The following is a 56,637-nucleotide window of genomic DNA, read 5'->3' as shown; positions in this document are numbered from 1 at the left end:
TGCCGATCCACTCCGAGGTGGCCCTGACCGTCTGCACGGGCGCGCCCTGAGCGGGTCGGTCCGGGCCGTCAGACGATCGCGCGGTGCGGGTGCAGGTTCACGCCCCGCGCCGCGGCGCCCGTGAACCCGATGCCCTCCAGCCACGTGCCCAGGAGCAGGTAGCCCCCTTCGGTGAGGACGCTCTCCGGGTGGAACTGCACCCCGGTGATCGGGAGGCTCTCGTGTGCGACGCCCATGACGACCCCGGATGCCGTCGTCGCCGTCACCCGCAGCGGGGCGCGGACGGTCGCCGGGTCGATCGCGAGCGAGTGGTAGCGCGTCGCCGGGAACGGGCGGGGCAGACCTGCGAAAACGCCGGTGCCGTCGTGGTGCACGGCGGAGGTCATGCCGTGCACGGGTTCCGGCGCGTGCACGACTCTCGCGCCGAACGCCTCGCCGATCGCCTGGTGCCCCAGGCAGACACCGAGCAGGGGGATGCCGGTGCGCGCCGCCTCGTGCACCACGGCGACCGACGCGCCGGCGTCGGCCGGCGCTCCGGGACCGGGCGAGATGACGACCCCCGCCCGGCCGGCGAGCGTCCTGGCGACGTCGGTCACGGCATCCGCTTCGATCACGTCGCACGCGGCACCCAGTTCCGCGAGGTAGCCGACGAGGGTGTGGACGAAGCTGTCGTGGTTGTCCACGACCAGGACGCGCGGGGCGTCCGCCATCAGCCGCCGATCGTGGAGTCGGTGGGGGTCAGGAACTGCGACACCCACGGAAAGACGTGGAAGAACAGGCCGTACAGCACCGCCGCCACGGCGAGGGTCAGCAGGATGATCCGCAGCCAGGCCGGGCCCGGCAGCGCACGCCACAGTGCCGCGTACATCAGGCGGCCACCCCCTCGGTCAGGGACGCCGGCGGACCGTCGGCGACCGGCGTGAAGTCCTCGAACACGGCGTACGCGATGATGCGCTCGAGCATGTTGAGCTTGGGTGCGCAGCTCGTGAGCGTGAGGTAGCGCTCGTCGGCCGCGACAGAGGGCTGCTGGGGGACGGGCGAGAGCACCTCGACCTCCGTGTCCTGCACGTACTCGAGGGTCCGGAAACGGTAGGTGTACCAGCCGTCCTGGGTCTGGATGACGATGGCGTCGCCCACCACGAGGCGGTCGATGGGGTCGAACGGCGCGCCGGAGGTCCACCGGTGCGCCGCGTACACGGTGTTGCCGACCTCGCCGGGCATCGCGGTGTCGGGGTAGTGCCCGATCTCCCCGCGGTCGAGGATGTCGGAGCGCGTGACGCCGCCGGCGATCGTGAACTGCCAGTCCGCGCCGAACCGCGGCACGAACATGACCCCGAACTGCTCGCCGTGCTCCGGCTGGGCCCGGACCGGGATGACGGTCTCCGCAGGCGCGGTGGGAGTCGCCTCGGGCGCGGTCTCCTCGGGCGCGGTCGTCGGGCTGGGTGCCGGCTCGCTCTGCCACTTCTCGACGAGCGCCGAGGCCTCGGCGTGCTTCTGGCTGCCGATGATGAGATCGCCGATCCACATCTGGTACGACACGTACAGCAGGACGACGACGCCGAGGGTGATCAGCACCTCGCCCAGGATGCTGAGGACCGAGGCCCGGGGGCGGGACCGCCGGCTTCGCCTCGTCGTCTCGTCGCCCACAGGCCGATTGTACTCAGGGCCGCCTGTGGCGCGGCTGGGTCGGCGCCCCGCGCCCGGTAGAATCACACGCATGGCACGTGCAGGCAAGGACGACGAACCGCTGGTCGAGCACCCCGAGGGTGGCGCTGCTCCGAACCCGGTGTGGTTCAAGCCCATCATGCTGGGTCTCATGCTGCTGGGGCTCGCCTGGGTGCTGGTGTTCTACCTCAGCTCGATGGCCTTCCCCATCCCGGGCATCGGCCCGTGGAACCTCGTGATCGGCTTCGGCATCGCGTTCGTCGGCTTCCTCATGACGACACGCTGGCGCTGACGCGCCACCGACTTCCCACACATCCACTCACAGGCTGTGAATTACACCGGTGTGATTCATCCCCACCCTGTGGATGAACCTGTGGATAACTCCCCGCTCGCTCAGGCGTAGACGAACGCGGGGATGACGAGGAGCGCCAGCAGCGCGACCGCGATCCCGACCAGCAGCCACAGCTGCGCGCGCTGCTGACGGATGGCACGTGTGCGGGCGAAAACGAATCCCACGAGCAGGCCCACGAGGCCGCCGCCGATGTGCGCCTGCCACGAGATGTTCGACCCGGGCAGGAAGGTGATCACGAGGTTCAGGCCCAGGATCACGGCGATCGCGGTGACATTGGCGCCCAAGTGCCGGCCGATGACGAACATCGCGCCGAGCAGCCCCCACACCGCACCGGAGGCTCCCACGACCCACGTGCCCGGGGCCAGCAGCGCGACAAGCACCGACCCGCCGAGCGCGCTCAGCAGGTAGAGCGCGAGGAACCGCATCCGCCCCAGCAAGGGCTCCAGACTCCGGCCCAGCGCCCACAGCGCCAGCATGTTGAGAGCGACGTGCCAGATGCCGGCGTGCACGAGGGTCACGGTGACCAGCCGCCACGGCTGGAAGTTCGCGCCGGGGAAGACGAAGACGCTGTTGAACGCGAGCAGCCATTCCACGAAGGGTCCCACGCCGGGGATCAGTCCGACGAGGAACATGACCGACGTCAGGGCCACGAGGGTGTACGTCACGAGGGGGCGATCGGACGTTCCGCTGCGGCGCCGCCCGCGCGGCATCCGCGTCACGTTCGTCGCCTTCGCACCGCGCTGCTGCTCGGCGAGGCACTCCGGGCAGATGACGCCGACCGGCATCTGCGTCTGGCACTCCGGGCAGATGGTGCGCAGGCAGCGCTGGCACAGCACGAAGCTCTGCCGATCCGGATGCCGGTAGCAGTAGTTCTCCGGGTTGCTCCGGTAGTCGGTGGAGCTCACGCGCGGTGCGTCAGACGGCGACGACGTCGACCGAGGCGAGGACGACCGGCTCGACGGGGCGATCGCCGGCGCCGGTGGGCACGGCGGCGATGGCGTCCACGACGGCACGCGACGCGTCATCGGCGACCTCGCCGAAGATCGTGTGCTTGCCCTGCAGCCACGGGGTCGGGTCCGTCGTGATGAAGAACTGCGACCCGTTGGTCCCCTCGGGCTTGCCCGTGATCGCGTTGCGACGCAGACCCGCGTTGGCCATCGCCAGCACATAGGGCTTCGTGAAGTCGAGCTCGGGGCTGATCTCGTCGTTGAACGTGTAGCCGGGGCCGCCGACGCCCTGGCCGAGCGGGTCGCCGCCCTGGATCATGAAGCCCGGGATGATGCGGTGGAAGACGACGTCCTTGTACAGCGGGCCCTCGCCCGGCTGGCCGGTGGCGGGGTCGGTCCAGGCGCCGGTGCCGTCTGCGAGGCCGGTGAAGTTCTGCACCGTGCGCGGTGCGTGATCGCCGAAGAGGTTGACGACGATGTCGCCGTGGTTGGTGTGCAGAGTCGCGACAGCGGTGTGAAGGGCCATGCCTCCCATTCTCACATCTGTCAACCCCTCGCGCGTTCGCCGTGGTCTGGCAAGATGGGGGGAAACGTCTCCGATTAGAGGAGGGCCCCGTGAGCCTGAGCCGCAAGCGCAAGAAGGAACTCCGCAAGCTTCAAGAGCAGGCCAACAACCTGTGGGAGTCGCAGCAGGTTCTGCTGGGGCAGGTGGGTGCGGTCGCCCGCGAAGCCGGCCGCCAGCTGGGCAACTACAGCCGTGAGCAGGTGGCGCCGACCGTGCAGCACACGTATGAGAAGTACGCAGCACCCTACGTCGACAAGGGCGTGACGACCTCCAAGCAGGTCTACAACCGGAAGCTCGTCCCCGCGGCGGGCGCCGTCGTCGGCTCTGCCCTGTCGGTGTGGGATGCCGCGAACGACACGCGGGAGCGTCTCGCCGCGGGCCGCGCGCCGAGCCCGGTCGATTTCGCCGCCTTCGCCAAGCGCGCCGAGAAGCACGGGAAGGATGCCGCGAAGCGGCTCACCATCCGGGAGGCTCCGGCACCCAAGGGCCTCGGCGCCGGAAGTGTCATCGCGATCATCCTCGGTGTGGGCGCCGCCCTGGGCGTGCTCTACGCCGCGTGGCAGACGCTGCGCGCCGACGACGAGCTGTGGGTGGCGGACGACCCGCTGCGCGCACCGGATGCCTGACCCGCTCGACCGGGTCAGAACCGCCGCAGCAGAACGCGGCCTCGACATCGAGCTGCGCCCCCGTCCGGAGGCGCGCAGTCTCGTCGAGGCCGCGTCGCTGTTGGGGCTGCAGCCCGCGGACATCATCAAGACGCTCGTGGTCAAGCGAGCGGACGACACCTACCTGTTCGCCCTGATCCCCGGCGATCGGGCGATCTCGTGGCCGAAGCTGCGTGCCGTGGTGGGCGTGAACCGTCTGCAGCTGCCCGATCCCGCCCTCGCCCTCGCCGCCACCGGCTACGAGCGCGGCACGATCGTGCCCATCGGCAGCACGACGCCGTGGCCCGTCTACGCGGACGAGTCGATCCGGGGCCGCCGCATCGCCATGGGTGCGGGCGCCCACGGCTACAGTCTGTTCGTCGAGGCGGATGCGCTCATCGCGGCGTACGACGGGATCGTCGCCGACATCTCGCAGGAGATTCCCTAGTCCGGGCTCAGCACGCCCGCCATCCGCAGCCCGACGTCGACGAGCTTCACATGCGGAAGCTGCGGGATGGCGCTGACCGGGAACCAGTCCGCCCGGTCGGTCGACCCGTCGACCTCATTGCGCAGCCGCCCCCCGGTGATACGGGCGCGGTAGAGGATGCGCAGGGCGTGCAGCGCCTCCGTGTGCCCCGGCTGCACGCGCCGGGACGCCGGGATCACGTGCGAGTCGATGCCGAGGAGTCCGTCCAGCTGCACCCGGAAGCCGGTCTCCTCGCGCACCTCGCGTCGTGCCGCCGTCTCGGGATCCTCACCGGGCTCGAGTCCGCCGCCGGGCAGAGTCCACGCCGCGCGGCGCCCCTCGACCCAGTGCGCGAGCAGCACGTGGTCGCTGTCGTCGATGATGACGGCGTACGCCGCGACGCGCAGGTCCATTCCGGCACCCTACCGAACGCGGCCCCCGGAACGTCGAAGAGGCCGGCCCGATGGGCCGGCCTCTTCGTCCTGTGGAGCCTAGGAGATTCGAACTCCTGACATCCTGCTTGCAAAGCAGGCGCTCTACCAACTGAGCTAAGGCCCCGCGGGGGATGTGTTGTGTGGGGCTACCAGGACTTGAACCTGGGACCTCTTCATTATCAGTGAAGCGCTCTAACCGCCTGAGCTATAGCCCCGTCTGGAGATCGGCGTCGCCGCCGTCAACCTCCAAGACTTTACCCGAATCACGGGCAATCCCGAAATCCGGTCAGTTCGAGGTGAACCCCACGAGCAGACCGCCCGTGACCTTGACCATCAGGTTGTAGATCCCCGCGACGACGGCGCCCAGCACCGTCACGACGATGAGGTTGAGGATCGCGACGATCGCGGCGAACGCCATCACCTGCGGGAGGTTCAGGAACGCGCTCAGCTGGAAGCTGCCGTCCGTGAACGCGAGGAAGAACTCGTCGAGCTTGCCGATGAGGTTCGTCGTCTGCAGGACCATGAAGATGAGGAACACCGATACGATCGTCACGATCGCGAGGGCGACCGCCGCCAGGAACGACAGCTTCACGGCGGACCAGAAGTCCACGTACACCAGGCGCAGGCGCACCTGCTTGGAGCTGGTCTTGCTGGACGATTTCTTGGCCAGCTTGTCGGCTACCGTGCTCATGCGTCAGTGTCACTCTCTTCGGGGCTCGCAGGCGGGGCGTCATCTGCGGCGGCGGAGGCGGCATCCTCGGATGCCGCGGCTTCGGCGGCCTGAGCCAGCCCACGCTCACCGTTGCGGGCGATCGCGAGGATGCGATCGTCGTCATCGGGGCGGGCGAACACGACACCCATGGTGTCGCGACCCTTGGCGGGGACCTCGGCCACGGCAGAGCGTACCACCTTGCCGCTGGCAAGAACCACCAAGACCTCGTCGTCCTCGGCGACCATCATGCCGCCCGCGAGCACGCCGCGATCCTCGTTCAGCTTGGCCACCTTGATGCCGAGTCCACCGCGTCCCTGGACGCGGTACTGGTCGACGGAGGTCCGCTTGGCGTAGCCGCCCTCCGTGACGACGAACACGAAATCGGTGTCGCGCGCGACGGATGCCGACAGCAGACTGTCGTCCTCGCGGAACGACATCCCCTTCACGCCCTCGGTCGCGCGGCCCATCGGCCGGAGCGAATCATCGCCGGCCGTGAAGCGCAGCGACATGCCGTGACGGGAGATGAGCAGGATGTCGTCGGTCTCGTCGACCAGCAGGGCGCTGACCAGCTCGTCGCCGTCCTCGTCGTCCTGGCCGCGCAGGCGGATCGCGATGATGCCGCCCTGCCGGTTGGTGTCGTAATCGGTGAGCGCCGTCTTCTTGATCTTGCCGTCGCGCGTCGCGAGCACGAGGTACTGCGCGGCGCTGTAGTCGCGGAGGGCCAGGATCTGCGCGATCTCCTCGCCGGGCTGCAGCGCGAGGAGGTTCGCGACGTGCTGGCCCTTCGCATCGCGGCCGGCCTCCGGGACTTCGTAGCCCTTCGAGCGGTACACGCGCCCCTTCGTCGTGAAGAAGAGGAGCCAGTGGTGGGTCGTCGTGACGAAGAAGTGCTCGACGACGTCGTCGGCGCGCAGCTGCGCGCCCTTGACGCCCTTACCTCCGCGGTGCTGCGAGCGGTAGTTGTCGCTGCGGGTGCGCTTGATGTACCCGTCGCGGGTGACGGTGATGACCATCTCCTCCTCGGGGATCAGGTCCTCCATCGACATGTCGCCGTCGAAACCGTGCAGGATGTGCGTGCGGCGCTCGTCGCCGAAGCGGTCGACGATCTCGGTGAGCTCGTCGCGGATGATCGTGCGCTGCCGGAGCGGGCTCGCGAGGATCGCGTTGTAGTCCGTGATCTTCAGCTCGAGCGCCGTGGCCTCGTCGACGATCTTCTGCCGTTCGAGGGCGGCGAGGCGACGCAGCTGCATCGACAGGATGGCATCCGCCTGCGCGTCGTCGATCTCGAGCAGGGCCTTCAGGCCCTCGCGCGCCTCGTCCACGGTCGGGGACCGGCGGATGAGCGCGATGACCTCGTCGAGCGCATCGAGCGCCTTGAGGTAGCCGCGCAGGATGTGCATGCGCTTCTCGGCCTCACGGAGCCGGTACTGCGTACGCCGGACGATGACCTCGACCTGGTGCTCGATCCACAGCGTCACGAATCCGTCGAGCGGCAGCGTGCGGGGCACGCCGTCGACGATCGCGAGCATGTTGGCGCCGAAGTTCTCCTGCAGCTGCGTGTGCTTGTACAGGTTGTTGAGGACGACCTTCGCGACGGCATCCCGCTTCAGCACGATGACGAGCCGCTGACCCGTGCGGTCGGAGGTCTCGTCGCGGATGTCGGCGATGCCGCTGAGCTTGCCGTCGCGGGCGAGGTCGCGGATCTTGGCGGCGACGTTGTCGGGGTTGACCTGGTAGGGCAGCTCCGTGACGACGAGGCACGTGCGCCCCTGGATCTCCTCGACGTTGACGACGGCGCGCATCGTGATCGACCCGCGCCCCGTGCGCTGCGCGTCGCGGATGCCGCGGGTGCCGAGGATCTGCGCGCCGGTCGGGAAGTCCGGTCCGGGGATGCGCTGCATGAGCTGCTCGAGCAGCTCCTCGCGCGGCGCGTCGGGGTTCTCCAGCGACCAGAGTGCACCGTCGGCGACCTCGCGGAGGTTGTGCGGCGGGATGTTGGTCGCCATGCCGACGGCGATGCCGACGGAGCCGTTGACGAGGAGGTTCGGGAAGCGCGCCGGGAGGACGGTGGGCTCCTGCGTGCGGCCGTCGTAGTTGTCCTCGAAATCGACGGTCTCCTCGTCGATGTCGCGGACCATCTCGAGGGCGAGCTGGGCCATCTTCGTCTCGGTGTACCGCGGGGCGGCCGCGCCCATGTTGCCGGGCGAGCCGAAGTTGCCCTGCCCGTCGGCGAGCGGATAGCGCAGCGACCACGGCTGCACGAGGCGGACGAGCGCGTCGTAGATCGCGCTGTCACCGTGCGGGTGGTACTGGCCCATGACCTCGCCGACGACGCGCGCGCACTTCGAGTACGCCTTGTCCGGACGGTAGCCGCCGTCGTACATGCCGTAGATGACGCGGCGGTGGACGGGCTTGAGGCCGTCGCGGACGTCGGGCAGGGCGCGCCCGACGATGACGCTCATCGCGTAGTCGAGGTAGCTGCGCTGCATCTCGACCTGGAGGTCGACCTGGTCGATGTTGCCGTGCGAGTAGCCCTCGGGCAGTTCGGGGCGCTGTTGGTCAGTCATGTTCTCTCAGTTCCGTTCGCAGCGCTCAGATGTCCAGGAAGCGGACGTCCTTGGCGTTGCGCTGGATGAATCCGCGCCGCGCCTCCACGTCTTCGCCCATCAGCACGGAGAAGATCTCGTCGGCCGCGGCCGCGTCGTCGATGGTCACCTGGCGGAGGGTCCGCGTCTGCGGGTCCATCGTGGTCTCCCACAGCTCCTTGGCGTTCATCTCGCCGAGACCCTTGTAGCGCTGCACGCCGTTGTCCTTCGGGATGCGCTTGCCGGCCGCGAGGCCGTCGGCCATCAGGGCGTCGCGCTCCCGGTCGCTGTAGACGTACTCGTGCGGCGAGTTCGACCACTTGAGGCGGTACAGGGGCGGCTGCGCGAGGTACACGAAGCCGGCCTCGATGAGCCCGCGCATGTACCGGAAGAGGAGGGTCAGCAGCAGCGTCGTGATGTGCTGGCCGTCGACGTCGGCATCCGCCATCAGGACGATCTTGTGATACCGGGCCTTCTCGACGTTGAAGTCCTCGCCGATGCCGGTCCCGAACGCGGAGATCATCGCCTGGATCTCGGCGTTGCCGAGGGCGCGGTCCAGGCGCGCCTTCTCCACGTTGAGGATCTTGCCGCGGAGGGACAGGATCGCCTGCCGCTCGGGGTCGCGGCCGGAGACGGCGGAGCCGCCGGCGGAGTCACCCTCGACGAGGAAGATCTCGCTGATCGACGGGTCCTTGCTCGTGCAGTCCTTGAGCTTGTCGGGCATGGATGCCGACTCGAAGACGCTCTTGCGCCGTGCCGTCTCGCGGGCCTTGCGGGCCGCCATCCGCGCCGTCGCGGCGTCGATGGCCTTCATGATGACGCGCTTGGCCTGCGCCGGGTTGCGGTCGAGCCAGTCGGTGAGCTGATCGCCCACGACCTTCTGGACGAACGCCTTCGCCTCGGTGTTGCCGAGCTTCGTCTTGGTCTGCCCCTCGAACTGCGGCTCGGAGAGCTTCACCGAGATGACCGCGGTGAGTCCCTCGCGGATGTCCTCGCCCGTGAGGTTGTCGTCCTTCTCCTTGAGCATGCCCTTCTCGCGGGCGTACTTGTTGATGTTCACGGTCATCGCGGCACGGAAGCCCTCTTCGTGGGTGCCGCCCTCGTGCGTGTTGATCGTGTTCGCGAACGTGAAGACGTTCTCGGTGTAGCTCGTCGTCCACTGCATGGCGAGCTCGAGGGAGATGTGCCGGACGGTGTCCTCGGCCTCGACCTCGATGATCTCGTCGTTGACGACGTCGGCCTTGCGCACCTTGTTGAGGTACTCGACGTAGTCGACGAGGCCGCGCTCGTAGAGGAAGTCGTCGTGCTTCTGCACGGTCTGCGCCGTACCGTCCTCGCCGTCGACGATGTACGAGGAGTCGGGCCGCTCGTCGCGCAGGGTGATGCGGAGGCCCTTGTTGAGGAACGCCGTCTGCTGGAAGCGCGTGCGCAGGGTGTCGTAGTCGAACGACACCGTCTCGAAGATCGTGTCGTCGGGCCAGAACGTGATGGTCGTGCCGGTCTCGTCGGTCTCCTCCGCCATGGCGAGGGGAGCCTCGGGCACACCGCCGTCGCGGTAGGTCTGCCGCCAGGCGTGGCCCTGCCGCTTGACCTCGACGTCGAGGCGCGTGGAGAGGGCGTTGACGACGGAGGATCCGACGCCGTGCAGACCGCCGGAGACGGCGTAGCCGCCGCCGCCGAACTTTCCCCCGGCGTGCAGCACGGTGAGCACGACCTCGACGGTGGACTTGCCCTCCGCCTTGTGCATGTCGACGGGGATGCCGCGGCCGTTGTCGACGACGCGCAGAGCGCCGTCTTCGAGGATCGTGACGTGGATCGTGTCGCAGTATCCGGCGAGGGCCTCGTCGACGGAGTTGTCGACGATCTCGTAGACGAGGTGGTGCAGGCCCCGCTCGCCCGTCGATCCGATGTACATGCCGGGGCGCTTGCGCACCGCTTCGAGCCCCTCGAGCACCTGGATCTCATCGGCCCCGTACTCGGCCGGAACCTTCGCGGCCGGCTGCGGGGGGAGATCCTCGGGAACGCTGTCGGGGGTTTCAGACGTCATATGTTTCGAGCGCTCCACATCGTTCTTGCAGTGTGGTCCCAGTCTATCGTGAAACGCCTGCCGAGCTGGGCGAGAACGGCCCTGTGGCGCGTTGAAACCTCCTCAGAGGTCGCAGGACGTGGTTCAGCCGTAGGTATCGCGAGGACCGCGCCCTGGAACGGCTCTGGGGCCCCATTTCCAGGAGGGGACGTCCGGGCCCACGAAACGGAGGTTCTGCACACCGGCGTCCGGGAAGCGCGCCATGATCTCGGTGAGGATGACCCCGCGCATGAGGTGGAGGTTCTTCGCCCAGGCCGTGGAATCGCACTGGACGGTCAGCACGCCGTCGCCGAGGGCGACCGGATGCGCATGCCGCGCGGTCTCGGCACCGGCCACTTCCTCCCACTGCAGCACGAGGTCCTCCCGTGCGAGCGCCGGGTCCCAGCCGGCTTGCCGGGTGAGGTCGGCCAGCAGGTCGCCGACGCCCTTCGGGTCGCGTCCCGGGGCGAACGGGAGGTTCTCGTCGTCATCGCGCTTGCGCCGTCGGCGCTTCTTCGCCATCGACGGCTCGAGACCGCGCAGGCGCAGGTACGTCGCGATCGTCTCCGGGATGCCGTCGGCGTCAGACATCGGCTGCCTCGCTGATCGTGCCGGCCTCGACGCGCACGGTGCGGGCGCGGAGCGCGGCCGGCACGTCCTCCTCGACGGCGGCCGTGACGATGACCTGCTCGAAGTCGGCGACGACGCCCGCCAGACGCGACCGGCGGTCGGCATCCAGCTCGGCGAAGACGTCGTCGAGGATGAGCACGGGGTCGCCCAGGCGCGACTGCTCGCGCAGGAGCCGCGCCGAGGCGAGACGCAGCGCGAGGGCCACCGACCAGGACTCGCCGTGCGACGCGTAGCCCTTGACGGGGAGTCCACGCACCCGCATGAGCAGGTCGTCCCGGTGCGGTCCGACGAGCGTCATCCCGCGCTCGAGCTCGGCGGGGCGCTTGGCGGCGAGGGCCTGCCGGAAGAGCGACTCGATCCCCGCGGCGTGGGCGACCGTCGCGGACGCGTCGCCGTCCTCCGGATCGGCACCGCTCACGGTCAGCGCCCACTCCAGCTCGGGCCGGTGATCGGCGCCGGCGATCGCGGTGTACGCCTCGGCGACCGGAACCGCGAGGTCGGCGGCGAGGGCGAGCCGCGCCCGGATCACCTCGGTGCCGAGTTGGACGAGCTTGTCGTCCCACACCTCCAGGGTCGACAGCGCGTCACCCCGGATGCCGCGCGCCCGCGCCGATTTCAGCAGCGCCGTTCGCTGCTTGAGCACCCGGTCGTAGTCCGCGAGCACACCGGCCATGCGGGGGGCGCGCTGGATGAGGAGCTGATCGGCGAAACGGCGGCGCGAGGTCGGGTCGCCGCGGACGATCTGCAGGTCCTCGGGCGCGAAGAGCACGACCTGCGCATACCGGGGCAGCTCCGCCGTGCGGGTCGGTGCCCCGTTCACGCGAGCCTTGTTGGAGCCGGTCCGGTTCAGCTGGACCTCGAGCAGGATGCGGCGATCGCCGTGTGCGAGCCGGGCCCGCACGATCGCGGCGTCCGCCCCGTGCCGGACCATGGGGGCGTCCTGCGACACGCGGTGCGAGCCGAGCGTCGCGAAGAACGCGATCGCCTCCGCGAGATTCGTCTTGCCCTGACCGTTGCGGCCGACGAAGACGTTGGCACCGGCCGCCAGCGTCACGTCGGCTGCCGCATAGTTGCGGAAGTCGACGAGGCTGAGCTGCTCCACGATCACCAGATCACCCTAATCCGCGCCCCTGACCTCGCCGTGTGCGCCGAGGACCGGCGACGTCGGGGTTCAGCGGAGCAGGAGATTGGGCTGCAGGAGGTACTTGAAGCTCTCCGGGCCGCCCGAGGTCTGCGGCGTCACGAGGACGGGGCTCAGCTTGTTGGCGTTCTCGCTCGACGTGAACGTGATCCGCGTGAACTCGCTCTTGACGGCGCCGAGCGCTTCGAGCAGGTACTGCGGGTTCAGGCCCAGCGTGACGTCCTCGCCGGTGAGCGTCGCGTCGACGGACTCGGTGGCGCGGGCCTGCTCGGTGCCGGAGGCATCCATCGAGACGCCCTCCTCGGAGAACGTGAACCGCAGCGGCGCCGACCGGTCGAGCACGAGTGCAACACGGCGGACGGCCTCGACGAGCTCGGCGGTGTTGACCACCGCGTAGTGATCGGTCTGCTCGGGGAACAGGCGCCGGACCGGCGGGAAGTTCCCCTTGATCAGCAGCGACGTGACGGTCTTGTTGCCCGCGGTGAAGGCGATGATCTCGCGGTCGCCGGAGCCGGAGAACGATACCCTGATGTCGCCGGAGTGCGCGAACGTCTTGCCGACCTCGGTGAGGGTGCGGGCCGGCACGAGCGCCGTCGTGGAGTCTTCATCGCCCACCGTGCCGCCGTCCCACGGGATGTCGCGGAGTGCGACGCGGTAGCGGTCGGTCGCCACGAGGCTGAGCTGCGTGCCGGCGACCTCGAGCTGCACGCCGGTGAGGACGGGGGTGACGTCGTCGCGCGACGCGGCGAAGGCCACCTGCGCGATCGCGGTCGCGAAGTCATCGGCGGGCACAAGACCGGAGTCGCCGGACACCTCGGGGATCGCGGGGTATTCCTGCACCGGCATCGAGGCGAGGGTGAAACGTGCGGGACCGCACGTGAGCACGATGCCGCCGTCTTCGGCCACGGAGATCTCGATCGGCGCATTCGGCAGGCGGCTCGCGATCTCGGACAGCAGTCGGCCGTGGACGAGGATCGTGCCGGGCTCGTCGACGGTCGCCTCGATCGTCGTGCGGGCGGATGCTTCGTAGTCGAAAGCGGCGAGCGACAGACCGTCTTCGGATGCCTCGATGAGCACACCGGCGAGGATCGGCTGCGGGTTGCGCTGCGGAAGGAGCTTCACAACGAACGACACGGCCTCGCTGAACACATCGCGATTCACGTGGAACTTCACTGGCGCTCCCTTGACGTCGAGTAGGGCCTTCCCATGCTAGTGCCCTCGCTCCCGGCGTTGTGCGCCACGACGGCCTGGGCCCCGCTCCGGCCCGTTCGCCCTTGAGGTGATCGGATCGGGATTTCGAAGAGGGAGAGAGATGTCATGGTGTTAACCGCTGTGGAAACTGTGGATAACTCGGCCGATCCCGCTGAACGAGCCGAAACCACATCGGTGTAACTTGTGGGCCGGCTGCGGAATCCGCGTGTTCTCCGGTGAAGCCGTCGTCCGGGCGTCGAACCTGTCATCCACAGGAATCCGTGATCCGCTCACAATCATCCGGATCGGACGAGGAGTTATCCACAGGCTTTCCACACTGTGCAGAACGTCATGATGGACACCCGCGCGACGGGTGTCAAGCGCGGGTGAGGGAATATATCGGCCGATGGCGGACCGAGGCGGGTCAGCGGCCGACGCGACCGAGCTGCGTCGTGATCTCGGACACCTGGTTGTAGATCGAGCGCCGCTCCTTCATGAGCTCGCTGATCTTCTTGTACGCGTACATGACGGTGGTGTGATCACGGTTGCCGAAGAGCTGCCCGATCTTCGGCAACGACAGGCTCGTGCGCTCCCGGCACAGGTACATCGCGATCTGACGGGCCGTCGCGACGGCCTGGGAGCGGCTGGAGCCGTAGAGGTCGTCGACGGAGAGACGGAAGTACTGCGCCGTCGCGGTGATGATGTCGGTCGGCGAGATCACGTTGGCATCGTCATGGTCGACGATGTCGCGCAGCACCGTCTGGGCCAGCGAGATGTCGAGCGACGAGCGGTTGAGGCTCGCGAAGGCCGAGACGCGGATGAGGGCGCCCTCGAGTTCGCGGATGTTGGAGGAGACCTTCGTCGCGATGTACTCGAGGACCTCGTCGGGCACGAGGAGCCGTTCGCTCTGCGCCTTCTTGCGGAGGATCGCGATGCGGGTCTCGAGGTCGGGCGCCTGGACGTCGGTGATGAGACCCCACTCGAACCGGCTGCGCATGCGGTCTTCGAAGCCGGTGAGCTGCCGCGGCGGCACGTCGCTCGTGATCACGACCTGCTTGTCGTGGTCGTGGAGCGTGTTGAACGTGTGGAAGAACGCCTCCTGCGTCTCCTGACGACCCTGCAGGAACTGGATGTCGTCGATGAGCAGGATGTCGACATCCCGGTAGCGCGCCTGGAAGGCGGAGCCGCGGTTGTTGGCGATCGAGTTGATGAAGTCGTTCGTGAACTCTTCGCTGGAGACGTAGCGGACGCGGATGCCGGTGTACAGGCTCAGCGCGTAGTCGCCGATGGCATGCAGGAGATGGGTCTTGCCGAGGCCGGAGTCGCCGTAGATGAACAGCGGGTTGTAGGCCTTCGCCGGCGCCTCGGCCACGGCGACCGCGGCCGCGTGGGCGAAGCGGTTGGACTGGCCGATGACGAAGTTGTCGAACGTGTACTTCGGGTTGAGGCGGGTGTCGTTGCGCGTGGCGGGTGCCGCCTGCTCGGCATAATCCTCGGCGGCGGGGCGCGGGATCACCGGCTGCGTCGCGGACTGCACGGGCACGGGGGCCGTGAGGTGCGCGTCGGCGAGCTCCGGATTCACCACGACGCGGAAGGCCGAGGCGGAAGGCTCGGCATGCACGTGGGCGAGGGCCTCCATGATGGGGGCGCGCAGTCGCTTGTTCAGCTGTGCGGCGGTGAGGTCGTTCGGCACGTCGAGATAGAGCGTGCCGCTCATGACCCCCTGCGCGACGGCGAGATTCAGGAATCCCTGCAGCTGCGGCGTGACGCGGTCGTCATCGGCGAGCACATCCAGCACAGCCGTCCAGACCGGGACGTCCGGAAGATCGTGCGAAGACATGTCCCCCCAAGGGTAGAAAGCGCGGGTGACAGTCGATCGGATACGCTGTCCACACCTGTGGATAAGTGCCCGAGCCACGCTAGTCACCGCGTCGTGCGGAGCCAAATCCACTGTAGATCCGGTCCGCGTGTCGTCGCCAGGATGTCTGGGAGGTCGGTGGATAATGACACGTTTCCGCGGACCCGGTTTGGGTAATCCGGCATGTCGACGTATTCTTAGTCGGTTGACTTATGCCCTCGCGGGCAGTCCCCTGTACCTGTGTCCCCGGTCTAGAGCGTTCGGGTGACGAGCCGATCCGGAGTGATCTCATGAGCAAGCGCACGTTCCAGCCCAACAACCGCCGCCGCGCCAAGAAGCACGGCTTCCGCGCCCGCATGCACACGCGTGCCGGTCGCGCGATCCTCTCGGCTCGTCGCGCCAAGGGGCGCACCGAGCTCTCGGCCTGACCTGACCCGGTGCTGGCGCGCGGGAACCGCATCACCCGCGGGGCGGAGTACAAGGCCGTCGTCCGCAGGGGTGCCCGCTGCGCCGCCGCGCACACGGTGACCTACGTGGTCACGACCTCCGAGGCTCGTTCGGCGCGCTTCGGCTTCATCGTCAGCAAGCAGGTCGGATCCGCGGTCGTCCGCAACACCGTGCGGCGCCGGCTCAAAGCCGTGTGCGCCGATGCGCTCGACGACGTCCGCGACGGCACGGACGTCGTCATCCGCGCCCTGCCCGGTGCGGCGACTGCCGAATACGGCGAGCTCCGCGACGAAGTGGCCCGCTGCCTCAGCCGGAAAGCCGCGGCGTGAGTTCCGCGACGCTGCCGGCGTCGGCGACGGGCGACGCGCACTTCTCGGCATCCGACATCCTCACCGCCGTTCCCCTCCTTCCCCGCAACGCGGTCCTCGCGGTGCTGCACGCCTATCGCGCGACCATCTCGCACGCGTACGGCGACGTCTGCAAGTACTACCCCTCGTGCTCGGCCTACGCCGTCGGCGCGGTCCAGCAGCACGGTGCCGTCAAGGGCGCGGCGCTGGCCGCCGCCCGCATCGCGCGCTGCCACCCCTGGGCACAGGGCGGCATCGACGATGTACGCCCGCGCGAGGGATTCCGACACCACCTGACTCCGCACGGATTCGTCGTGCCCCCCAGAAAGGACTGATCCGTGCTGGATCTTCTCTTCGCCGCCGCCGCCACCCCGACGCCCGACGCGTCCGCGGGCGGCTTCGACCTCTTCAGTACGATCCTCTGGCCGCTGAAGTGGCTCGTCGAACTGATCCTCGTCGCCTGGCACGCGATCTTCACCTTCTTCGGCCTCGGCACCAACGACGGCATCACGTGGGTGCTGTCGATCGTCGGCCTCGTCCTCGTCGTCCGCTCGGCTCTGATCCCGCTGTTCGTCAAGCAGATCAAGAGTCAGCGAAAGATGATGGAAATCGCCCCTGAACTGCGGAAAGTTCAGGACAAGTACCGCGGTAAGAAGGATCAGCTCTCTCGCGAGGCGATGAGCCGCGAGACCATGGCGCTGTACAAGAAGCACGGCACGACCCCGGTGTCGGGGTGTCTCCCCCTGCTCGTGCAGATGCCGATCTTCCTCTCCCTCTTCTACACGCTCAGCGACGTCAAGAAGCACGCCGAGGCCGGTCTCGGCGGCGTGGGGTTGCTCAACCCCGAGTTGACCCTCGAGTTCTACGACGCCAAGCTCTTCGGCGTCGCTCCCCTGCACACGAGCCTCATGGAAGCCATCCAGCTCCAGCCGGCCGGCTGGGAGGCCACGGTCACGATCCTCGTGATCCTCGTGATCCTCATGATCGGGTCGCAGTTCATGACCCAGCTGCAGATCATCTCGAAGAACCTGTCGCCGGAGGCCAAGACCGGCCAGGCGTACCAGATGCAGAAGATCATGCTCTACGTCCTGCCGCTGGCGTTCATCTTCTCCGGTGTCTTCTTCCCGCTCGGCGTCGTCATCTACTGGTTCATCTCGAACCTGTGGACGATGGGTCAGCAGTTCCTCGTCATCCGCAACATGCCCACGCCCGGCTCGGAGGCGGCGAAGGCCCGCGAGGAGCGGCTGGCCCGCAAGGGGAAGGCGCTCGACTCCCAGGGCAAGATCGTTCCCATCGAGAAGTACGAGGCCGAGCAGCAGCGTCTCTACGAAGAGGCGCAGCGCGCGAAGGAGCAGGCGCCCAAGCGTCAGCAGCCCGTCGGCAAGCAGCGCGCGAAGAAGCAAGGCAACAAGCCCAAGCCCCAGAACCCGCCCGTCGACCACTGACATCGACCACTGACATCGATCAAGGACCGTCAATGACCACCTCTCCCGAATCGACCGAGCAGCGCCACAGCACGAGCGTCGAGCACCTCGAGCAGGAAGGCGACATCGCCGCCGACTACCTCGAGGCCCTGCTCGACATCGCCGACATCGACGGCGACCTGGCGCTGGATGTGCGCGGCGACCGCGCCTACGTCTCGGTGGAGAACGACGTCGAGGGATCGCTCGACCTCCTCTCCGACCCCGACACCGTGCAGGCGCTCCAGGAGCTGACCCGCATCGCCGTCCAGACGAAGACCGGACGCTTCTCGCGGCTTATCCTCGACATCGGCGGATCGCGCGACACGCGTCAGAAGCAGCTCGAGAAGCTCGTGGACCGCGCCATCGCACGTCTGGATGACGGTGCGTCGCAGGCATCGCTGCCCGCCATGTCGAGCTACGAGCGCAAGCTCGTGCACGACATCGTGGCGGAGCGCGGGTTCGTGTCGGAGTCGTACGGTGAGGCCGCCGACCGGCACACCGTCATCCGCCGCGCGTGATGTTTCACGTGAAACAGTGACGGTGGAGATCGAGCGGGAACCCGCCGGCGTCGACGCCCTGTTCGGCGCCCGCGCGGATCTGGCGCGCCGGTTCACGGCGGCGCTGGGTGCCCACGGCGAGGAGCGCGGTCTCATCGGACCGCTGGAACCGCCGCGCCTGTGGTCCCGGCACATCCTCAACAGCGCGGTCGCCGCGCCGCTGTTCGCGGCGGGATCCCGGGTGGGCGACATCGGCTCCGGTGCCGGCCTCCCCGGCCTCGTGCTCGCTATCGCCCGACCCGATGTGCGGTGGGTGCTCATCGAGCCGATGGAGCGCCGCGTCGCATGGCTCGACGAGCAGGTCGCGGACCTGGGGCTGGACAACGTCGAGGTCGTGCGTGCGCGCGGCGAGGAGTGGCGTGAAGGCCCCGTCCTCGACGCCGTGACTGCTCGGGCCGTCAGTGCCTTTCGCACGCTCATCCCCCTCACTGCGCCGCTCGTCCGGGACGGCGGTGAGCTGATCCTCCTCAAGGGCGCCAACGCCGCCAACGAGATCACGGCAGCGGACAAGCAGATCCGCCGCTACAAGCTCTCCCATGTGCGTGTGGAGCCGGTCGGCGAGGGCGTCGTGGACGAGCCCACGCGGGTCATCCGCGCCAGCGTGCGCTGAGAGGCCCCGCACCGTTTCACGTGAAACATCCGGTCGCCGACGGGGCGAGCCGACCGCCCGACCCTCGCGCTGGATCGGGAGCGCCGGTCGCCCGTGTTTCACGTGAAACACTGACGCGCCGACACGGCGTCGGTGGCGTCCGCGCGCTCGACTACAGTGGGATGAGCCCCCGGTACGACAGGAGTTGCAGGTGCAGGAATCGGAGAACGCGACCTCTCCCGCACCCTTCTCCCTCGGCGACACCCCGCTGGCCCGCGAGATCGCCGACCTCTCGTCTCGGCGTCGGGCGCTGGAGAAGGTCACCCTCGAGTTCGGCGGACCGACGCGGGTCGTGACGGTCTCGAACCAGAAGGGCGGCGTCGGAAAGACGACGACGACCGTGAACATCGCCTCCGCGCTCGCGCTGGTGGGCGCACGAGTGCTTGTGATCGACCTCGATCCGCAGGGAAACGCCTCCACGGCGCTCGGTGTGCCGCACACGGCGGACATCCCGAGCGTCTACGACGTGCTCATCGACGAGTTCCCTCTCGCGGAGATCGTGCAGACGAGCCCGGAATCCCCGCTGCTGCTCTGCGCTCCGAGCACCATCCACCTGGCCGGCGCCGAGATCGAGCTCGTGTCGCAGGTCGCGCGGGAGCACCGGCTGCGCACCGCGCTGGAGGACTACCTCGCGGCGGCCCCCGAGCACATCGACTTCGTGCTCATCGACTGCCCGCCGTCGCTGGGACTGCTGACGATCAACGCGTTCACCGCGGCGAACGAGCTCATGATCCCGATCCAGTGCGAGTACTACGCGCTGGAGGGCCTGAGCCAGCTGCTCGGCAGCGTCCGCATGATCCAGAAGCACCTGAACCCCGCACTGCACCTCTCCACGATCCTGCTGACCATGTACGACGGCCGGACCCGGCTCGCACAGCAGGTCGCCGAGGAGGTGCGCAGCCATTTCCCCGCCGAGGTGCTCCGCACCGTCATCCCGCGCTCCGTGCGCGTGTCGGAGGCACCCAGCTTCGGCCAGACGGTGGTCGCGTACGACGGCCAGTCGGCCGGGGCGATCGCCTATCGCGAAGCCGCGGTGGAGATCGCACGACGAGGGCACACGCACGACGACGAGGAGAACAACTGATGGCGAAGCGAACCGGATTGGGGCGCGGCATCGGCGCGCTCATCCCCACCTCGGAGGCCAACGAGGCCGGTGCCGCGCGCCCGGTGGACGTCTTCTTCCCCGGTGCGTCGATCGAGCAGGCTTCTCCTGCGGAGGATGTCGCCGAGCTGATCGCGATCCCCGGCACCTCCTTCATCGAGGTGGACCCGCACGACATCGTCCCCAACCCCCGGCAGCCGCGCACCCACTTCGACGCCGACGATCTCGCCGAGCTCGTGCACAGTGTGCGGGAATTCGGCGTCCTGCAGCCGGTCGTCGTCCGGACGAACGAAGACGGCAAGTACGAGCTCATCATGGGCGAGCGCCGGACGCGCGCCGCGCGCGAGGCGGGGCTGACCGCCATCCCGGCGATCGTCCGCGACACGTCGGACGAGCACCTGCTGCGTGACGCGCTCCTGGAGAACCTGCACCGCTCCCAGCTGAACCCGCTCGAAGAGGCCTCGGCCTACCAGCAGCTCCTCGAGGACTTCGGGATCACGCAGGAGGAGCTCGCCGGCCGCATCGGCCGTTCCCGCCCGCAGATCAGCAACACGATCCGGCTGCTCAAGCTCCCCGTTCCCGTGCAGCAGCGCGTGGCGGCGGGTGTGCTGAGCGCCGGTCACGCCCGGGCCATCCTGTCGCTCGAGGATGAGACGGCGATGAGCCGCCTGGCCGACAAGATCGTGAACGAGGACCTGTCGGTGCGCGCCGCCGAGGCGGCCGCGAAGCTCCCGGATGCCGGGTCGACGCGCCGCGTGGCACCCAAGGCCGGTGCGCGCCGGGCGCACCTGGACGAGGTCGCGGAGCGGCTCGGCGACCGCCTGAACACGAAGGTCAAGATCAACCTGACCTCACGAAAAGGCCAGGTCATCATCGATTTCGCTACGATTCAGGATCTCAACCGCATCCTGTCCGAGATCGGCGACGACGGATTCGGCGCGCTCTGATCCACCTCGCAAACGGTCGTCGTAGGCTGGATGGGTGACCGATCGTCAGAACCTCCCGCGGCGTGCGAGCCTCGAGGTTCTGCGCGCGGAATCGGCGGACGAGCTGTCGGTGCTCGTCGAGGAGCGTGTGCGCGGCGGCGAGGACCCGTGGGACTTCATGGAGGATCTCCCGACGGTCGATGAGCTCGTCGTCCTGACGCTGCGGGCCGAGAACATCGCCGCCGACGGCGGCAATCGGCCGAGCGCGGCGCGCAACTACCGCGTGCTGCGACAGATCGCGCTCGACTACCCCGATCTGACCCGGGCCGTGTGGCGTCTGCTGGGCAGCGAGCCGCACCGCACGTGGGATGCGTCGGTGCGCGCGGAGGCCTCCTGAACGGCATCTGGGCATAGAAGAAGCCCCGGTCAGATGTGTATTCCGACCGGGGCTCCCGATGTCTTGCGTCAGGCGATGTACGCCGCGAGATCCTGCTCGAGCGCGAACTTCGGCTTGGCGCCGATGATCGTCTTCTCGACCTCGCCCTTGCTGAAGACCTTCATCGCGGGGATGGAGGTGATCTGGTACTCCATCGCGAGGTTCGGGTTCTCGTCGACGTTGAGCTTGAGGACCGTGATCTTCTCCGGGTGCTCGGTCGCGATCTCGTCGAGGATCGGGCCGACCATGCGACACGGTCCGCACCAGGCGGCCCAGAAGTCCACGAGGACCGGGCCCTCGGCGTCGATGACGTCCTGCTGCCAGGTGCTCTCGCTCGTGGCCTTGGCGGTCATATGTCTGTCTCCTTCGGAATCGACACGCGGTGTGTCCATCAGGGTGGAACGCGCGGGGCGCGCGGTTTGTTCCGGTCAGGCGACGCCCACGTCGGCGAGGCCGTCGATCTCCGCGACCTCCGTGGCCGGCAGGCCCGCATCGCCCCGTGCCGCGAGGTAGTGCTCGACGTCCAGGGCGGCCACGGTTCCGCTGCCCGCTGCCGTGACGGCCTGGCGGTACGTCGGGTCGATGACGTCGCCCGCCGCGAACACGCCGGGGACCGACGTGCGCGACGTGCGGCCGTCGACCCACACCGTCCCGTGCTCGGTCAGCTCGAGGCTCTGGTGCACGAGGTGCGTGCGCGGGTCGTAGCCGATCGCGACGAATACGCCCTGAAGCGGGAGTTCACGGGTGGATCCGTCGACGGTGTCCTGCAGGACGACGCCGGTCACGGCATCCTCACCGAGGATGTCGACGACCTCGCTGTTCCAGACGAACTCGATCTTCTCGTTCGCCATCGCGCGGTCCTGCATGATCTTGGAGGCGCGCAGCTCGCCGCGGCGGTGGATGACGTACACCTTCGATGCGAACTTCGTGAGGAACGTCGCCTCCTCCATCGCGGAGTCGCCGCCGCCCACGACGGCGATGACGCGTTCGCGGAAGAAGAACCCGTCGCAGGTGGCGCAGTAGGAGACGCCGCGACCGGACAGGCGGGACTCGCCCTCGATGCCGATCTTGCGGGGCGCGGAGCCGGTCGCGAAGACGAGGGACTCCGCCTCGTGGGTGGCACCGCTGCCGAGCGTGACCTTCTTGATGTCGCCGGAGATGTCGAGCTCGACGACGTCGTCGTAGAGGACCTCGGCGCCGAAGCGCTCGGCCTGCTCCTGCATCTTCGCCATCAGGTCGGGGCCCATGATGCCCTCGGGGAAGCCGGGGAAGTTCTCCACCTCGGTGGTGTTCATGAGCTCGCCGCCGGCCTCGACGGAGCTGGCGATCACAAGCGGTTCGAGGTTCGCGCGCGCCGCGTAGATGGCGGCGGTGTATCCCGCCGGTCCCGAGCCGATGATGATGACCTGCCGCACGGCGTTGCCCCTCTCAGATGCGGGGCGCCAACCGCCCCAGCGCATTCAACCCATGGTAAGCGCGGGGCATTCCCCACGGCGCCGCGACAGGCGTCTCTAGCGACGCGGGAGGAACCGGCGCGCCGCGCCGAGGGCCGTCCGGAGTTCGGGAGCGCGGAGGAGTCCGAGGACGGCGAGGTACACGAGGAGCGCGACGGCGGCGATGGCGAGCGTCGCGAGGACCGCGGGGCCCTTGTCCGAGGCCGCCCAGCCCTCGACGCCGCCGAGGAGGAGGAACGTGAGCCACCCGGCGGCGGCGGCGGGGACCGCGGCCGCGAGGAAGCGCAGGTACGACAGAGCCGCCGGGCGGAGCCCCAGCGGGCCGATCTTGCGGCGCAGCAGCCAGACCGCGAGGCACAGCTGGACGATGTTCGCGATCGACTGTCCGAGCGCGATGCCGAAGCCGAGGAGGGGCAGCGGGAGGAGGACGAACGCGGCGATCGCCGTGATGATCACGAGCACGGCCTGCACGGCGGTGAACACGAACGGCGTGCGGGTGTCGTGGTGCGCGTAGAACGTGCGCTGGATGCCGAACTGGATCGACAGCGGGAGGAGCGCGATGAGGTATCCGCCGAGGACGAGGGCGAACTGCACGGCCCCGCTCGGGCCGTCCGTGAAGATCCGCGAGACGGGCACGATCGCTGCGACGATCGCCGCCAGCGCGCCCACCATGAACACGCCGATGATGCGGATGGAGGCATCCAGGTCGGTGCGCACCTCGTCGTGGCGACCGGCCGCGACGTGCTCGCTGAGGCGGGTGAAGTACGGGGTGCCGATGGAGAGCACGATCACCGAGAACGGCAGCATGAAGACGAGCCACGCGTACTGCAGGGCCGCGACCGACGCGCCCTCGCCGGATGCCCGGCCGACGAGGTTCGTCTGCACGAGTCCGGCGAGCTGACCGACGACGACCATGAGGAAGGTCCAGCCGGCCAGGCGCGCGATGTGCCGGAGACCGATGCCCCGCCACGCGAAGTCGGGCCGGACGTGCAGGCCGGCACGGCGCCAGAACAGCAGGAGCACGAGCGCCTGCGCGACGATGCCGAGGGTGGCCGTGCCGCCCATGACCGCGACCATCTCCGGCGTCCATCCCGTCGCGTCGCGGTGCAGGCCGAAGAGCCAGATGAAGGCGGCGAAGCCGGCGATGGAGACGACGTTGTTGATGATCGGCGACCACGCGAACGGACCGAAGACGCGGCGCGCGTTGAGGATCTCGCCGAGCAGCGCGTAGAGGCCGTAGAACAGCAGCTGCGGGAGGCACCAGTAGGCGAAGGCGAGGGTCAGCGCGGCGCTCTCCGGGCTGAGCTGGGAGCCGTAGAGCTGGACGAGCAGGGGCGCGGCGATCACCGCGACGACGGTCGTCGCTGCGAGGGCGACGACCCCGAGCGTCAGCAGCTTCGAGACGAAGGCGCTGCCGCCGTCCCGGTGGGCGGCGGCCTTGACGATCTGGGGCACGATCACGCCGGCGAGCAGCCCCGAGGAGATGATCGCGTAGATGTTGTTGGGCAGCTGGTTGGCGATCGCGAACGAGTCGGCGGCGCGCGTGCCGATCGTGCCGAGGGCGGCGGCCAGCACGATGTTGCGCAGGAGTCCCGTGATGCGCGAGACGAGCGTTCCGGCCGCGACGGTGGCACTGGCGCGGGACAGGCTAGACATCGGCGTCCTCGGTGGCTTCGTCGGTGGAGTGCGGCGCGGCTTCGTCGGCCGTGGCCTCGTCGGGTGCCGCCGCGCGCCGCCGCCGCATCCGCAGCACGGTCCGGATGACGCCGAAGACCAGGAGACCGGCGACGAGGACGGCCATGACGATGACGCCCACCGACTCCCACTCGGCTCGCACGCTGACGCCGACCGCGACCGGCTCGCCGATGGCGACCATCGACGGGCTCCGCAGCTGCAGGTCGATCGTGGACTCCCCGGAGCCCACGCGGGCTTCGACGCGTACCTCGGCGCGGGTGTTCTGCGCCGCCTCGGCGTCGACCGGGGTGGTCCGCTGCACGACGAGGCGCGCGTCGTTGGGCGCTGCGATGAGGACGAGCGAGACGGGCCAGCGCAGATCGTTGCGGATCGAGAAGCGCATCGGCGCGGCCGACCCGAGCAGCGTCTTGTCGCCGGCGCGGACGATCGCCACCGCGCCGAGCGTGTCCTGGGTCTGCGCGCGGTGGTCGGCCACGGCGTCGCCCCACGACGCGAGCTCTCCCCGCCAGCCGTTGCCGAGGAGCTGCAGCACGGCGGCCCGCTCGGCTCCCGTGATCAGGGTCGGGTCGGCGAGGATCGTCGCGAACGCCGTCAGCTCGGTCTCGTCGTCCTGGAACGCGCGGAGCGCGGCGACGCGCGCGACGTCGGGCTGCACCGACTGCAGGTCGACGGTGGCCGGCGTGCCGGCGAGGACCTCGCGCAGGGTCACCGCCGAGCGGCCCGGAAGCCCCGTCGCGGTCGCGATGGCATCGTGCAGGGCGGCGCGGGAGCGGTCGGCGCCGCGGTCGACGGTCACGAGCAGCGTGGCGCCGGGGGCTTCGCGGCCGGCTGCCTGGGCGTAGGCGGCCGCGGCGGCCTGCGCGGCGGCGCGGGGAACGGCATCCTCGGTCGCGGCGGCGGTCTGCAGCGCCTCCGAGACGGCCGCGTCGTAGACGAGCAGCTGCGCGTCGCCGGCCACGGCGCGCGCGGGCACCGCGCCCGCCGCGGTCGTCACGCTGGAGGGGACGAGCGTGAGGGATGCTGCCCCGTCGGGGGCGACGTCGCCCAGTGCCGCGACGGTCTCCGCCCCCGCGGTGCCGCTCGCGGGCCAGAAGATCGTCCCCGCGGAGGCCCCGATGCCGGTGAGCGCCTCGAGGTCGGGGAGGGACGCCGCACTGCCGGGGGTCGGGCTCGGCTCCGGGGAGGCGGCGGTGCCGGTGAAGTTCGCCGCATCCAGGTAGGAGGTGAGGGGCAGGGGGGAGAGTGGGCGGCCCAGCCCCGCGGCGATCTGCGATGCCAGGTCGGCGTCGCCGAACTGCAGTGCGAACCGCGAGTTCGGCAGGGCCAGCAGTTCGTCGAGCCAGCTGACGGCTGCGGGGGGCGCGGACTCGCCGAGGACCCGGATGGCCGCCGGGAGGGCGGGATCGATGGCGAGGACGGCGGCCGTGCCGGCCACGGCGTCGAGCTGGTCGCGCAGCGTCCCCCCGTCGGCGGTGAGCTCGCGGAGCTGGTCCGCCGTGAGCAGTCCGTCGCTCAGCGCCCCGGCCGTGATCGGGACGACGACGGCGATGTCGGCCGGTGCGGCACCCGCATCCGGGACCGTGATGACGCTGGCGGACGTGAGTTCCCCCTGGGCCGAGGCGTAGGTCGCCAGGAGCGGGTACACGCCCGGCGCCAGGCCGTCGACGCCGGTGGAGGCGGATTCGATGGCGATCGTCGTGGTGCGCGCGCCGTGCGCGGCGAGCGAATCGATCGTCGTCGTCGCGATCGGTGTGAGCGGCAGTGGCGGTCGCTCGTCGCCGAGCCACGCGTCCAGGGAATCGCGGGTGGCCAGCGCGTCGCGTCCGATCGCGATCGTGACATCCCCGGCCGCCACCGTCGAATCGGTGGGATTGCCCGCCGTGAGGGAGACGATGAGGCTCTGCCCGTCGGCGACGACGCCGTCTCCCCGCGGACCCATCGCGAACGTCAGGGGCGGGCTGGCGGGCGGCCCGGCGGCGACGGCAGCGAGCGGTGACGCGACGAGGGCCAGGATCACCGCGACCGCGGCCGCGAGGCGCGTGCGCGTCGCACGCCGCGGGCGCGCGGCACGCGGGCCCGATGAAGGCGAAGTCAGGGTCATGGCGGGGATTCACTCCTGTGCGATCCATGACCGCACGATCAGGTGCGATTCTATGGTCCCGGCCCTGAGCGCTCCCCGTGACGGGCCGCGCGGAGCCGGATCGACGCGATTGAATGGACCGGTGACCTCTGCACCCGCGACTCCCCATCCCGCCCTCGTCGCCGCATTGCGGGCGGACCTGACGTCCGCGGGATACACCGCCGACGCCGTCCGCGGCGCGTGGGGGTCGCTCGCCGACGAGGCGATCGGCCACGGCCTGCACGGGCCCGCGCTCGCCGCCCTGGGCGAGCGCACGGATGCCCTCGCCGTGCTGTGCCGCCTGCTCTTCCTCGGCGCTCCCGCCCCGAGGGCGGCGGTGGACGCCGCCCTGCCGTCGCTCGGCGCGGAGGGACTCGCCGCGCTGGGTCTCGCCGACCGGGACGGCGACACCGTGCGCGCGACGGCGCTCGTACGCCCGCAGGACTTCGCCGACGCGCGCGGCGCGGGGCAGTGGTGGATCGCGAGCGACCTCGACGAAGCTGCGATCGGCGGGGCCCTGCCGACCGGCCACGTGCTGGGCGTCGGCGGAGCATCGCTCACGCTCGCCGGCCTGCAGCTGCCCGGTCACGCGGGGCTCGCGCTGGATGTCGGCACGGGATGCGGCATCCAGGCGCTGCGCGCGCGCCGCACGGTCGACCGGGTCGTGGCGACCGACGTCTCGGCGCGCGCCCTGGCGTTCACGGCCCTCAACGCCCTCCTCAACGACGTCGACGGCATCGAGGTGCGTCTCGGCAGCCTCTTCGAGCCGGTCGCCGGCGAGCTGTTCGACCGGGTGGTCTCCAACCCGCCGTTCGTCATCACCCCGCGCGTCGAGGGCGTTCCGGAGTACGAGTACCGTGACGGCGGCATGGCCGGAGACGATCTCGTCGCGGCGTTCGTGCGCGGCGTCGGGCAGGTGCTCGCACTCGGCGGCACCGCGCAGCTGCTCGGCAACTGGGAGTACCGGACGGGCGCCGACGGTCTCGACCGCGTGCGGGAGTGGGTCGCGGCCTCGCCCGTGCCGCTGGACGCCTGGGTCGTGGAGCGGGAGCTCCTCGATCCCCTCGCCTATGCGGAGCTGTGGGTGCGCGACGGCGGCACGGCGCCCGGTTCTCCGGCGTACGCCCGGCTCGTCGAGGCATGGCTGGCCGATTTCGCGGATCGCGAGGTGACGGCCATCGGGTTCGGGTATCTCCTGCTGCGCCGGGCGGAGGACGAGCCGACCCTCGCGCGGTACGAGCGGATCACGCAGGGCGTCGGGGACGCCCTGGGCATCCATCAGGGCGCGGCGCTCACCGCCTGGGACCGTCTCGCGCGCACCGACGACGAGGCGCTCGCCCGCGCCGTGCTCACCGTCGCCGACGACGTCACCGAGGCGCGGCATCACCTGCCGGGAGCGGAGGCGCCGAGCGTCATCGAGTTGCGGCAGGGCGGCGGCTTCGCCCGCACGGTGCAGGTCGACCCCGCCCTCGCCGCGCTCGTGGGCGCGTGCGACGGCGACCTGCCGGTGGGGGTGCTCATCTCCGCGATCGCCGACCTCCTCGAGGCGGATGCCGCGGCGCTGTCCGCCGACCTCCTGCCGCGGGTGCGGGAGCTCCTGTTCACCGGGTTCCTCGCCTGGGGGTGATGGCGCCCGCCGGTAGGCTCGAACGCATGCTCAACATGGCCGAGGGACTCGCGCGTCTGGGCGCCCTGGCCGCTTCGCCCGTCGTGGCGAGCCTCGGCGAGGCCTTCGCGACCGCCGGTTTCGAACTCGCCGTCGTGGGCGGTCCGGTGCGCGACGCGCTGCTCGGACGTCTGACGAACGACCTCGACTTCACGACCGACGCGCGGCCCGACGACATCCTGCGGATCGTGAAGCCCCTCGCGAGCGCGCACTGGGACATCGGTCGCGCCTTCGGCACCATCGGCGCGCGGGTCCGCGGCGAGCAGGTCGAGATCACGACGTATCGCGCCGACAGCTACGACGGCGTCACCCGCAAACCCACCGTCGAGTTCGGCGACACGCTCGAGGACGACCTCCGCCGCCGGGACTTCACCGTCAACGCGATGGCGCTCCGCGTGCCCGGGCCCGCCCTCGTCGACCCCGCCGGCGGCGTGGAGGACCTCGTCGCCGGGACGCTGCGGACACCCGTCGACCCGGCCGTGAGCTTCGGCGACGATCCGCTGCGGATGCTCCGCGCCGCGCGCTTCGCGGCCCAGCTCGGCTTCGACCCCGCGCCGGAGGTGCTCGAGGCGGTCGAGCGCCTGCGCGAGACGCTCGTGATCGTCAGCCCGGAGCGCATCCAGGGCGAGCTCGTCAAGCTGCTGCAGACCGATGCGCCGGATCGCGGCATCCGGATCCTCGTCGAGACGGGTCTCATCGAGCTGTTCCTCCCCGAGGTGCCGGCGCTGCGCCTCGAGGTCGACGAGCACCACCATCACAAGGACGTGTACGAGCACTCCCTCACGGTGCTGCGCCAGGCCATCGACCTGGAGCGCGAGCGGAACCCCGGGGCGGCCCCCGACGTCACGCTCCGCCTCGCCGCGCTCCTGCACGACATCGGCAAGCCGGCGACCCGGAAGCTGGAGCCCGCCGGCGGCGTCAGCTTCCACCACCACGACGTGAAGGGCGCGCGGATGGCGCGCAAGCGCCTGCAGGCCCTGCGCTTCGACGGCGACACGATCTCCTCGGTGACGCAGCTCATCGAGCAGCACCTGAGGTTCTTCGGCTACGCGGAGGGCGCCTGGACCGACTCGGCCGTCCGCCGGTACGTCCGTGACGCGGGGCCCGAGCTCGAGCGACTGCACATCCTGACCCGCGCCGACGTCACGACGCGCAACCGCCGCAAGGCCGCGCGACTGGCGTCGGCGTACGACGACATCGAGCGGCGGATCGCGGAGCTCGCCGAGCAGGAGGAGCTCCAGGCGATGCGGCCCGAGCTCGACGGCAACCGCATCCAGGAGATCCTCGGCATCCCACCCGGCCCCGAAGTGGGTCAGGCGTACCGGTTCCTCCTCGATGTGCGCCTCGACGAGGGCGTCATCGGCCCGGAGGCCGCGGAGCAGCGCCTGCGCGCCTGGTGGGCGACCCGCGCCTGACGGCACGTCGTCCCGCATGCGCCGCGCCCGCGCGGTGCGAACTGCAGGATGGACTGTGACCCGTGGGACTCCTGAGCCTCGTGGGCCTCACCCGTCACACTCGATCCTGCGGTTCGCTGTGCGCGGGGCGCCCGTGGGCGGCGACGGCCGGCACGGCGCGCGGTACTCACGGCCGGGCGCCTCGCCGCCGGCGGCGGCGTCCTGGCAGGATGAGGAGCAGCCGCGGAAGGGACGACCATGAGCGACAACCCTGCATCCCCCGACCGACCGAGCCCCGCGCTGACGGCGCTCGCCGAGGCGCACGGCGTCGCGACGCAGTACTGGTCGTTCTTCGGCGAACAGGTCACCGTGCCCGCCGCGACGCTCCGCGCCGTGCTGCGCGCGATGGGCGTCGATCCGCTGACCGACGCCGACATCGACGACGCGCTCGCCGCCGTGCGAGCCGAGCCGTGGCGCGGCCTGCTGCCGCCCTCCGCGGTCGTGCGCCAGGAAGGGGGCACCATCGCGGTGCACGTCGCGGACGGGCACGACGTGACGCTCAGCGTCGCGCTGGAGGACGGCTCATGGCGCGACCTGTCCATCCCCGACCAGCAGGCCGAGTCGCGCGAGATCGACGGCACGACGGTGTGGCGGGTGCAGGTGCCGCTCCCCGGCGACCTGCCGCTCGGCTGGCACACGCTGCACGCCTGGCAGCGGCCGTTCGGCGGCGGCGAGGTCGACCGCACGGCATCCTGCGTGTTCGTCGTCACCCCGAACCGGCTCCCGGAGCCGCCGAGCCGCCCGGGGCGCGGTGGCCGCGGCTGGGGCCTCATGGCCCAGCTGTACTCGGTGCGCTCGCAGGACTCGTGGGGCATGGGCGACTTCGCCGATCTCGCCGATCTCGCGGCGATCGCCGGGCGCCGCGGCGCCGACTTCCTCCTCGTGAACCCGATCCACGCGGCCGAGGTCACGGTCCCGATCGAGCCGTCGCCGTACCTGCCGGCCACCCGTCGCTTCCTCGCGCCGCTGTATGTGCGGCCCGAGGACGTCCGCGAGGCGGCGTACCTGGCCCCCGCGGACCGGGCCGTCGTGGACGACGCGCGCACGCCGGTCGCGGCGAGCGACACCGACCCCCGGCGCATCGATCGCGACGCCGTCTGGACCGCGAAGCGCGCCGCGCTCGCCCTCATCCATGCCGCGCCGCGCTCTGCGGCACGCCAGGCAGAGCTCGACGCGTTCCTCCGGCGCGAGGGGCAGCCCCTGCAGGACTTCGCCCTCTGGTGCGCGCTCGAAGAGCACTTCGCCGACACGCTCCCCGCCGGCGCCGAGCGCCCCGCGGCGGCGTGGGACATCTCCTCGCCGCTCGTCGCCGAGCTGCGTACGCCGCTCGCGGACCGGGTCGACTTCCACGCCTGGCTGCAGTGGATCGCCGACGAGCAGGTCGCCGCGGCGCAGGCCGCCGCGACGGCATCCGGCATGCGGATCGGCGTCATGCACGACCTCGCCGTGGGCGTGCACACCAAGGGGTCGGATGCCTGGTCGCTGCGCGACATGTACGCCCAGGGCATCACCGTCGGGGCGCCCCCCGACATGTACAACCAGCAGGGACAGGACTGGAACCAGCCGCCCTGGCTGCCGCCGGCCCTCGCCCGCGCCGGGTATGCGCCGCTGCGCGACATGATCCGGACCCTCCTCCGGCATGCCGGGGCGCTGCGCATCGACCACGTGATCGGGCTCTTCCGGCTGTGGTGGATCCCGACCGGGCTGGGCGCGGGCGCCGGGACCTACGTCCGGTACGACCACGAGGCGATGATCGGCGTGCTCGCCCTCGAGGCGCACCGCGCGGGGGCCGTCCTCATCGGCGAGGACCTCGGCAACGTCGAGCCGTGGGTGCGCGACTACCTGTCGGCCCGCGGCATTCTCGGCACCAGCGTCCTGTGGTTCGAGCAGGAGGAGGACGGTCCCCGGCCGCCCGAGCGCTGGCGGCGGGAGCTCCTCGCGACCGTCAACACGCACGACCTGCCCCCCACCGCCGGCTACCTCGCCGACGAGCACGTCGCGCTGCGCGCGCGCCTGGGCCTGCTCGAGCAGTCCGTCGAGGACGCGCTCGCCGACGCCGCGGCGGAACGGGGCGCGATGCTGCGGCTCCTCCGCGAGCGCGGCCTCATCGGGGCAGAGCCGACCGAGCAGGAGGTCATCGAGGCGCTGAACGTCCTCATCACGGCATCGCCGTCGCTGCTGCTCGGCGTCGCCCTCGTGGATGCCGTGGGCGAGCGCCGCGTCCAGAACCAGCCCGGGACCGACAAGGAGTATCCGAACTGGCAGATCCCGCTCGCCGACGGCGACGGGCGGGCGGTGCTCGTCGAGGACCTCGCGCACAACGAGCGGTTCCTGTCCCTCACGGCCGCGGTCGACGACGCGCTGCGCGCCTGATCGGCCGCCCCGGCGGCACGCGGTGCCGCGGCCCCCGGGTTTCAGTCTCGTTACGAATTGGGCGCGAGGCACGATTTGCGGCCGGGTCGGGTGAAAGATAGCGAGTTGGACCCGTCTGCCGACGGGACCGTCATCGACACAGCAGAGGTACACATGTCACTGCACCACAGCACGCGGGGCCGCGCCGGCCTCGCCATCGGGGCGCTCGGCGTCTCGGCGCTCCTCCTGGCCGGCTGCGCCGGCGGCGGCGCCCAGAACAACGGCGACGACGCGTCGTCGGCCGAGCCCATCATCGTCGGCACGACCGACAAGGTCACGACCCTCGACCCGGCCGGCTCCTACGACAACGGCTCGCTCGCCGTGCAGACCCAGGTCTTCCCGTACCTGGTCAACACCGACTACAACAGCACCGAGGTCGTGCCCGACCTCGCCGAGTCGGCGGAGTTCACCTCCCCGACCGAGTACACCGTGACGCTGCCGGCCGGTCTGAAGTGGGCCAACGGCAACGACCTGACGTCGGCCGACGTGAAGTTCTCCTTCGACCGCAACGTCGCCATCGCCGACCCGAACGGCGCGTCGAGCCTCCTCTACAACCTCGACAGCGTCGAGACCCCGGACGACACGACCGTCGTCTTCAAGCTCAAGACGGAGAACGACCAGGTCTTCCCGTTCATCCTGACGAGCTTCCCGGGCGCCATCGTCGATGACGAGGTCTTCGCGGCCGACGCGCTGACCCCCGACGCCGACATCGTCGACGCCAACGCCTTCGGCGGTCCCTACACGATCACCTCGTGGGACTTCAACAAGACCGTCGAGTTCACGCCGAACGAGGAGTACCAGGGCCTCCTCGACGCGCCCGTCAACGGCGGCGTCATCCTCAGCTACTACGGGGAGTCGTCGAACCTGAAGCTCGCCGTGCAGGAGGGCGACATCGACGTGGCGTACCGCAGCCTGTCCGCGACCGACGTCGAGGACCTGAAGGGTCGCGACAGCGTCAAGGTCGTCGACGGCCCCGGCGGCGAGATCCGCTACATCGTGTTCAACTTCAACACGCAGCCGTACGGCGCCGGCACGAGCGAGGCGGACCCCGCGAAGGCTCTCGCCGTCCGTCAGGCCGTGGCGGACCTGGTCGACCGCGAGGCGATCTCGGAGCAGGTCTACAAGGGCACCTACACGCCGCTGTACTCCTACGTCCCGGAGGGCTTCGCCGGCGCGACCGACGCGCTGAAGGGCCTGTACGGCGACGGCGACGGCGGTCCGGATGCCGCGAAGGCGAAGGCCACGCTGGAGGCTGCGGGCGTGACCACGCCGGTCAAGCTCAGCCTGCAGTACAGCCCCGACCACTACGGTCCCTCCTCGGGTGACGAGTACGCGCTCGTGAAGGAGCAGCTCGAGGCCGACGGCCTGTTCGAGGTCGACCTGAAGTCCACCGAGTGGGTCCAGTACTCCAAGGACCGCACGGCCGACGTCTACCCGGCGTACCAGCTCGGCTGGTTCCCGGACTACTCCGACGCGGACAACTACCTGACGCCGTTCTTCCTCAAGGAGAACTTCCTCGGCAACCACTACGACAACCCCGAGGTCAACGACCTGATCCTCGAGCAGGCCGTGGAGCCGGATGTCGACACCCGCACCGGGATGATCGAGCAGATCCAGGAGCTCGTCGCCGGCGACCTGTCCACCGTCCCGCTGCTGCAGGGCGCCCAGGTCGCGGTGACCGGAGCCGACGTCGAGGGCGTACTCCTCGACGCGTCGTTCAAGCTCCGGTTCGCCCCGATCACGAAGTAGACGGAATGAGCACCGGTGGGGCGGTCCGCAGGTCGGGCCGCCCCACCGCCTTTCCGTCCGCACGACCCGGGCTCCGCCCGGCCCACAGTTAGGCTCTCTCCATGACGATCGACCTCGCCGCGGCACCGGTCGACCAACCGCCCGCAGCTCTCGCCGCATCCCGTAAGAGCGGCGGCTCCTTCGGCCGCTATGTGCTGGTGCGGTTCCTGCTGATGATCCCGACGGTGTTCATCCTCGTCACCCTCGTCTTCTTCCTCCTCCGACTGACCGGCGACCCCATCACGGCCGCGCTCGGCGGACGCCTGCCCGCCGACCAGCTCGCCGAGCGCATCGCCGAGGCGGGCTACGACCGCCCGATCATCGTGCAGTACCTCGAGTACCTGGGTCAGATCTTCACCGGCAACTTCGGCACGACGCTCACCGACAACCGGCCGGTCGGCGAAGTCCTCATCACCTACGGCACCGCCACGTTCGAACTCGTCGTCTACGCCCTCGTGGTGGCCCTCATCGTCGGGATCCCGCTCGGCATGGTCGCTTCCGCGCTCCGTGACCGCTGGCCGGACGCGGTGCTGCGCGTCGCCGCCATCCTCTTCTACGCGACGCCCGTGTTCTTCGCCGGCCTCGTCGGGAAGCTCGTCTTCTCGGTGTGGCTGGGCTGGCTCCCCGTCAGCGGCCGCGCCGACGCGCGGACCGGCATCGCCCTCAACCGCGGCGACGGCACCGGCATCTACCTCATCGACGCCCTCGCGACGGGCAACGGCGCCTACGTCCAGGACGTCATCGAGCACGCCGTCCTCCCGGCCGTGACGCTCGGACTGGTCACGGCGGGGATCTTCCTGCGGCTGGTCCGCACGAACGTCATCGGGACCTACAACATGCCGTTCGTGGATGCCGCCCGCTCGCGCGGCGTCGGGGAGTTCCGCCTCGTCCGCAAGCACGCGTACCGGCCGGCCCTCATCCCGATCATCACGGTCATCGGCATGCAGATCGCCCTCATGCTCGGCGGGGCCGTGCTGACCGAGACGACGTTCGAGTGGAACGGACTCGGGTCGCAGCTGACCCACTACCTCGCCGCTCGCGACTACGTCGCCGTGCAGGGCATCGTCGCGATGATCGCGATCATCGTGGCCGCCACCAACTTCCTCGTCGACATCATCGCGGCGTTCATCGACCCGAGGGTGAGGTACTGACGATGGCCGAGCGCACGCTCCTCGATCGCCTGCCGGTCGTCCACCAGCTCCGGCAGAGCGTCGGACTCCAGCGCGGCATGCTCGTCGCGGGTCTCATCATGACCCTCGTCTTCCTCCTCTGCGCCGCCCTGGCGCCGTGGATCGCCCCGTACAGCTACAGCCAGCTGCGCGGCGCGGACGGCGTGAACTTCGGCGCTCAGCAGCCGCCGAGCGCCGACCATCTGCTGGGCACGACCGTCGGCGGGTTCGACGTGTTCTCCCGCGTGGTCTGGGGCTCGCAGACGGCGCTGCTCGTCGTCGTGATCGCCGTGCTCCTCTCGGTCTTCATCGGCATCCTCCTCGGGCTCGTCTCCGGCTATCTCGGCGGCTGGGTCGACCGCGTGCTCGTCGTGATCGCCGACGCGATCTACGCCTTCCCGACCCTGCTGCTCGCGATCGTCGTCGCGATCGCCATCAGCGGCGGCCAGTCCGATCTGTGGTCCGGCGTCATGGCGGCGGCGGTGTCGATCACCGTCGTGTTCATCCCGCAGTACTTCCGCGTCGTCCGTGCGGAGGTCGTGCGGGTGAAGTCCGAGGCGTTCGTCGAATCGGCGAAGGTCATCGGCGCCTCGACCGGCCGCATCATGTTCCGTCACGTGCTCCGCAACGCGACACGGACGCTGCCGCTCGTCGTGACGCTGAACGCGTCCGAGGCCATCTCGACGCTCGCCGCCCTCGGCTTCCTCGGCTTCGGCATCGAGCCGACGAAGGCGGCCGAGTGGGGCTTCGACCTCAACCGCTCGATCAGCGACGTCGCGGCCGGCATCTGGTGGACCTCCATCCCCCCGGGCCTCGCGATCGTCTTCACGGTGCTCGGGGTCACGCTCATCGGCGAGAGCCTCAACGACCTCGCCGATCCGCGCCTGCGCGCGCGTCGGCGTGCCGGCAAGAGCCGGACCCCGGGCGACGCCGTCGCGGCCACCGTGCCCACGGCCCGCGAAGAGCTCGGGGAGGTGCAGTGATGACCATCGCAGATCCGTCGGACCGCGTCGTGGAGATCCGCGACCTCGATGTGACGTTCGCCACCGACGGCGGCGACGTCTTCGCCGTTCGCGACGTGTCGCTCGAGGTGCGCCGCGGTGAGGTGCTCGCGATCGTCGGCGAGTCCGGCAGCGGCAAGACCGTGACGGCGCGCTCGATCCTCGGGCTCCTGCCCGAGACCGCGACCGCGAGCGGCGCCGTCATCCTCGACGGCGTCGACGTCGTCAGCATGGGCCGGGAGCAGCTGCGTCAGGTGCGCGGCACCAAGGCGGCGATGATCTTCCAGGAGCCGTCCACGGCGCTGAACCCCGTCTTCACGGTGGGCTGGCAGCTTGCGGAGGGACTGCGCGCGCACCAGAAGATCTCGAAGAAGGCGGCCCGTGCCCGGGCCATCGAGATGCTGCGACTCGTCGGCATCCCGGATCCCGAACATCGCGTGGGCCACTATCCGCACCAGTTCTCCGGCGGCCAGAAGCAGCGCATCGTCATCGCGATGGCGCTGGCGCTCGAACCGGCCGTGATCCTCGCCGACGAGCCGACCACCGCGCTCGACGTCACGGTGCAGGCGGAGATCCTCGAGCTGCTGCGCCGCCTCCGCGACGACTTCGGGACGGCCATCGTCCTCATCACCCACAACATGGGTGTCGTCGCCGACCTCGCCGACCGGGTCGCCGTGATGCTCAACGGCGAGATCGTCGAGAGCGCCCCCGCCCGGGAGCTCTTCGCCGCGCCGCAGCACGAGTACACCCAGCGGCTGCTGGCCGCCGTGCCGCGCCTGGAGATCGTCGACCGGACGCCGCCCGCCGGCGTGGCCGGCGAGGCCGTCGTGCAGGCCGAGGGCCTCATCATCGAGTATCCGGGGCGTCTCGGCACCCCCGCGTTCCGCGCCGTCGACGGGGTGAACTTCCGGATCGGACCCGGGGAGGTGCTGGGCCTCGTCGGCGAGAGCGGTTCGGGCAAGACCACGATCGGCCGCGCGATCGCCGGGCTCGCGCCGGTGTCGGGGGGCTCGCTGCGCGTGCTCGGCGCGGAGATGAACGGCATCAAGGAGCGCGAGTTCCGCAAGCTCCGCAAGGATCTCGGGTTCGTCTTCCAGGATCCGGCGACGAGCTTCAACCCGCTGCTCACCGTTGCGGAGTGCGTCGCCGAGCCGCTCGTCGTGCATGGCTCTGCGCGCCGCGCGTCCGATGCCCGCGACAAGGTCGACGAGCTTCTCGAGGCCGTCCAGCTGCCCAAGGCGTTCGGGGACCGATTCCCGCACGAGCTGTCCGGCGGCCAGCGTCAGCGTGCGTCCCTCGCCCGGGCGCTCGCGCTCGACCCGAAGCTGCTCATCGCCGACGAGCCGACGAGCGCCCTCGACGTCTCGGTCCAGGCGCGCGTCCTCGATCTGTTCGGCGAGCTGCAGGAGCGGTTCGGGTTCGCCACGCTGTTCATCACGCACGACCTCGCCGTCGTCGACCTGCTGGCGCACCGCGTCGTCGTGCTGCACCGCGGCCGCATCGCGGAGGAGGGTCCGACGGCCCAGGTGCTCGGCGACCCGCAGGACGATTACACGAAGCGGCTCATCGCCTCGCTGCCGGTGCCCGATCCCGTCGAGCAGGCCGCGCGCCGCGCGGCCGCACGGGAGGGATGACGCTCCGGTCCCTCTGACCGGACGAGCGCGGCGCGCGCCCGCCGGCGCGCGCCACGCGTTCATCGGCGCGCCACCTCGGCGTCATCCCGGCTTGCGAGCATCGGCGGGTGCCCAAGCCCCTCGTGACCGTCATCCTGCCGGCGAAGGATGCGGGTGCCCACATCGGGACGACCCTCACGACCCTCTCCCGTCAGTTCGACGACCCTGCGCTCCTCAAGGTCGTCGCGATCGACGACGGCTCGAGCGACGACACCGGCGCGCAGATGCGGCACTTCGGGGAGCGACTGGAGCACGTCGAGGTGCTGCGCAACGCGACCCCGGTCGGCTTGGCGTCGGCGCGGAACCAGGGCCTGCAGCGCGTCGAGGGCGAGTTCTTCTGCTTCGTCGACGGCGACGACTGGATGCAGCCGCTGCGACTGCAGAGCCTCACGGCCGCGATGCGCGAGCTCGCATGCGATTTCGTCCGCACCGACCACGTGACCGTCACCGAGGGACGGCGGCAGCTCGTCCGCGCACCGTTCGCGTGGCGCGGCACGAGCGTCTCCCCCCGCGACGCCATCCTTCCCCCGGACGAGACGACGATGGTCGACTACCCGTATGCGTGGGCTGGCATGTTCCATCGGCGGGTGCATGACGCCGGACTGGCCACCTTCTCGGAGGGGCTCTTCACGGCCGAGGACCGACCGTGGATCTGGGGGCTGCATCTCGGCGCGGCGTCGTTCGCGGTCGTCGACGCGCCCGCGCTGCTGTACCGGCGCGGACTCCCCGGCTCGCTGACGCAGGTGCTCGACCGGCGGCAGCTGGACTTCATCCCGGCGTTCTCGGAGGCGCTGGGCGCCGTCGAAGCGGACCGGGAGGCAGCCCGCTTCCTCCCGAAGATCGTGGCGACGACACTGGCCGTCTGCGCGCACCACCTCTCCCGCTCGCGTGCCATGGCGCCGGGCACCCGCGCCCAGCTCCGCGACGGCATCCGCGACCTGCTGCGCCCCGTGCCCGCCGACATCCTGGATCATGCCCTCGCCGGCATGTCCGACCGCCGGCGCAGGCTGCTCGCCCGCAGCGTCCGCGAGGTGCGCCGCGCATGACCCAGGTCTTCGTCCTCAACTCCGCGTACGGGGCCATGACGGCAGCCGCCGCGATGGATGCCGGTCTCTTCCCCGAACCGTCCGGCGATCGCATCCTGCTCGCCGTCAACGCGGCGATCGTGCCCGAGACGACCACGGGGATCGCGGAGTCGCGGCAGCTGCAGGGGGTCCTCCGCCGCTTCGACCGCGTCGAGTCGCTCAACGCGCTCGTCGCGCCGACCCCGCCGGTGCAGTGGCAGCCCGCGGCCGACGACCTGCCTATGCTCGAGCGGCTGCTCCGCCGCGCGTGGGGCATCGACGACGGCTCGTCCCTCGAGCTCTTCCTGCAGAGCCCGCAGGTGCCGCCCTCCCGGACGCTCGCCGCCGTCTTCCCGGGTGCGCCGATCACGATCGTCGGCGACGGCCTCATGACGTACTCGCCCATCCGCGACCGGATGCCGGCGGCCTTCGCCGACCGCGTGCTCGGGGTCGCCTACGCCGACGTCGTGCCCGGCGTGGAGCCGCTCCTGTTCGCGGAGACGGGCGCTCCCCGGCTGCCGGTGCCCGTCGACCGGTTCCGCTCGATCGTGGAGGAGGTCGCGGGGGCGGCAGAGGATCCCGGCCTCGACGACCTGGCCGCATCCGCCGCCCCCACCGTCCTGATCCTCGGCCAGTACCTCGCCCACCTCGGCCTGGTCTCGGCCGACGAGGAGCAGGCGCTGCAGGCGGAGATGGTCGACCGCGCGCTCGAGTGGTCGCCCCGCCGCATCGTCTTCAAGCCGCACCCGTCCGCGCCGCCGGCGATCACCGACGCGGTCGCGCGCCGCGCACGCGCCCACGGCCTCGAGGTGGCCACGTACGACGGCGAGGTGCCGGCGGAGATCGTGGCGGCCCGCCTCCGCACCGTCGGCGTCGTCGCGGGGTTCTCGACGGCGCTGCCCACGGTCCGCGCCCTGTTCGGGACACCCATCGCGTCCGCCGGCACCGAGCTGCTGCTGCGCCGACTCCATCCCTACGAGAACGGCAACCGCATCCCCGTCACGATCGTCGACGCGCTCACGCGGCCGGGCTCTCCCTACACATCGCCCGCGCGACTTCAGCACCTCCTGGACACCGTGGGCCACACCATGCAGCCGCAGACCGCCGCGCAGCTACGGGGGCGAGCCGCGTCCTTCCTCGCCGGCGCCGACCCGGACGAGCGCGACCGGTACGTCGGCGCCCGGCGGCTCACGCAGCTGCGCCTCCCGGGCGGACGCCGCCCGGGACCGCTCGCCCGCCTGCTCACCCGCAGCGGCGTCGCGGGGCGCTTCGAGCAGGTGCGCCTCATAGCGCGCGGCGCGCTCCGGCGCGCGGCCCGCGCCTGGAAGGCGCTGGAGGGTCGATGAGAGGCGGCGAGGTCGGCGTGGTCGCGGTGATCCCCGCACGCGGCGGGTCGAAGGGCGTCCCGCGAAAGAACCTGCGCCGCGTGGGGGGCGTGCCCCTCGTCGTCCGCGCGATCGGCGCCGCGCACGCGGCGGAGCGGGTCGACCTCGTCGTGGTGTCCACCGACGATCCGGAGATCGCGGCGGTGGCGGAGGGCGCCGGGGTGCGCGTGGTCCACCGGCCCGCGGAGCTCGCCGGTGACACGGCGTCGTCGGAGACGGCCGTGCGGCACGCACTCGACGTCCTGGAGCGCGACGGCATCCGCCCGCACACGGTCGTCTTCCTCCAGGCGACGTCCCCCTTCATCCCGAGTGAGGGCATCGACCGCGGCGTCGACGCGGTGAGCGGCGGCGGTTACGACAGCGCGTTCTCGGCCTACGCGACCTACGGCTTCCTCTGGGAGCGGGGTGAGGACGGCGCGGCGACGGGCGTGAACCACGACCCCGCCTATCGGCCGCGGCGGCAGGACCGTGCCCCTCACCACGTCGAGACGGGTGGTTTCTACGTCTTCGACGCCGCCGGCTTCCGCGCCGCGGGCCACCGCTTCTTCGGGCGCACGGCGATCATCGAGGTGCCCGAGGCGACGGCGATCGAGATCGACGATGCCGAGCAGCTCGCCGTCGCGACGACGCTCGCCCCGCTCGTCGCCCCGCGCGGCCGAATCCCGGTGGACGCCGTCGTCACCGACTTCGACGGCGTCCACACCGATGACTCCGCCTGGGTCGACGCAGAGGGTGGGGAGGCCGTGCGGGTCAGCCGGTCCGACGGGATGGGTGTCGCCCTGCTGCGACGTGCCGGGGTGCCCGTGCTCATCCTCTCCACCGAGGTGCACCCCGTCGTCCGGGCCCGTGCCGACAAGCTCGGCGTTCCGGTGCTGCACGGCGTCGAGGACAAGGCGGCCGCGCTCGCGGGGTGGGCCGCGGACAGCGGCATCCCGTGCGAGCGCATCGCGTATCTCGGCAACGACGTCAACGACCTCGGGGTCATGGCGATCGTCGGGTGGCCCATCGCCGTCGCCGATGCCCACCCCGCCGTCCGCGCGGCCGCGCGCGTCGTGCTGGACCGGGCGGGGGGCCACGGCGCCGTCCGGGAGCTCGCCGATCGCGTGTTGCGCGCCTGACAGGGGAACGCCCCGCGCCCGCCACCCCGGGTTCACGGGCAGTTCACGACGCGCGATCAGTCTGGAGGCGAAGCCACCGGCGAGAGGAGGACGGATATGACCGTCAGCATCGGGTCCCACGTCCTGGGCGGCGGCAACCCCGTCTACGTCATCGCGGAGATCGGCCTGAATCACAACGGCGACGTCGAACTGGCCAAGCAGCTCATCGACGTCGCCGCACGGGCCGGCGCGAACGCCGTCAAGTTCCAGAAGCGCACGCCCGACATCGCCACCCCGGAGCACATGCGCGACACCCGGCGCGAGACGCCGTGGGGAACCATGACCTACCTGCAGTACCGGCACCGCATCGAGTTCGGCCTGGACGAGTACGTCGAGATCGGCGACTACGCGACACTGTCGGGGCTGGACTGGTTCGCCTCGCCGTGGGATGTGCCGAGTGTCGACTTCCTGGAGAGCCTCGGCGTCGTCGCGCACAAGGTGGCGTCGGCGAGCCTCACCGACACGGCACTCCTGGAGGCGCTGCGGGCGACGGGCAAGCCCGTCCTCCTGTCCACCGGCATGTCGACGATCGAGCAGATCGACCGTGCGCTCAGCGTGCTCGGGACCGATCGCGTCATCCTCATGCACGCCACATCCACGTACCCCATGGAGCCGGAGGAGGCGAACCTGAAGGTCATCGCGACCCTCCGCGACCGCTACGCCGGCATCCCGGTCGGCTACTCGGGGCACGAACGCGGACTGCAGATCTCCCTCGCCGCCGTCGCGCTCGGTGCCGTCGCGGTCGAGCGTCACATCACCCTGGACCGCACGATGTGGGGGTCCGATCACGCCGCGTCGCTCGAGCCGGGCGGCCTGGAGCACCTCGTCCGCGACATCCGCGTCATCGAGACGGCCCTCGGCGACGGGGTCAAGCGCATCTACCCCGGCGAGTTCGCCCCGATGGCGAAGCTCCGCCGCATACCGGCATGAGCGGCCCCGCGGACCGCCGGCCGCGACTGCGCGTCGTGGCGATCGCCGACGCGGATTCGTTCGTGAAGTGGTCGTCGGCGCTCATCGACGCGATCCCGGATGTCAACCCGCACCTCGTCCTGGTGCGGACGCCCCTCCTCGTGAGCGAAGAGCAGCAGGCGGCCGCGCTCGCCGGCACCCGCCTGAGCGCGGCCGACGTGACGCGGGTCGATCACGACGCGCTGACGCCGTGGCTCGCGGCGGATCGCCCGGATGCGATCGTCGTGGCCGGCCGCGGCCCGTTCGTCCGGCTCGTGCTGCGCCAGGTGGACCGCCTGCCGGTCCGCCCCGTCACCGTCTCCGGCCTGCCCGGCATGTCCATCCCCGCCCAGCGCGGCGCGGCGCTCTACCGTCGCCACGTCGATCTCCTCGTCGTGCATTCGCGCCGCGAGCTGCGCGCGTTCCGTGAACTGACCGGCCGCCTCGGAGTGTCCGTCGAGCTGGGCCTGGCGACGCTGCCCTACACCCGCAGCGCGCCGTCGGACGGCCGCGGCACCGACCTCGTGTTCGCGGCGCAGGCGATCGTTCCGCGCGAGCGGGCCGACCGGGCGGCGCTCGCCGACATCCTGCGGCGTGCGGCGCTCGCCGACCCCACCCGCCGCGTCGTCGTCAAGCTCCGCTCGCGCGCCGAGCGGGGCGAGCAGGAGACCCACCTCGAGCGCTCCGCGTACCAGGAGCTGCTCCGCGACCGCCCGGAGAACCTCGTCTTCTCGCACGAGCCGATGTCCGTCGCGCTCTCCCGTGCGGAGGGCCTCGTCACGGTGAGCTCGACAGCCGCCGTCGAGGCGATCGCGATGGGCGTGCCGGTCATCGCGCTGGACGCGTTCGGGGTGAGCAAGGCGCACCTGAACACCGTGTTCGTCGGCAGCGGCCTCTTCGGCGACGCCGACGACGTCGTGGCGCGCCGGTTCCGGCATCCGCACGCCGCGTGGCTCGACGACAACTACTTCCACGACCCGGCCGCCTCGACGTGGTGGGCGCGGGTGGGGGAGCTCGTGACGCAGCGGCGGCGTGGGGAGCTGCCGGCGCGATACGTTCCGGCGCCGCGCGGCGGCGCACTGCACGCCGCGTGGCACCGGAAGGCCGTGCTCGGCGCCGAGGATCGTACGGTGGCGGGGGCTGTCGCCCTGGCGCTCGGGTCGCCGCTGGTCCGCGCGATCCTCGCCGCGCGCCGGATCCGCGGCCGCCGCGGGGCGGGCACGTGGTCCGACGACAGCAGTGACATCACGGTGACCCCGGCGCGCCATCAGGATCCCATCCGCCGCCGCGGTCGGACGCTCGCCCTGTCCGCCGTGGACTGACCGCCCGGCGGCCCGCCCGCCGCGATGCGTCCCGCGCTCAGCGGGAGAACAGCGCCGACAGGATGCCGCCGAAGAACCCGGACTGCAGGACGAGCCAGAACAGCACGAACCCGCCGAACAGGGCGATCGTGCCCCACGGCACGCGGCGCGTCAGCCGCCGGCCCTGCGGGGCGACGCCCGGCGGCGGGCGCAGCGCCGCCGTGGGGGCGGCGAACGGAAGCGCCGGGGCTGGCCCCGCCGCGACCGCGGGATGTGCCGTCGGGACGGCGATGTCGGCGAGGCGCGCGTCGCGCCAGCGCTCCCACTGTGCGAATTTGTCCAGCAGCGCTGCGACGGCGGCGAACAGCCACGCCCATGTTGCCGGGTCGAGCGTGGAGAAGTCCCGCTTGGCGTAGAGGAACAGCCAGTCGTCGACGATCTCGACGTCGAGCGCCGCGGCGTTGTCGATGAACCGCGCCATGATGTCCGGCGTGAACAGGTACAGCGCGTCGCTCTCATAGCCGCGCGGGCAGTACAGCGCGAAGTACCGGTCGAAGTCGCCCTCGAGGCTCAGGCGCTGCTCCCTGTCGAAGGATGCCGGGAGGTTCGACCCGAACAGCGCGTTGTTGCCGAGGGCATCCAGCACGATGTGCGGCAGCGGCGTGGACAGCTTGACCGCGACATAGCCCCACTGATGCGTCGTCTGGTTCTTGCCCGACCCGGTCGTGTAGCGGTAGTTCGCGAACTCGACGAAGCGCGGCTCACTCCCGCGCAGGATGTCCGTCGCACGACGGCCGTGCCCCAGCCCGAAGATCATGCCCGGTAGCGGCGGGGCGGGCGATTCGGCGTGCCACGTCATCCCGTTCGCCTGCGCGAACCGGTCGAGCCGGTACCAGCGCTCCCCGCTCGCGCCGCGGAACAGCTTCACGGCGACCACGACGACGAGACCGACGATCACGACGAGGAAGAAGATCGGGAAGACCGCGAACAGGATGCCGGCGGGGCTCCCGCCGCCGCCGTCACGCGCGAGCTCCCAGAACGACCCGAGGATGCCGACGGCGATGTTGGCGAACATGACGAGGAACACGACGCCGACCACGACCGCCACGACGACGGCTGCCGGGGCCGCCTTCGGTGCCCGCCCACCGGCGCGCAGCCGCTGCACATAGGCGCGGACGACGTTCCGGTCGACCGGTTCCACGAGCGGGCGGGCGTCGAAGGGCAGTGCCGAGGTCCACTCCATGCGGCCACGCTACCGGCCGCGCGCCGCCGCCCATCCGAGCACGCTCTCCGACATCCAGGTGCGGTAGCGCTTCGGCGTCCAGCCGGACTGCGCCACGAGCTGCTGGCAGCCCTCGGGCGACATGAGGAACGACAGCTCGTCCGCGAGCGCGTCGGCGTCGTCGGGCGGCGCGACGATCCCGCGACGCACGAGTTCCGCCACGAGCATCCGGTAGTCGGCGCGCCGGTGCTCCAGGATCTCCGCCAGCGCCGTGGAGACGAGCGGGTCGGATGCCGAGGCGCCCAGCAGCACCGTCCACAGGGCGTAGCCGCGCTGATTGGCGCCGGCGATCTGACCGACGACGGCGTCCACGAAGGCATCATCGGGAAGCGCGAAGACGCCCCGCGCCACCTCGGTGTCGGCCAGCGAGGGCGCCGACTCGACACCGGCGAAGACGACCTCGAACGCAGCCACGAGCAGGGAAGCCTTGGATCCCGCGGCCTTGACGGTCTCCACCGACACCCCCGCGGCCCGGCCGATCGCCGCGAGGGTCGTCGCCTGGTAGCCCTGCGTCGCGAAGAGCTCGGCGGCGGCGGACACGATGCGCGTGCGGGTCTGGGCCGCCTGCGCGGTGCGCAGGTCGGATCGATAGGCGCGGGGGGATTCTTCGGGAACCACTATTGACTACCTCGTGGGTGTAGTGAATACTCTGACAGGCAAATCAAACTTAGACGAAGGATGCCGTCATGTCCACGTACCTCCTCACCTGCACGCCCGCGCACGGCCACGTCGCTCCGCTGCTGACGATCGCCCGCCACCTGCGGGAACAGGGCCACCGCGTGCGGATGCTGACGAGCGCTCGCTACGCCGACCGCGTGCGCGCCGCAGACGTGGAGTTCCTGCCGCTGCCGCCCGCCGCCGACGTCGACCTCGACGAGCCGGATGCCGCGTTCCCGCAGCGCCGCGGACTGCGCGGCCCTGCGGCGCTGCGCTTCGACATGACGCATCTCTTCCTCCGGCCCGGGCCGGCGCAGTACGCCGCTCTGCGGGAGGCGCTCGCCGAGGCGGCGACGGACGCCGTGCTCACCGAGCCGCTCTTCGTCGGCGCCGCCCTGCTGAACGAACTGCCGCGCACCGAGCGTCCGCCGGTCGTGGCGCTCGGGATCTTCCCGCTCGGGGTCAAGAGCCGGGACACCGCACCGTTCGGCCTCGGGGTCCCCCCGCGTCCCGGTGTCGCCGGGCGGCTCCGCAACGCGGCGCTGACCGTCGTCGCGGAGAAGATCGTCTTCGAGCCCGTCACCCGTGTCGCGGACGACGTCGCCCGCGAGGCCGTCGGCGCTCCGCTGTCGCGCTTCTTCCTGGACTGGGCCGGCGGCGCGGACGCGGTCGTGCAGTTCACCGTGCCGGCCTTCGAGTACCCGCGGAGCGACCTCCCGGCATCCGTGCACTTCGTCGGACCGCTGCCGCCCACCGCGGGCGAGGTCGCGCTGCCGGACTGGTGGGCCGACCTCGACGGCACACGACCGGTCGTCCACGTCACGCAGGGCACCATCGCCAACGACGACCTCACGCAGCTTGTCGCTCCGACGCTGCAGGCGCTCGCCGATGAGGACGTGACGGTCGTCGTCAGCACCGGCGGGCGGGATGTCGCCGCGCTCGGCCCACTGCCGGCCAATGCGCGTGCCGCGAGCTACCTGCCGTACGCCGACCTCCTACCGCGCGTGGATGCGATGGTCACCAACGGCGGCTACGGCGGAGTGCAGCAGGCGCTCGGTCACGGCATCCCGCTCGTGGTCGCCGGGCAGACCGAGGACAAGGTGGAGGTCAGCGCCCGCGTCGGGTGGTCGGGAGCCGGGATCAACCTCCGGACGAACCGGCCCACCCCCGCCGCGGTCCGGACGGCCGTGCGCGCCCTCCTCGACGAGCGCGGCTATGCCGAGCGCGCGCAGGAGCTGGCCGCCGCGTTCGCCGCCGCCCCCGGTCTCGCCGGCCTGGACGCCGTGCTCTCCGGTCTCGAGGCGCCGGAGCGGGCGCGGCAGAACTGATTGGGCCGCTGACCGGGCATCCGCTAGACTGTGGAGGTTGTCCGGCATCGGCCCAGTCCGAAGAAGCCCGTGACACGTGCACACACCCTCCTGCTGCCGGGAAATGCCCGTCAGCCGTTCTAGTCCGAAGGAGGTGGGTTAGTGACGCACACGCATCAGTACGAGCTCATGGTCATCCTCGACCCCGAAATCGATGAGCGTCAGGTTGGCACCAACCTCGACAAGTTCCTCAAGGTCATCACCAATGAGGGCGGCAGCATCGACAACATCGACATCTGGGGCCGTCGCCGCCTGGCGTACGAGATCCAGAAGAAGACCGAGGGCATCTACGCCGTCGTCAACTTCACCGCCACGAGCGAGGCCACGCAGGAGCTCGACCGTCAGCTGAAGCTGAACGAGCAGATCATGCGCACCAAGGTCCTCCGCGCCGAAGAGGCCATGGCCATGGTCGCTGCCGAGAAGGAGCGCTCCGACGCCAAGGCCGCCCGCAAGGCAGCGAAGGCGTAACGACGATGGCCGGCGAGACCGTCATCACCGTCGTGGGCAACCTCACGGCAGACCCCGAGCTGCGCTACACGCAGAACGGCCTGCCCGTCGCGAACTTCACGATCGCGTCGACTCCGCGCACCTTCGACCGCCAGGCCAACGAGTGGAAGGACGGCGAAGCGCTGTTCCTCCGCGCGTCGGTGTGGCGCGAGTTCGCCGAGCACGTGGCGGGTTCGCTCACGAAGGGTTCCCGCGTGATCGCGACCGGTCGCCTGAAGCAGCGTTCCTACCAGGACCGCGAGGGCAACAACCGGACGTCGATCGAGCTGGAGGTCGACGAGATCGGCCCCTCGCTGCGGTACGCGACGGCTCAGGTCACCCGCGCCGCCTCCGGCGGCAGCGGGAGCGGCGGTGGCGGCAGCTTCGGCGGCGGCCAGGCGCGTCCCCAGGTCCAGCAGGACGAGCCGTGGTCCACGCCCGGCTCGGCTGCCCCGGATGCCTGGAGCGCCCCCGGCACGTCGTACGGCGACGACACCCCGTTCTGATTCAGATTCCGGATGCCACCGGCATCCGATCACACTCGTAAGGAAGAAACATGGCTGGAAAGGCTACCGGCGATCGCCGTAAGCCGCGGAAGGGCGCCAAGAACGCCGCTCCCGCGAAGGCGATCCGCGTCGGCGTCATCGACTACAAGGACGTCGCAACACTTCGCAAGTTCATCTCGGAGCGCGGGAAGATCCGCGCCCGTCGTATCACCGGTGTCTCGGTTCAGGAGCAGCGTCTGATCGCCAAGGCGATCAAGAACGCGCGCGAAATGGCGCTCCTGCCCTACGCCGGCGCTGGCCGCTGAGGGGTAACGACATGGCAAAGCTGATTCTCACGAACGAGGTTGCCGGGCTCGGAAGCGCCGGCGACGTCATCGAGGTCAAGAACGGGTACGCCCGCAACTACCTCATCCCCCAGGGCTTCGCAGTGGCCTGGAGCCGCGGTGGCGAGAAGCAGGTGGCGTCCATCCGCGCCGCCCGCGAGTCGCGCGCGATCCACGACCACGAAGAGGCCGTGGCGCTCAAGGACGCCCTCGAGGCTGCCACCGTCAAGCTGGCCGTCACGGCCGGTAAGGAAGGCCGTCTGTTCGGCTCGGTGAAGACCGGCGACGTCGCAGACGCCGTCAAGGCCGCCGGCCTCGGTGACCTCGACAAGCGCAAGATCCACATCACCTCCCCGATCAAGGCCGTGGGCGAGCACGAGGCGACCGTTCGCCTCCGTGACGACCTCACCGCGGTGATCAAGCTGCAGGTGGTCGCCGCCAAGTAAGGCGTCGACGAGAGAAGCCCCGGACCCGAGCGGTCCGGGGCTTCTTCGTGTGCGGTGGTGGATTCGCGCGGAAGACATCTGATGTCTAATGTCTTCGGTATGGACGACATTCGCGCGCAGTCCGACCGCCCCGCTTCCGGCCCCGCTTCCCGCACCGCGGAGGTGCGCTACGGCCTCGTCGGGGCCGGGTACTTCGGCATGGCCCTCGGCCGGGGACTGGGGCGCCTGGAGGGCGCACGCATCACCCGGGTGTACGACCCCGAGCACGCCGCCGCCGCAGTCGAGGAGTTCGGGGCGGTCGCCACGGCATCCGTCGACGAACTCTGCGCGAGCCCCGACGTCGACGCCGTGATCGTGGCGTCGCCGAACTGGGCGCACCGCGAGGCCGCCGTCCTCGCCGCGCAGGCCGGCAAGCCGGTGTTCTCGGAGAAGCCGATCGCCCTGAGCTACGCCGACTGCAGCGCGATGGTGGATGCCGCCGCCGAGGCGGGTGTGCTGTTCATGGCCGGCCACGTGATGAACTTCATGAACGGCGTGCGGCTCGCCAAGCGCCTCATCGCGGACGGGACCCTCGGCAAGGTGCTGTACTGCCGCGCGGTGCGCACCGGCTGGGAGGACCCGCAGCCGTCCATCTCGTGGAAGAAGCAGCGCGCCCTCTCCGGCGGGCACCTCTACCACCACATCCACGAGCTCGACGTCGTGCAGTTCATCATGGGACCGGCCACGACCGTCACGATGGTGGGCGGCAACGTCGCGCACCGCGGCACGCAGTTCGGCGATGAGGACGACATGCTCCTCATCACGCTCGAGTTCGGCGACGACACGTTCGCCACGCTCGAGTACGGCTCGGCGTTCCGCTGGCCCGAGCACCACCTCCTCATCCAGGGCACGCGGGGCGCCGTCATGATCGACATGCAGCAGACCGGCGTGACCGTCCGCATCGGCGACCGCATGGAGAAGCATCTCCTGCACCGCACCGCGGAGGAGGATGCGCAGCGCACGGCGACCTACGCGCACAGCGAGACCTCCGGAGCGATCAGCTACGGGAACCCGACGACCGTCCCGCCGCTGTGGCTGACGGGCATCGTCGAGGAGGAGATGGCGTACTTCCACGGCCTGCTGCAGGGCGCCGAGCCCGAGCCGGAGTTCGCCGCGCTCACCGACGGCACCGCGGCGCGCGCCGCGATCGCGACGGCGGATGCGCTCAGCCTCTCGCTCGCGGAGAACCGCAAGGTCGAGGTCGCCGAGATCACGGGGTGACTCGACGGGCGGATGCCGCGGACCGGGGGGTTTCCGCGACACCGCCCGCCGAGCCGGTCTGTCAGGCGATGCGTCGGCGCGCGAGGAGCGCTGATCCCGCCGCAGTCAGCAGCACGCCCACCATCGGCAGGAGCGCCATCGCCGTGCCGCCGGTCTGCGCCAGCACCGCTGCCACAGCTCCGGATGCCGCGGCGCGGCCGACGACGGTCTCGCCGGCCGGCCGTGCGATCGGTGCGCGGTCCGGCAGGGTCGCCGGGGCGGTTCCGGGAACGGAGCCGGGGTCGGTTCCGGGGTTGCTGCCCGGATCGGTACCCGGTCCGGTGCCCGGGCTGACCGCGCCGGGCGCGGTCGATGTGGCATCCCCGATGACGGAGATCGACGTCCCGCCGAGCGCGATGGGAGCCGTCACCGGAAGCACCAGCTGCGTGCCCCCGAGGACGCCATCGGCACCCGAGGTGGTCGGCACGCCGCTCGCGGGCGGTGCGGCCGCCGGGGTGGCGGCCGGGCCGTCACCACCTGCGGCGGTGCTGTCCCCGATGACCGAGACGGCGAGGCCGCTGAGGTCGACCGGCACCTGGATCGGCGCGATCACCTGCGTGCCGCTCGCGATGCCTCCGTCCCCGGTGGTCGAGCCGGCCGGGGCGGTGCCGCCAGCCGACGCACCCGTCGGAGTCGTCGCGCCACCCTCGGCCGCACTGTCTCCGATGAGCGAGATCGCGACGCCGTCCACGGTGACCGGCACCGACACCGGCGCGACGGCCTGCGTGCCCGAAGCGACGGCATCCGCACCGTCTGTCGTGGCCACCGGCGCGGTCGCTGCCGAGTCGGCCGCGCCCGTCGGTGTTCCCTGCATCGGGGCGGCCGACTCGGCGTCGCCGATGCCGGACACAGCGATGCCGCCGATGTCGACGGGAACGCTCACCGAGATGAGCGCCTGCGTCCCGGATGCGATGCCGCCGGTGCCGCTGGTCGTAGCTTCGGCAGGTGCCGACGCGGCCGCGGGCGCGTCGCCGCCGCTCGTGCTCGAGGCATCGCCGAGCAGCGAGACGGCCGTCCCGGACACCGTGACCGGCGCCTCGACCGAGAGGAGGGCCTGGGTTCCGGAGAGGAGCCCGTCTTCCCCGGATGTCTCCGCCGCCTGCGCGACGGTCGCGCCGAAGACCGTGAGGCCCCCGGCCAGCAGCGTGCCCCACAGGGCGCGCGTGACGTTGATGTTCATGGTTCTGTCTCCTTGATCTGACGTTCGTCACGGCGTGCGTGTGCACGCCGGATGCGTTCCGCCGAGACGGCGGCGCGGTGAACGTCAGTCGGGAGAGACGTCGGCGGGATAGACGGGCGACGCGGGGACACGGCTGTCCGTCGCGCCGTGACGCCGCGTCCAGGCATGGTGCGCGGCGAAGAGCACGAGTGCGAGCAGGGCGCCCGTGGCGGGACCCATGCCGGCGGAGCCCGCGGTGGCGGAGGAGCCGACGGGGAGGAAGCCGCTCCCGCCCGGCAGCACGGCCGATGCGAGCGGGGCGACCGCGTCGGCGACGACGGCCATCGGCGCGGCGACATGATCCGCGACGACCAGCAAGGACGTGAGCGCGGCGGACCACAGCGAGCCGGCGAACGGCGACGAGTCGTCCATGCTCGGCGCGGACGGTGGGACGGTGGTTCCGCTTCCGGCGGTGACGGGGTGGGCAGGCGGTGGGAAGGTCGGTGCGTCGCCCACGAGAGGCGGCACGACGACGGCATCCACGGCGGGGCGCACGACGTCCAGCACGGGTGCCAGCGCGTCCGTCACCGGCGTGAGTGCCGGGTCGAGCGCGCCCACGACGGGGGTCACTGCGGCATCCACGAGCGGGGCGACCAGCGGTGCGACGGGGGCGACGACGGGGGCGACGACCTGCTCCACGACCGGGTGGACGACAGTCTCCGACGCCGGCTTCACGACAGCGTCGATGGCGGGACCGACCACCGGCTGGACCGCCTCGGCGACCGGTCGGACGAGGGGCGCCACGACGTGCTCGGAGACCCCGCTCGTCACGGGCTGGATGACCGGCTCGACGACAGCGTCCCGCAGCGTGGATGTCACGGTCGCGATGATGCCCGGCCGCTCGTCGTCGTCGTCCGCGTGCGCGATGGAGGGGCCGAACAGGAGGGAGAGAACGAGAAGCGCAAAGGCCGACCCGAACCCCGCCGCGATGGCGCGCGCGAGGCGCGACCCGTGCCCGTCGACGACTTCCACATCCACCTCCCGTGACGAAAGTCCGGCACGCACCGGGGGGTTGCGCGCTCTGGGATGCCAGTGTGGTGACGTTACCGGGCGGCCGTCCGATGTGTCCAGAGCGGAAGCGGAATCCCGACTTGACAAACGCGGATCCATCCCCAGCTGTCCACGGCGAGGACAACCTTCAAGCGACACTTCAATCACATTCCCACTCCACAGGGTGTGGAATAGCAATTGCCTGGTCAGAGGCGATATAAAAGTCTCGACGTTCGCGCATCCCGGGCGTTTTCCACAGGCGTTGTGCACAGGCGGTGCGGCGTTTCTCGCACGTTCTCCACACAGTTATCCACAGGCAGGTTTGCGGGGGTCGGACCCCATCCCTAACGTTGCGTGTGGCCCGCCCCCGAGGGCCCGACAATGCGTGCAGAAAGGTGCCGTATGTCTATTGCGGACATCTCGCAGGAACGTCTCGGCGCGCCCCGTGAACACGAGCGGACGCCCCCGCACGACCTGCTCGCCGAGCAGAGCGCGTTGGGCGGAATGCTCCTGTCGAAGGATGCCGTCGCCGACGTCATCGAGACCCTCCGCGGCACCGATTTCTACGTTCCGAAGCACGAGCTGATCTTCGAAGCGATCCTCACGCTCTACTCGCACGGTGAGCCCACCGACGTCGTCGCGGTCACCGACGAGCTCATCAAGAGCGGCGAGCTGCAGCGGGCCGGAGGCGCGGACTACCTGCACTCCCTGACCTCGATCGTGCCGACGGCCGCGAACGCCGGCTACTACGCGTCGATCGTCAACGAGCGCGCCCTGCTGCGCCGTCTCGTCGAGGCCGGCACCCGCATCGTCCAGATGGGCTACAACGGCCAGGGCGAGGCGCTCGACCTCGTCAACAACGCACAGGCGGAGATCTACTCCGTCACCGGCACCGAAGCCGCCGAGGACTACGTCCCGCTCGAGGTCGCCGTCGGCGTCGCCATCGAGGAGATCGAGGCCGCCCGCGGTCGCGACGGTCAGATGACCGGCATCCCGACCGGCTTCAGCGGTCTCGACCAGCTCACCAACGGCCTGCACCCCGGCCAGATGATCATCATCGCCGCCCGTCCCGCCATGGGTAAGTCGACGCTCGCGCTCGACTTCGCCCGCGCCGCGGCCATCAAGCACAACTACCCGACGATCTTCTTCTCCCTCGAAATGGGCAAGAGCGAGATCGCGATGCGTCTCATGAGCGCCGAGGGCGCCGTACCGCTGCAGAGCATGCGCAAGGGCACGCTCGACTCGCGGGACTGGACGACGATCGCCGCGACCCGCGGCCGCATCAACGACGCCCCGCTCTACATCGACGACAGCCCGAACATGACGCTCGTCGAGATCCGCGCCAAGTGCCGCCGCCTCAAGCAGCGCGTGGGCCTGAAGATGGTCGTCATCGACTACCTCCAGCTCATGACGAGCGGCAAGCGCGTCGAGTCGCGCCAGCAGGAGGTCTCGGAGTTCTCGCGTGCCCTCAAGCTCCTCGCGAAGGAGCTGCAGGTGCCGGTCATCGCGCTTTCCCAGCTGAACCGTGGTCCCGAGCAGCGCGCCGACAAGAAGCCGGCGCTCTCCGACCTGCGTGAATCGGGCTCGATCGAGCAGGATGCCGACATGGTCGTGCTCCTGCACCGCGAGGCGGCGTACGAACGCGACAGCCCGCGCGCCGGCGAGGCCGACCTCATCGTCGCCAAGCACCGCAACGGCCCGACCGACACGATCACCGTCGCCTTCCAGGGTCACTTCTCGCGGTTCACCGACATGGCCGTCGGGATGGACTGAGGTGCAGCGATCGCGGCACACCGGGGTCGCACGCGTATCCTCGTGGCGTGAATGACGTCGCCACCACGCTCGCCGCTCCCGAGTGGGCGGCGTCGGCGCGCGAACACGCGGAGCGTGCCGACGCGTTGACGGCGGGCCGGCGCGCGCGGGCGGCGGTCGGCCAGACGCACCCGGTCGATGACTTCCTCTTCACGTACTACAGCTACAAGCCCGGACTGCTGCGACGCTGGCATCCCGGCGCTGGCGTACTCCTGGAGGATGCCGGCGAGGCCCGCGCCGCGTGGCGCTGGTACCGCGTCGACGGCCGGCATGCGATCGTCGACCACGAGAGTTTCGCTCGGGAGAAGAGCCTCCTCCTCACGGGAGTGGGTCGCATCCTGCGGGGCACGCGCTCACGGCGAGCACAGTTCGGATGCTTCGGGCTGCACGAGTGGGCGATGGTCTACCGTCAGTCCGCGCACCGGCATCCGGCGCCGCTGCGCCTGGGTCAGGCAGACACGGATGGCGTCGTGGAGGCACATCAGCTGGGCTGCACGCACGTCGACGCCTTCCGCTTCTTCACGCCCGAAGCCGTGCCGCGGAACCGGCTGCCGCTCGACCGTGAGCAGCAGCCGGCGACCGAGCAGCCGGGCTGCCTCCACGCGAACATGGACCTGTACAAGTGGGCGGTCAAGCTCGGTCCGCTGGTCCCGGGCCGTCTCCTGCTGGACTGCTTCGAGCTGGCACGCGACATCCGCGAGCTCGACATGCGCGCCTCCCCGTACGACCTGACCGAGTGGGGCTACGCGCCCGTGACCATCGAATCGGCCGATGGGAAGGCGGAGTACGTCGCCCACCAGAGGGCCTTCGCCGAACGCGCCGAGGCGCTGCGCCAGGAGCTGATCGGGGTGGTCGACGGCGTGGCAGGCACTTCGCCCCGGGTGTGATTCCCTGAGCCGCCGATGAATCGGCTATGACGCGGCGCGTTCATGCGTCATTCTGGGCACCGTCATAGCTCCCGCGCCGACCATGAGCGCATGACAGCCACCTTCCCGACGACGATCGGCCGAGCCTCCGCCGCCACGGCACCCGTCCTCCGGCGCCGATGGACTCGCGCGGTGTGGAACGCCGCCGCGGTCGCCGTCATCTGGGTGACGAGCCTCGTCGTCGTGGCGCTGTGGGTGGCGGACGCCGGCGTGCAGGCGATCGTCGGGGGCGGAGCGGAGGCACTGACCACGCTCGGCCGCCTCACCGGCCTCGTCTCGGCGAATCTCCTCCTCTACCAGGTGCTCCTCATGGCGCGGGTGCCGCTCTTCGAACGCGGATTCGGACGGGACGGCATCACCCGGATGCACCGCCTCGTCGGGTTCTCGTCGTTCTCGCTCCTCCTCGTCCACATCGCCCTGCTCGTGGCCGGCTATGCCGCGCAGGCGGGCATCGACGTGTTCACCCAGCTCTGGCAATTCGTCTGGGACTACCCGGGGATGCTGCTGGCCACCGCGGGCACGCTCCTCCTGGTGCTCGTCGTGGCGAGCTCCCTCCGTCGCGCCCGCCGACGGCTCCGGTACGAGAGCTGGCATCTCCTCCACCTCTACGGCTATCTCGGTGTCGGCCTCGCCGTCCCGCACATGCTCTGGACGGGCGCGGACTTCCTCGCATCCCCCCTCGCCACGATCTACTGGTGGACGCTCTGGGCGGTCGCCGCCGCCGGCGTCGTCGTGTTCCGCGTCGGCGTGCCGGTCGTCCGGTCGTTGCGGCACGACGTGCGGGTCGCGTCCGTCGAACCGGATGGTGACCGCGGGGTGACCGTGCGGATGCGGGGGCGCGGACTGGCCGCCCTGCGCGCGCGACCGGGCCAGTTCTTCGTGTGGCGGTTCCTCGACGGTGCCGGGTGGATGCGGGGACACCCGTTCTCCCTCGCGGCGGCGCCGACCGGCAACGCCCTGACCATCTCGGCGCGCATCGTCGGCGACGGCACGCGACGCCTGGCCGGCCTGAATCCCGGGACCCGCGTCGTGTTCGAAGGACCGTACGGCGTCATGACCGGGGAGGTGCGCGCCGGAACGAAGCTCCTGATGATCGGCGCCGGCGCGGGAGTCGCCCCCCTCGTCTCCCTGCTGGAAGGCGAGGCATACGCGCCGGGCGCCGCGACCCTCGTGGTGCGCGAACACGTGGAGGAAGACGCCCTGCTGCGGGGCCCGATCGCGCGTCTCGTCTCCACCCGGGGGGTCACCCACTACGCGCTCAACGGCCCGCGCGCCGCGAGCGGGTCGACCTGGATGCCGGCGAGCCACGCCGCGTGGCGCGGCTCCGACCTGCTCCGCCACCTCGCGCCCCGACCGGCGGAGTACGACGTGTTCCTCTGCGGACCGGGCCCGTGGATGGATGCGCTCCGCCGCGACCTCCACGCTGCGGGGTTCGCCCCCAGCCGCATCCACGCGGAAGCGTTCGCGCGGTAGCGGGCCGTGTCACGTTCCTCGGAGGAATCATGAAGAAGATCATCTACAGCATCCTCGCCACCCTGAGCGGGCTCGTGCTGCTGTTCAGCTATCGCACCTCCCTGGGCGAGGAGATCAGCCCGGTCCCGGCGGACGTAGCCGCCCCGGCCGCCGAATCGACACCCACGCCGACCGATCAGGGCACCGGCGGCACGAGCGGAACGACGCGCGGTTCGGGTCTCGTCGACGGCACCTACGCGGGGCAGTCCGTGCGCACGCGCTTCGGTCCGGTGCAGGTCTCCCTCACGGTGTCGGGCGGCGCGATCTCCGCCGTCGACGTCGTCCAGTACCCGGACGCCAACTCCCGCGACCGCCAGATCAACGAACGGGCCATCCCGCAGCTG

Annotated in this window: 56 protein-coding genes and 2 tRNA genes (2 of these 58 running past the window's edge); 35 read left to right on the top strand and 23 right to left on the bottom strand. The window is 70.6% G+C overall.

All coding sequences use genetic code 11. From position 1 onward, the window contains the following. Positions 1-50 carry the 3' portion of a Stk1 family PASTA domain-containing Ser/Thr kinase gene (gene pknB / locus MSA03_RS05170; RefSeq protein ID WP_147049906.1) on the top strand. It extends 1,651 nt beyond the left edge of the window, so only the last 50 of its 1,701 coding nucleotides appear in the window; its start codon lies beyond the left edge, outside the window; the stop codon is at positions 48-50. Positions 51-68: 18 nt separating this feature from the next. Here pknB and MSA03_RS05165 read toward each other — a convergent pair whose 3' ends face one another. Genes MSA03_RS05165 through MSA03_RS05160 form a run of 3 tightly spaced genes read right to left on the bottom strand, consistent with a single transcriptional unit; the run spans position 69 to position 1,647 of the window. After that, complete coding sequence (locus MSA03_RS05165; protein ID WP_147049905.1) at positions 69-710, bottom strand: anthranilate synthase component II; 642 nt, start codon at positions 708-710, stop codon at positions 69-71. Continuing rightward, the gene (locus tag MSA03_RS14320) at positions 710-868 is read right to left on the bottom strand and encodes a hypothetical protein (protein ID WP_036272641.1); all 159 of its coding nucleotides are present in this window, start codon (positions 866-868) and stop codon (positions 710-712) included. Before MSA03_RS14320 ends, MSA03_RS05165 begins: the two co-directional genes overlap by 1 nt. After that, on the bottom strand, positions 868-1,647 hold the full coding sequence (locus MSA03_RS05160; RefSeq protein WP_244946325.1) for a class E sortase: 780 nt from the start codon (positions 1,645-1,647) through the stop codon (positions 868-870). Before MSA03_RS05160 ends, MSA03_RS14320 begins: the two co-directional genes overlap by 1 nt. Before the next feature lie 70 nt (positions 1,648-1,717). Between MSA03_RS05160 and MSA03_RS05155 the strand changes: the two genes are divergently transcribed. Beyond that, on the top strand, positions 1,718-1,957 hold the full coding sequence (locus MSA03_RS05155; protein ID WP_147049903.1) for a cell division protein CrgA: 240 nt from the start codon (positions 1,718-1,720) through the stop codon (positions 1,955-1,957). 101 nt (positions 1,958-2,058) lie between these two features. On the opposite strand, the gene MSA03_RS05150 is transcribed toward MSA03_RS05155, so the two are convergent. Further along, on the bottom strand, positions 2,059-2,922 hold the full coding sequence (locus tag MSA03_RS05150) for a rhomboid family intramembrane serine protease (protein ID WP_147049902.1): 864 nt from the start codon (positions 2,920-2,922) through the stop codon (positions 2,059-2,061). 10 nt (positions 2,923-2,932) lie between these two features. Beyond that, on the bottom strand, positions 2,933-3,490 hold the full coding sequence (locus MSA03_RS05145) for a peptidylprolyl isomerase (protein WP_147049901.1): 558 nt from the start codon (positions 3,488-3,490) through the stop codon (positions 2,933-2,935). A gap of 89 nt (positions 3,491-3,579) precedes the next feature. Between MSA03_RS05145 and MSA03_RS05140 the strand changes: the two genes are divergently transcribed. After that, entirely contained in the window at positions 3,580-4,155 is a 576-nt protein-coding gene (locus tag MSA03_RS05140) for a hypothetical protein (RefSeq protein WP_028496213.1), read from the top strand. Continuing rightward, a complete protein-coding gene (locus MSA03_RS05135) occupies positions 4,148-4,621 on the top strand; it encodes an aminoacyl-tRNA deacylase (RefSeq protein WP_147049900.1) in 474 nt (157 codons plus the stop codon). The genes MSA03_RS05140 and MSA03_RS05135 overlap by 8 nt, the downstream gene beginning before the upstream one ends. Here the strand turns inward: MSA03_RS05135 and MSA03_RS05130 are convergent. From MSA03_RS05130 to dnaA, 10 genes are all read right to left on the bottom strand, one after another. Next, positions 4,618-5,052, bottom strand: a complete 435-nt coding sequence (locus tag MSA03_RS05130; RefSeq protein ID WP_147049899.1) for an NUDIX hydrolase — start codon at positions 5,050-5,052, stop codon at positions 4,618-4,620. The two genes, MSA03_RS05135 and MSA03_RS05130, sit on opposite strands and share 4 nt — an antisense overlap. Before the next feature lie 72 nt (positions 5,053-5,124). After that, a tRNA-Ala gene (locus MSA03_RS05125) sits at positions 5,125-5,197 on the bottom strand. 17 nt (positions 5,198-5,214) lie between these two features. After that, positions 5,215-5,288, bottom strand: a tRNA-Ile gene (locus MSA03_RS05120). A 71-nt stretch (positions 5,289-5,359) separates the two neighbouring features. Continuing rightward, entirely contained in the window at positions 5,360-5,764 is a 405-nt protein-coding gene (locus MSA03_RS05115; protein ID WP_028496216.1) for a DUF3566 domain-containing protein, read from the bottom strand. Beyond that, positions 5,761-8,352, bottom strand: coding sequence for a DNA gyrase subunit A (gyrA, locus tag MSA03_RS05110; RefSeq protein ID WP_147049898.1), 2,592 nt, complete (start codon positions 8,350-8,352; stop codon positions 5,761-5,763). The genes MSA03_RS05115 and gyrA overlap by 4 nt, the downstream gene beginning before the upstream one ends. Before the next feature lie 25 nt (positions 8,353-8,377). Continuing rightward, positions 8,378-10,417: a DNA topoisomerase (ATP-hydrolyzing) subunit B gene (gene gyrB, locus MSA03_RS05105; protein WP_028496218.1), complete on the bottom strand. Its 2,040-nt coding sequence runs from the start codon at positions 10,415-10,417 to the stop codon at positions 8,378-8,380. Positions 10,418-10,540: 123 nt separating this feature from the next. Next, complete coding sequence (locus tag MSA03_RS05100; protein ID WP_147049897.1) at positions 10,541-11,026, bottom strand: DciA family protein; 486 nt, start codon at positions 11,024-11,026, stop codon at positions 10,541-10,543. After that, positions 11,019-12,173, bottom strand: a complete 1,155-nt coding sequence (recF, locus tag MSA03_RS05095; protein ID WP_147049896.1) for a DNA replication/repair protein RecF — start codon at positions 12,171-12,173, stop codon at positions 11,019-11,021. The genes MSA03_RS05100 and recF overlap by 8 nt, the downstream gene beginning before the upstream one ends. 63 nt (positions 12,174-12,236) lie before the next feature. After that, positions 12,237-13,379: a DNA polymerase III subunit beta gene (gene dnaN, locus MSA03_RS05090; RefSeq protein WP_147049895.1), complete on the bottom strand. Its 1,143-nt coding sequence runs from the start codon at positions 13,377-13,379 to the stop codon at positions 12,237-12,239. A 442-nt stretch (positions 13,380-13,821) separates the two neighbouring features. Further along, complete coding sequence (gene dnaA / locus MSA03_RS05085) at positions 13,822-15,237, bottom strand: chromosomal replication initiator protein DnaA (RefSeq protein WP_147049894.1); 1,416 nt, start codon at positions 15,235-15,237, stop codon at positions 13,822-13,824. A gap of 308 nt (positions 15,238-15,545) precedes the next feature. On the opposite strand from dnaA, the gene rpmH reads away from it, so the two are divergent. The 9 genes from rpmH (at position 15,546) to MSA03_RS05040 (ending at position 21,143) form a co-directional block, all read left to right on the top strand. After that, positions 15,546-15,683, top strand: a complete 138-nt coding sequence (gene rpmH / locus MSA03_RS05080) for a 50S ribosomal protein L34 (RefSeq protein WP_026302947.1) — start codon at positions 15,546-15,548, stop codon at positions 15,681-15,683. Between the two features lie 9 nt (positions 15,684-15,692). Further along, positions 15,693-16,031, top strand: a complete 339-nt coding sequence (gene rnpA, locus MSA03_RS05075) for a ribonuclease P protein component (RefSeq protein ID WP_147049893.1) — start codon at positions 15,693-15,695, stop codon at positions 16,029-16,031. Between the two features lie 11 nt (positions 16,032-16,042). Then, on the top strand, positions 16,043-16,384 hold the full coding sequence (gene yidD / locus MSA03_RS05070; RefSeq protein ID WP_051526287.1) for a membrane protein insertion efficiency factor YidD: 342 nt from the start codon (positions 16,043-16,045) through the stop codon (positions 16,382-16,384). A 6-nt stretch (positions 16,385-16,390) separates the two neighbouring features. Next, the gene (gene yidC / locus MSA03_RS05065) at positions 16,391-17,494 is read left to right on the top strand and encodes a membrane protein insertase YidC (protein ID WP_028496225.1); all 1,104 of its coding nucleotides are present in this window, start codon (positions 16,391-16,393) and stop codon (positions 17,492-17,494) included. A gap of 32 nt (positions 17,495-17,526) precedes the next feature. Next, the gene (locus MSA03_RS05060; RefSeq protein WP_028496226.1) at positions 17,527-18,030 is read left to right on the top strand and encodes a Jag family protein; all 504 of its coding nucleotides are present in this window, start codon (positions 17,527-17,529) and stop codon (positions 18,028-18,030) included. A 16-nt stretch (positions 18,031-18,046) separates the two neighbouring features. Beyond that, entirely contained in the window at positions 18,047-18,679 is a 633-nt protein-coding gene (gene rsmG / locus MSA03_RS05055; protein WP_170245454.1) for a 16S rRNA (guanine(527)-N(7))-methyltransferase RsmG, read from the top strand. A gap of 190 nt (positions 18,680-18,869) precedes the next feature. Continuing rightward, positions 18,870-19,802: a ParA family protein gene (locus tag MSA03_RS05050; RefSeq protein ID WP_147049891.1), complete on the top strand. Its 933-nt coding sequence runs from the start codon at positions 18,870-18,872 to the stop codon at positions 19,800-19,802. Continuing rightward, the gene (locus tag MSA03_RS05045) at positions 19,802-20,767 is read left to right on the top strand and encodes a ParB/RepB/Spo0J family partition protein (protein ID WP_028496229.1); all 966 of its coding nucleotides are present in this window, start codon (positions 19,802-19,804) and stop codon (positions 20,765-20,767) included. The genes MSA03_RS05050 and MSA03_RS05045 overlap by 1 nt, the downstream gene beginning before the upstream one ends. A 34-nt stretch (positions 20,768-20,801) precedes the next feature. Beyond that, a complete protein-coding gene (locus MSA03_RS05040) occupies positions 20,802-21,143 on the top strand; it encodes a hypothetical protein (RefSeq protein ID WP_028496230.1) in 342 nt (113 codons plus the stop codon). Between the two features lie 68 nt (positions 21,144-21,211). On the opposite strand, the gene trxA is transcribed toward MSA03_RS05040, so the two are convergent. The 4 genes from trxA to MSA03_RS05020 all read right to left on the bottom strand — a co-directional run bounded on the left by trxA (position 21,212) and on the right by MSA03_RS05020 (position 26,432). Next, entirely contained in the window at positions 21,212-21,535 is a 324-nt protein-coding gene (gene trxA / locus MSA03_RS05035; RefSeq protein WP_028496231.1) for a thioredoxin, read from the bottom strand. Between the two features lie 75 nt (positions 21,536-21,610). Next, the gene (gene trxB, locus MSA03_RS05030) at positions 21,611-22,597 is read right to left on the bottom strand and encodes a thioredoxin-disulfide reductase (RefSeq protein ID WP_028496232.1); all 987 of its coding nucleotides are present in this window, start codon (positions 22,595-22,597) and stop codon (positions 21,611-21,613) included. A gap of 96 nt (positions 22,598-22,693) precedes the next feature. Further along, the gene (murJ, locus tag MSA03_RS05025) at positions 22,694-24,292 is read right to left on the bottom strand and encodes a murein biosynthesis integral membrane protein MurJ (RefSeq protein WP_147049889.1); all 1,599 of its coding nucleotides are present in this window, start codon (positions 24,290-24,292) and stop codon (positions 22,694-22,696) included. Next, positions 24,285-26,432 carry a DUF6049 family protein gene (locus MSA03_RS05020; RefSeq protein ID WP_147049888.1) on the bottom strand — a complete coding sequence of 716 codons (2,148 nt, stop codon included), beginning with the start codon at positions 26,430-26,432 and terminating at the stop codon, positions 24,285-24,287. Before MSA03_RS05020 ends, murJ begins: the two co-directional genes overlap by 8 nt. Before the next feature lie 121 nt (positions 26,433-26,553). On the opposite strand from MSA03_RS05020, the gene MSA03_RS05015 reads away from it, so the two are divergent. From MSA03_RS05015 to MSA03_RS04960, 12 genes are all read left to right on the top strand, one after another. Next, on the top strand, positions 26,554-28,077 hold the full coding sequence (locus MSA03_RS05015; RefSeq protein WP_244946324.1) for a DUF7059 domain-containing protein: 1,524 nt from the start codon (positions 26,554-26,556) through the stop codon (positions 28,075-28,077). Between the two features lie 26 nt (positions 28,078-28,103). Next, positions 28,104-29,531 (top strand): CCA tRNA nucleotidyltransferase, encoded by a 1,428-nt coding sequence (locus MSA03_RS05010; RefSeq protein WP_147049886.1) that lies wholly within the window; start codon positions 28,104-28,106, stop codon positions 29,529-29,531. Positions 29,532-29,768: 237 nt separating this feature from the next. Beyond that, entirely contained in the window at positions 29,769-31,943 is a 2,175-nt protein-coding gene (gene malQ, locus MSA03_RS05005) for a 4-alpha-glucanotransferase (protein WP_147049885.1), read from the top strand. Positions 31,944-32,096: 153 nt separating this feature from the next. Then, the gene (locus MSA03_RS05000) at positions 32,097-33,731 is read left to right on the top strand and encodes an ABC transporter substrate-binding protein (protein WP_147049884.1); all 1,635 of its coding nucleotides are present in this window, start codon (positions 32,097-32,099) and stop codon (positions 33,729-33,731) included. 101 nt (positions 33,732-33,832) lie between these two features. Continuing rightward, positions 33,833-34,921, top strand: a complete 1,089-nt coding sequence (locus MSA03_RS04995) for an ABC transporter permease (protein ID WP_147049883.1) — start codon at positions 33,833-33,835, stop codon at positions 34,919-34,921. A gap of 2 nt (positions 34,922-34,923) precedes the next feature. Beyond that, positions 34,924-35,922: an ABC transporter permease gene (locus MSA03_RS04990; RefSeq protein WP_147049882.1), complete on the top strand. Its 999-nt coding sequence runs from the start codon at positions 34,924-34,926 to the stop codon at positions 35,920-35,922. Beyond that, entirely contained in the window at positions 35,922-37,574 is a 1,653-nt protein-coding gene (locus MSA03_RS04985; protein ID WP_147049881.1) for an ABC transporter ATP-binding protein, read from the top strand. The genes MSA03_RS04990 and MSA03_RS04985 overlap by 1 nt, the downstream gene beginning before the upstream one ends. A 107-nt stretch (positions 37,575-37,681) precedes the next feature. Then, positions 37,682-38,659 carry a glycosyltransferase family 2 protein gene (locus tag MSA03_RS04980; RefSeq protein ID WP_147049880.1) on the top strand — a complete coding sequence of 326 codons (978 nt, stop codon included), beginning with the start codon at positions 37,682-37,684 and terminating at the stop codon, positions 38,657-38,659. Continuing rightward, positions 38,656-40,023 carry a polysialyltransferase family glycosyltransferase gene (locus MSA03_RS04975; RefSeq protein ID WP_147049879.1) on the top strand — a complete coding sequence of 456 codons (1,368 nt, stop codon included), beginning with the start codon at positions 38,656-38,658 and terminating at the stop codon, positions 40,021-40,023. Before MSA03_RS04980 ends, MSA03_RS04975 begins: the two co-directional genes overlap by 4 nt. Beyond that, positions 40,020-41,180: an acylneuraminate cytidylyltransferase gene (locus MSA03_RS04970; protein ID WP_147049878.1), complete on the top strand. Its 1,161-nt coding sequence runs from the start codon at positions 40,020-40,022 to the stop codon at positions 41,178-41,180. The genes MSA03_RS04975 and MSA03_RS04970 overlap by 4 nt, the downstream gene beginning before the upstream one ends. Positions 41,181-41,276: 96 nt before the next feature. Further along, entirely contained in the window at positions 41,277-42,149 is an 873-nt protein-coding gene (locus MSA03_RS04965) for an N-acetylneuraminate synthase family protein (protein ID WP_147049877.1), read from the top strand. Continuing rightward, positions 42,146-43,489 (top strand): DUF6716 putative glycosyltransferase, encoded by a 1,344-nt coding sequence (locus MSA03_RS04960; RefSeq protein ID WP_147049876.1) that lies wholly within the window; start codon positions 42,146-42,148, stop codon positions 43,487-43,489. Before MSA03_RS04965 ends, MSA03_RS04960 begins: the two co-directional genes overlap by 4 nt. Positions 43,490-43,526: 37 nt before the next feature. On the opposite strand, the gene MSA03_RS04955 is transcribed toward MSA03_RS04960, so the two are convergent. Further along, on the bottom strand, positions 43,527-44,711 hold the full coding sequence (locus MSA03_RS04955; protein ID WP_147049875.1) for a hypothetical protein: 1,185 nt from the start codon (positions 44,709-44,711) through the stop codon (positions 43,527-43,529). Between the two features lie 9 nt (positions 44,712-44,720). Then, positions 44,721-45,368 (bottom strand): TetR/AcrR family transcriptional regulator, encoded by a 648-nt coding sequence (locus MSA03_RS04950; RefSeq protein WP_147049874.1) that lies wholly within the window; start codon positions 45,366-45,368, stop codon positions 44,721-44,723. A 68-nt stretch (positions 45,369-45,436) separates the two neighbouring features. On the opposite strand from MSA03_RS04950, the gene MSA03_RS04945 reads away from it, so the two are divergent. The 6 genes from MSA03_RS04945 to MSA03_RS04920 all read left to right on the top strand — a co-directional run bounded on the left by MSA03_RS04945 (position 45,437) and on the right by MSA03_RS04920 (position 49,795). Next, on the top strand, positions 45,437-46,735 hold the full coding sequence (locus tag MSA03_RS04945; protein ID WP_147049873.1) for a glycosyltransferase: 1,299 nt from the start codon (positions 45,437-45,439) through the stop codon (positions 46,733-46,735). A gap of 168 nt (positions 46,736-46,903) precedes the next feature. Beyond that, positions 46,904-47,242, top strand: a complete 339-nt coding sequence (gene rpsF, locus MSA03_RS04940) for a 30S ribosomal protein S6 (RefSeq protein ID WP_218028802.1) — start codon at positions 46,904-46,906, stop codon at positions 47,240-47,242. 5 nt (positions 47,243-47,247) lie between these two features. Then, positions 47,248-47,766: a single-stranded DNA-binding protein gene (locus MSA03_RS04935; protein ID WP_028496249.1), complete on the top strand. Its 519-nt coding sequence runs from the start codon at positions 47,248-47,250 to the stop codon at positions 47,764-47,766. 50 nt (positions 47,767-47,816) lie between these two features. Then, positions 47,817-48,071, top strand: a complete 255-nt coding sequence (gene rpsR, locus MSA03_RS04930; RefSeq protein WP_005054609.1) for a 30S ribosomal protein S18 — start codon at positions 47,817-47,819, stop codon at positions 48,069-48,071. An 11-nt stretch (positions 48,072-48,082) separates the two neighbouring features. Then, positions 48,083-48,535 carry a 50S ribosomal protein L9 gene (rplI, locus tag MSA03_RS04925; protein WP_028496250.1) on the top strand — a complete coding sequence of 151 codons (453 nt, stop codon included), beginning with the start codon at positions 48,083-48,085 and terminating at the stop codon, positions 48,533-48,535. 99 nt (positions 48,536-48,634) lie between these two features. Continuing rightward, on the top strand, positions 48,635-49,795 hold the full coding sequence (locus MSA03_RS04920; RefSeq protein ID WP_147049871.1) for a Gfo/Idh/MocA family protein: 1,161 nt from the start codon (positions 48,635-48,637) through the stop codon (positions 49,793-49,795). Between the two features lie 61 nt (positions 49,796-49,856). Here MSA03_RS04920 and MSA03_RS04915 read toward each other — a convergent pair whose 3' ends face one another. Together MSA03_RS04915 and MSA03_RS04910 are read right to left on the bottom strand one after the other, a co-directional pair. Then, a complete protein-coding gene (locus tag MSA03_RS04915) occupies positions 49,857-51,014 on the bottom strand; it encodes a chaplin family protein (protein WP_147049870.1) in 1,158 nt (385 codons plus the stop codon). A gap of 84 nt (positions 51,015-51,098) precedes the next feature. Then, positions 51,099-52,025 (bottom strand): hypothetical protein, encoded by a 927-nt coding sequence (locus MSA03_RS04910; protein WP_170245453.1) that lies wholly within the window; start codon positions 52,023-52,025, stop codon positions 51,099-51,101. 420 nt (positions 52,026-52,445) lie between these two features. Between MSA03_RS04910 and dnaB the strand changes: the two genes are divergently transcribed. From dnaB to MSA03_RS04890, 4 genes are all read left to right on the top strand, one after another. After that, entirely contained in the window at positions 52,446-53,816 is a 1,371-nt protein-coding gene (gene dnaB / locus MSA03_RS04905; protein ID WP_028496254.1) for a replicative DNA helicase, read from the top strand. A 47-nt stretch (positions 53,817-53,863) separates the two neighbouring features. Further along, positions 53,864-54,742: a 3-methyladenine DNA glycosylase gene (locus MSA03_RS04900; RefSeq protein WP_147049868.1), complete on the top strand. Its 879-nt coding sequence runs from the start codon at positions 53,864-53,866 to the stop codon at positions 54,740-54,742. Positions 54,743-54,832: 90 nt separating this feature from the next. Further along, the gene (locus tag MSA03_RS04895) at positions 54,833-56,254 is read left to right on the top strand and encodes a ferredoxin reductase family protein (protein WP_147049867.1); all 1,422 of its coding nucleotides are present in this window, start codon (positions 54,833-54,835) and stop codon (positions 56,252-56,254) included. 29 nt (positions 56,255-56,283) lie between these two features. Further along, positions 56,284-56,637, top strand: the 5' portion of a protein-coding gene (locus tag MSA03_RS04890; RefSeq protein WP_147049866.1) for an FMN-binding protein. 117 nt of this gene lie beyond the right edge of the window; 354 of the gene's 471 nt are visible here — the first part of the coding sequence; its start codon is at positions 56,284-56,286; its stop codon lies off the right edge, out of view.

The sequence above is a fragment of the Microbacterium saccharophilum genome, from assembly GCF_007992455.1.
GTDB lineage: Bacteria > Actinomycetota > Actinomycetes > Actinomycetales > Microbacteriaceae > Microbacterium > Microbacterium saccharophilum.
The sequence above is the reverse complement of the archived record's forward strand: the minus strand, read 5'-3'. Positions and strand labels throughout refer to the sequence as shown.

Excerpts from the sequence above, each read along its gene's own strand:
- MSA03_RS05165 (WP_147049905.1), bottom strand. The coding sequence starts at position 710 with ATGGCGGACGCCCCGCGCGTCCTGGTCGTGGACAACCACGACAGCTTC.
- MSA03_RS14320 (WP_036272641.1), bottom strand. The coding sequence starts at position 868 with ATGTACGCGGCACTGTGGCGTGCGCTGCCGGGCCCGGCCTGGCTGCGG.
- MSA03_RS05155 (WP_147049903.1), top strand. The coding sequence starts at position 1,718 with ATGGCACGTGCAGGCAAGGACGACGAACCGCTGGTCGAGCACCCCGAG.
- MSA03_RS05145 (WP_147049901.1), bottom strand. The coding sequence starts at position 3,490 with ATGGCCCTTCACACCGCTGTCGCGACTCTGCACACCAACCACGGCGAC.
- MSA03_RS05135 (WP_147049900.1), top strand. The coding sequence starts at position 4,148 with ATGCCTGACCCGCTCGACCGGGTCAGAACCGCCGCAGCAGAACGCGGC.
- MSA03_RS05130 (WP_147049899.1), bottom strand. The coding sequence starts at position 5,052 with ATGGACCTGCGCGTCGCGGCGTACGCCGTCATCATCGACGACAGCGAC.
- MSA03_RS05115 (WP_028496216.1), bottom strand. The coding sequence starts at position 5,764 with ATGAGCACGGTAGCCGACAAGCTGGCCAAGAAATCGTCCAGCAAGACC.
- gyrA (WP_147049898.1), bottom strand. The coding sequence starts at position 8,352 with ATGACTGACCAACAGCGCCCCGAACTGCCCGAGGGCTACTCGCACGGC.
- gyrB (WP_028496218.1), bottom strand. The coding sequence starts at position 10,417 with ATGACGTCTGAAACCCCCGACAGCGTTCCCGAGGATCTCCCCCCGCAG.
- MSA03_RS05100 (WP_147049897.1), bottom strand. The coding sequence starts at position 11,026 with ATGTCTGACGCCGACGGCATCCCGGAGACGATCGCGACGTACCTGCGC.
- dnaA (WP_147049894.1), bottom strand. The coding sequence starts at position 15,237 with ATGTCTTCGCACGATCTTCCGGACGTCCCGGTCTGGACGGCTGTGCTG.
- rpmH (WP_026302947.1), top strand. The coding sequence starts at position 15,546 with ATGAGCAAGCGCACGTTCCAGCCCAACAACCGCCGCCGCGCCAAGAAG.
- MSA03_RS05060 (WP_028496226.1), top strand. The coding sequence starts at position 17,527 with ATGACCACCTCTCCCGAATCGACCGAGCAGCGCCACAGCACGAGCGTC.
- MSA03_RS05045 (WP_028496229.1), top strand. The coding sequence starts at position 19,802 with ATGGCGAAGCGAACCGGATTGGGGCGCGGCATCGGCGCGCTCATCCCC.
- trxA (WP_028496231.1), bottom strand. The coding sequence starts at position 21,535 with ATGACCGCCAAGGCCACGAGCGAGAGCACCTGGCAGCAGGACGTCATC.
- murJ (WP_147049889.1), bottom strand. The coding sequence starts at position 24,292 with ATGTCTAGCCTGTCCCGCGCCAGTGCCACCGTCGCGGCCGGAACGCTC.
- MSA03_RS05020 (WP_147049888.1), bottom strand. The coding sequence starts at position 26,432 with ATGACCCTGACTTCGCCTTCATCGGGCCCGCGTGCCGCGCGCCCGCGG.
- MSA03_RS05010 (WP_147049886.1), top strand. The coding sequence starts at position 28,104 with ATGCTCAACATGGCCGAGGGACTCGCGCGTCTGGGCGCCCTGGCCGCT.
- malQ (WP_147049885.1), top strand. The coding sequence starts at position 29,769 with ATGAGCGACAACCCTGCATCCCCCGACCGACCGAGCCCCGCGCTGACG.
- MSA03_RS05000 (WP_147049884.1), top strand. The coding sequence starts at position 32,097 with ATGTCACTGCACCACAGCACGCGGGGCCGCGCCGGCCTCGCCATCGGG.
- MSA03_RS04995 (WP_147049883.1), top strand. The coding sequence starts at position 33,833 with ATGACGATCGACCTCGCCGCGGCACCGGTCGACCAACCGCCCGCAGCT.
- MSA03_RS04990 (WP_147049882.1), top strand. The coding sequence starts at position 34,924 with ATGGCCGAGCGCACGCTCCTCGATCGCCTGCCGGTCGTCCACCAGCTC.
- MSA03_RS04985 (WP_147049881.1), top strand. The coding sequence starts at position 35,922 with ATGACCATCGCAGATCCGTCGGACCGCGTCGTGGAGATCCGCGACCTC.
- MSA03_RS04975 (WP_147049879.1), top strand. The coding sequence starts at position 38,656 with ATGACCCAGGTCTTCGTCCTCAACTCCGCGTACGGGGCCATGACGGCA.
- MSA03_RS04970 (WP_147049878.1), top strand. The coding sequence starts at position 40,020 with ATGAGAGGCGGCGAGGTCGGCGTGGTCGCGGTGATCCCCGCACGCGGC.
- MSA03_RS04965 (WP_147049877.1), top strand. The coding sequence starts at position 41,277 with ATGACCGTCAGCATCGGGTCCCACGTCCTGGGCGGCGGCAACCCCGTC.
- MSA03_RS04960 (WP_147049876.1), top strand. The coding sequence starts at position 42,146 with ATGAGCGGCCCCGCGGACCGCCGGCCGCGACTGCGCGTCGTGGCGATC.
- MSA03_RS04955 (WP_147049875.1), bottom strand. The coding sequence starts at position 44,711 with ATGGAGTGGACCTCGGCACTGCCCTTCGACGCCCGCCCGCTCGTGGAA.
- MSA03_RS04945 (WP_147049873.1), top strand. The coding sequence starts at position 45,437 with ATGTCCACGTACCTCCTCACCTGCACGCCCGCGCACGGCCACGTCGCT.
- rpsF (WP_218028802.1), top strand. The coding sequence starts at position 46,904 with ATGGTCATCCTCGACCCCGAAATCGATGAGCGTCAGGTTGGCACCAAC.
- MSA03_RS04935 (WP_028496249.1), top strand. The coding sequence starts at position 47,248 with ATGGCCGGCGAGACCGTCATCACCGTCGTGGGCAACCTCACGGCAGAC.
- rpsR (WP_005054609.1), top strand. The coding sequence starts at position 47,817 with ATGGCTGGAAAGGCTACCGGCGATCGCCGTAAGCCGCGGAAGGGCGCC.
- rplI (WP_028496250.1), top strand. The coding sequence starts at position 48,083 with ATGGCAAAGCTGATTCTCACGAACGAGGTTGCCGGGCTCGGAAGCGCC.
- MSA03_RS04920 (WP_147049871.1), top strand. The coding sequence starts at position 48,635 with ATGGACGACATTCGCGCGCAGTCCGACCGCCCCGCTTCCGGCCCCGCT.
- MSA03_RS04915 (WP_147049870.1), bottom strand. The coding sequence starts at position 51,014 with ATGAACATCAACGTCACGCGCGCCCTGTGGGGCACGCTGCTGGCCGGG.
- dnaB (WP_028496254.1), top strand. The coding sequence starts at position 52,446 with ATGTCTATTGCGGACATCTCGCAGGAACGTCTCGGCGCGCCCCGTGAA.
- MSA03_RS04895 (WP_147049867.1), top strand. The coding sequence starts at position 54,833 with ATGACAGCCACCTTCCCGACGACGATCGGCCGAGCCTCCGCCGCCACG.